The 56375-nt window shown below is 71.3% G+C and carries 52 protein-coding genes and 1 pseudogene (1 of these 53 only partly in view); 25 read left to right on the forward strand and 28 right to left on the reverse strand.

Features of this window, described 5'->3' with window-relative positions:
• Nucleotides 1-1047, forward strand: partial view of a fatty acyl-AMP ligase gene (locus ACFO0B_RS17060; RefSeq protein ID WP_378613450.1) — the 3' portion only. 543 nt of this gene lie to the left of the window's left edge; 1047 of the gene's 1590 nt are visible here — the last part of the coding sequence; its start codon lies off the left edge, out of view; it ends in the stop codon at nt 1045-1047.
• Here the strand turns inward: ACFO0B_RS17060 and ACFO0B_RS17065 are convergent.
• Nucleotides 1044-1436: an RNA-binding S4 domain-containing protein gene (locus ACFO0B_RS17065; RefSeq protein ID WP_378613451.1), complete on the reverse strand. Its 393-nt coding sequence runs from the start codon at nt 1434-1436 to the stop codon at nt 1044-1046. The genes ACFO0B_RS17060 and ACFO0B_RS17065 overlap by 4 nt on opposite strands.
• Before the next feature lie 3 nt (nt 1437-1439).
• Nucleotides 1440-1997 carry a C40 family peptidase gene (locus ACFO0B_RS17070; protein ID WP_378613453.1) on the reverse strand — a complete coding sequence of 186 codons (558 nt, stop codon included), beginning with the start codon at nt 1995-1997 and terminating at the stop codon, nt 1440-1442.
• Between the two features lie 474 nt (nt 1998-2471).
• On the opposite strand from ACFO0B_RS17070, the gene ACFO0B_RS17075 reads away from it, so the two are divergent.
• From ACFO0B_RS17075 to ACFO0B_RS17085, 3 genes are all read left to right on the forward strand, one after another.
• Nucleotides 2472-3653, forward strand: coding sequence for an AAA family ATPase (locus ACFO0B_RS17075; RefSeq protein WP_378613454.1), 1182 nt, complete (start codon nt 2472-2474; stop codon nt 3651-3653).
• A gap of 161 nt (nt 3654-3814) precedes the next feature.
• Nucleotides 3815-4756: an alpha/beta fold hydrolase gene (locus ACFO0B_RS17080; RefSeq protein ID WP_378613455.1), complete on the forward strand. Its 942-nt coding sequence runs from the start codon at nt 3815-3817 to the stop codon at nt 4754-4756.
• Nucleotides 4757-4887: 131 nt separating this feature from the next.
• Entirely contained in the window at nt 4888-5175 is a 288-nt protein-coding gene (locus ACFO0B_RS17085) for a hypothetical protein (protein ID WP_378613456.1), read from the forward strand.
• Nucleotides 5176-5182: 7 nt separating this feature from the next.
• Here the strand turns inward: ACFO0B_RS17085 and ACFO0B_RS17090 are convergent, their stop codons facing one another.
• Nucleotides 5183-6403: an acetyl-CoA C-acyltransferase gene (locus ACFO0B_RS17090; RefSeq protein ID WP_378613457.1), complete on the reverse strand. Its 1221-nt coding sequence runs from the start codon at nt 6401-6403 to the stop codon at nt 5183-5185.
• 245 nt (nt 6404-6648) lie between these two features.
• On the opposite strand from ACFO0B_RS17090, the gene ACFO0B_RS17095 reads away from it, so the two are divergent.
• Genes ACFO0B_RS17095 through ACFO0B_RS17105 form a run of 3 tightly spaced genes read left to right on the forward strand, consistent with a single transcriptional unit; the run spans nt 6649 to nt 10193 of the window.
• Nucleotides 6649-7476: a hypothetical protein gene (locus tag ACFO0B_RS17095; protein ID WP_378613835.1), complete on the forward strand. Its 828-nt coding sequence runs from the start codon at nt 6649-6651 to the stop codon at nt 7474-7476.
• 25 nt (nt 7477-7501) lie between these two features.
• Complete coding sequence (locus tag ACFO0B_RS17100) at nt 7502-9445, forward strand: fumarate reductase/succinate dehydrogenase flavoprotein subunit (protein ID WP_378613458.1); 1944 nt, start codon at nt 7502-7504, stop codon at nt 9443-9445.
• 1 nt (nt 9446) lies between these two features.
• Nucleotides 9447-10193 (forward strand): succinate dehydrogenase/fumarate reductase iron-sulfur subunit, encoded by a 747-nt coding sequence (locus ACFO0B_RS17105; RefSeq protein WP_378613459.1) that lies wholly within the window; start codon nt 9447-9449, stop codon nt 10191-10193.
• A gap of 16 nt (nt 10194-10209) precedes the next feature.
• Here ACFO0B_RS17105 and ACFO0B_RS17110 read toward each other — a convergent pair whose 3' ends face one another.
• Genes ACFO0B_RS17110 through ACFO0B_RS17120 form a run of 3 tightly spaced genes read right to left on the reverse strand, consistent with a single transcriptional unit; the run spans nt 10210 to nt 11596 of the window.
• Nucleotides 10210-10407 carry a hypothetical protein gene (locus ACFO0B_RS17110; protein ID WP_378613460.1) on the reverse strand — a complete coding sequence of 66 codons (198 nt, stop codon included), beginning with the start codon at nt 10405-10407 and terminating at the stop codon, nt 10210-10212.
• A 44-nt stretch (nt 10408-10451) separates the two neighbouring features.
• Nucleotides 10452-10682: a DUF397 domain-containing protein gene (locus ACFO0B_RS17115; RefSeq protein ID WP_378613461.1), complete on the reverse strand. Its 231-nt coding sequence runs from the start codon at nt 10680-10682 to the stop codon at nt 10452-10454.
• Entirely contained in the window at nt 10679-11596 is a 918-nt protein-coding gene (locus ACFO0B_RS17120) for a helix-turn-helix domain-containing protein (RefSeq protein WP_378613462.1), read from the reverse strand. The genes ACFO0B_RS17115 and ACFO0B_RS17120 overlap by 4 nt, the downstream gene beginning before the upstream one ends.
• A 200-nt stretch (nt 11597-11796) precedes the next feature.
• On the opposite strand from ACFO0B_RS17120, the gene ACFO0B_RS17125 reads away from it, so the two are divergent.
• Nucleotides 11797-12003 carry a hypothetical protein gene (locus tag ACFO0B_RS17125; RefSeq protein ID WP_378613463.1) on the forward strand — a complete coding sequence of 69 codons (207 nt, stop codon included), beginning with the start codon at nt 11797-11799 and terminating at the stop codon, nt 12001-12003.
• On the opposite strand, the gene ACFO0B_RS17130 is transcribed toward ACFO0B_RS17125, so the two are convergent.
• Nucleotides 12000-12962, reverse strand: a complete 963-nt coding sequence (locus tag ACFO0B_RS17130; protein WP_378613464.1) for a DNA-3-methyladenine glycosylase family protein — start codon at nt 12960-12962, stop codon at nt 12000-12002. The genes ACFO0B_RS17125 and ACFO0B_RS17130 overlap by 4 nt on opposite strands.
• 152 nt (nt 12963-13114) lie before the next feature.
• Here ACFO0B_RS17130 and ACFO0B_RS17135 point away from each other — a divergent pair, with 152 nt between their 5' ends.
• The gene (locus tag ACFO0B_RS17135) at nt 13115-13711 is read left to right on the forward strand and encodes a TetR/AcrR family transcriptional regulator (protein WP_378613465.1); all 597 of its coding nucleotides are present in this window, start codon (nt 13115-13117) and stop codon (nt 13709-13711) included.
• Between the two features lie 263 nt (nt 13712-13974).
• Here the strand turns inward: ACFO0B_RS17135 and ACFO0B_RS17140 are convergent, their stop codons facing one another.
• Nucleotides 13975-16740, reverse strand: coding sequence for an FAD-binding and (Fe-S)-binding domain-containing protein (locus ACFO0B_RS17140; RefSeq protein WP_378613466.1), 2766 nt, complete (start codon nt 16738-16740; stop codon nt 13975-13977).
• 109 nt (nt 16741-16849) lie between these two features.
• Between ACFO0B_RS17140 and ACFO0B_RS17145 the strand changes: the two genes are divergently transcribed.
• Entirely contained in the window at nt 16850-18727 is a 1878-nt protein-coding gene (locus ACFO0B_RS17145) for an ABC transporter ATP-binding protein (protein ID WP_378613467.1), read from the forward strand.
• Nucleotides 18728-18750: 23 nt separating this feature from the next.
• Here the strand turns inward: ACFO0B_RS17145 and ACFO0B_RS17150 are convergent, their stop codons facing one another.
• Nucleotides 18751-19740, reverse strand: a complete 990-nt coding sequence (locus tag ACFO0B_RS17150) for an acrylyl-CoA reductase family protein (protein ID WP_378613468.1) — start codon at nt 19738-19740, stop codon at nt 18751-18753.
• 20 nt (nt 19741-19760) lie between these two features.
• Nucleotides 19761-20846, reverse strand: coding sequence for a DNA polymerase IV (locus ACFO0B_RS17155; protein ID WP_378613469.1), 1086 nt, complete (start codon nt 20844-20846; stop codon nt 19761-19763).
• A 58-nt stretch (nt 20847-20904) separates the two neighbouring features.
• Between ACFO0B_RS17155 and ACFO0B_RS17160 the strand changes: the two genes are divergently transcribed.
• Both ACFO0B_RS17160 and ACFO0B_RS17165 read left to right on the forward strand, forming a co-directional pair.
• On the forward strand, nt 20905-21462 hold the full coding sequence (locus tag ACFO0B_RS17160; protein ID WP_378613470.1) for a TetR/AcrR family transcriptional regulator: 558 nt from the start codon (nt 20905-20907) through the stop codon (nt 21460-21462).
• Nucleotides 21463-21473: 11 nt separating this feature from the next.
• Nucleotides 21474-21899: a PaaI family thioesterase gene (locus ACFO0B_RS17165; RefSeq protein ID WP_378613471.1), complete on the forward strand. Its 426-nt coding sequence runs from the start codon at nt 21474-21476 to the stop codon at nt 21897-21899.
• Nucleotides 21900-22003: 104 nt separating this feature from the next.
• Here the strand turns inward: ACFO0B_RS17165 and lon are convergent, their stop codons facing one another.
• Together lon and ACFO0B_RS17175 are read right to left on the reverse strand one after the other, a co-directional pair.
• The gene (gene lon, locus ACFO0B_RS17170) at nt 22004-24286 is read right to left on the reverse strand and encodes an endopeptidase La (protein WP_378613837.1); all 2283 of its coding nucleotides are present in this window, start codon (nt 24284-24286) and stop codon (nt 22004-22006) included.
• 175 nt (nt 24287-24461) lie between these two features.
• Nucleotides 24462-25208: a dienelactone hydrolase family protein gene (locus ACFO0B_RS17175; RefSeq protein WP_378613472.1), complete on the reverse strand. Its 747-nt coding sequence runs from the start codon at nt 25206-25208 to the stop codon at nt 24462-24464.
• A 112-nt stretch (nt 25209-25320) separates the two neighbouring features.
• Here ACFO0B_RS17175 and ACFO0B_RS17180 point away from each other — a divergent pair, with 112 nt between their 5' ends.
• The 6 genes from ACFO0B_RS17180 (at nt 25321) to ACFO0B_RS17205 (ending at nt 30947) form a co-directional block, all read left to right on the forward strand.
• Complete coding sequence (locus ACFO0B_RS17180) at nt 25321-26676, forward strand: hypothetical protein (RefSeq protein WP_378613473.1); 1356 nt, start codon at nt 25321-25323, stop codon at nt 26674-26676.
• A 55-nt stretch (nt 26677-26731) separates the two neighbouring features.
• Entirely contained in the window at nt 26732-27523 is a 792-nt protein-coding gene (locus tag ACFO0B_RS17185) for a TIGR03084 family metal-binding protein (RefSeq protein ID WP_378613474.1), read from the forward strand.
• Nucleotides 27524-27872: 349 nt separating this feature from the next.
• The gene (locus ACFO0B_RS17190) at nt 27873-28523 is read left to right on the forward strand and encodes a hypothetical protein (protein WP_378613475.1); all 651 of its coding nucleotides are present in this window, start codon (nt 27873-27875) and stop codon (nt 28521-28523) included.
• A 44-nt stretch (nt 28524-28567) separates the two neighbouring features.
• On the forward strand, nt 28568-29803 hold the full coding sequence (gene lhgO / locus ACFO0B_RS17195) for an L-2-hydroxyglutarate oxidase (RefSeq protein ID WP_378613476.1): 1236 nt from the start codon (nt 28568-28570) through the stop codon (nt 29801-29803).
• Nucleotides 29804-29890: 87 nt separating this feature from the next.
• Nucleotides 29891-30391: an SRPBCC family protein gene (locus tag ACFO0B_RS17200; protein WP_378613477.1), complete on the forward strand. Its 501-nt coding sequence runs from the start codon at nt 29891-29893 to the stop codon at nt 30389-30391.
• Nucleotides 30392-30401: 10 nt separating this feature from the next.
• Nucleotides 30402-30947: a ribonuclease H family protein gene (locus tag ACFO0B_RS17205; RefSeq protein WP_378613478.1), complete on the forward strand. Its 546-nt coding sequence runs from the start codon at nt 30402-30404 to the stop codon at nt 30945-30947.
• Nucleotides 30948-30978: 31 nt separating this feature from the next.
• Here the strand turns inward: ACFO0B_RS17205 and ACFO0B_RS17210 are convergent, their stop codons facing one another.
• The 9 genes from ACFO0B_RS17210 to ACFO0B_RS17250 form a co-directional block, all read right to left on the reverse strand.
• Nucleotides 30979-31683, reverse strand: coding sequence for a hypothetical protein (locus tag ACFO0B_RS17210; RefSeq protein ID WP_378613479.1), 705 nt, complete (start codon nt 31681-31683; stop codon nt 30979-30981).
• A 67-nt stretch (nt 31684-31750) separates the two neighbouring features.
• On the reverse strand, nt 31751-32917 hold the full coding sequence (locus ACFO0B_RS17215) for an MlaD family protein (protein WP_378613480.1): 1167 nt from the start codon (nt 32915-32917) through the stop codon (nt 31751-31753).
• Nucleotides 32914-33999: an MCE family protein gene (locus ACFO0B_RS17220; RefSeq protein WP_378613481.1), complete on the reverse strand. Its 1086-nt coding sequence runs from the start codon at nt 33997-33999 to the stop codon at nt 32914-32916. The genes ACFO0B_RS17215 and ACFO0B_RS17220 overlap by 4 nt, the downstream gene beginning before the upstream one ends.
• Before the next feature lie 8 nt (nt 34000-34007).
• On the reverse strand, nt 34008-35126 hold the full coding sequence (locus ACFO0B_RS17225) for an MCE family protein (protein WP_378613482.1): 1119 nt from the start codon (nt 35124-35126) through the stop codon (nt 34008-34010).
• The gene (locus ACFO0B_RS17230) at nt 35123-36118 is read right to left on the reverse strand and encodes an MCE family protein (protein ID WP_378613839.1); all 996 of its coding nucleotides are present in this window, start codon (nt 36116-36118) and stop codon (nt 35123-35125) included. The genes ACFO0B_RS17225 and ACFO0B_RS17230 overlap by 4 nt, the downstream gene beginning before the upstream one ends.
• Nucleotides 36118-37146: an MCE family protein gene (locus ACFO0B_RS17235; protein WP_378613483.1), complete on the reverse strand. Its 1029-nt coding sequence runs from the start codon at nt 37144-37146 to the stop codon at nt 36118-36120. Before ACFO0B_RS17235 ends, ACFO0B_RS17230 begins: the two co-directional genes overlap by 1 nt.
• Nucleotides 37143-38612, reverse strand: a complete 1470-nt coding sequence (locus tag ACFO0B_RS17240) for an MlaD family protein (RefSeq protein WP_378613484.1) — start codon at nt 38610-38612, stop codon at nt 37143-37145. The genes ACFO0B_RS17235 and ACFO0B_RS17240 overlap by 4 nt, the downstream gene beginning before the upstream one ends.
• A gap of 3 nt (nt 38613-38615) precedes the next feature.
• Nucleotides 38616-39479, reverse strand: a complete 864-nt coding sequence (locus ACFO0B_RS17245) for an ABC transporter permease (RefSeq protein ID WP_378613485.1) — start codon at nt 39477-39479, stop codon at nt 38616-38618.
• Between the two features lie 4 nt (nt 39480-39483).
• On the reverse strand, nt 39484-40338 hold the full coding sequence (locus ACFO0B_RS17250; protein ID WP_378613486.1) for an MlaE family ABC transporter permease: 855 nt from the start codon (nt 40336-40338) through the stop codon (nt 39484-39486).
• A 495-nt stretch (nt 40339-40833) separates the two neighbouring features.
• Between ACFO0B_RS17250 and ACFO0B_RS17255 the strand changes: the two are divergent.
• A pseudogene (locus tag ACFO0B_RS17255) lies at nt 40834-41509 on the forward strand (S1 family peptidase).
• A gap of 65 nt (nt 41510-41574) precedes the next feature.
• Here the strand turns inward: ACFO0B_RS17255 and lppU are convergent.
• Nucleotides 41575-42192, reverse strand: a complete 618-nt coding sequence (gene lppU / locus ACFO0B_RS17260) for an LppU family putative lipoprotein (RefSeq protein WP_378613487.1) — start codon at nt 42190-42192, stop codon at nt 41575-41577.
• A 177-nt stretch (nt 42193-42369) separates the two neighbouring features.
• Here lppU and ACFO0B_RS17265 point away from each other — a divergent pair, with 177 nt between their 5' ends.
• Together ACFO0B_RS17265 and ACFO0B_RS17270 are read left to right on the forward strand one after the other, a co-directional pair.
• Nucleotides 42370-42909, forward strand: coding sequence for a DUF6764 family protein (locus ACFO0B_RS17265; protein WP_378613488.1), 540 nt, complete (start codon nt 42370-42372; stop codon nt 42907-42909).
• 344 nt (nt 42910-43253) lie between these two features.
• The gene (locus tag ACFO0B_RS17270) at nt 43254-44135 is read left to right on the forward strand and encodes a L,D-transpeptidase (RefSeq protein ID WP_378613489.1); all 882 of its coding nucleotides are present in this window, start codon (nt 43254-43256) and stop codon (nt 44133-44135) included.
• Nucleotides 44136-44195: 60 nt separating this feature from the next.
• Here the strand turns inward: ACFO0B_RS17270 and ACFO0B_RS17275 are convergent, their stop codons facing one another.
• The 3 genes from ACFO0B_RS17275 to ACFO0B_RS17285 all read right to left on the reverse strand — a co-directional run bounded on the left by ACFO0B_RS17275 (nt 44196) and on the right by ACFO0B_RS17285 (nt 47648).
• Nucleotides 44196-46217, reverse strand: a complete 2022-nt coding sequence (locus ACFO0B_RS17275) for a M13 family metallopeptidase (protein ID WP_378613490.1) — start codon at nt 46215-46217, stop codon at nt 44196-44198.
• Between the two features lie 40 nt (nt 46218-46257).
• On the reverse strand, nt 46258-46749 hold the full coding sequence (locus tag ACFO0B_RS17280; RefSeq protein ID WP_378613491.1) for a DUF4190 domain-containing protein: 492 nt from the start codon (nt 46747-46749) through the stop codon (nt 46258-46260).
• Nucleotides 46750-46874: 125 nt separating this feature from the next.
• Nucleotides 46875-47648, reverse strand: a complete 774-nt coding sequence (locus ACFO0B_RS17285; protein WP_378613492.1) for a pirin family protein — start codon at nt 47646-47648, stop codon at nt 46875-46877.
• Between the two features lie 268 nt (nt 47649-47916).
• On the opposite strand from ACFO0B_RS17285, the gene ACFO0B_RS17290 reads away from it, so the two are divergent.
• Together ACFO0B_RS17290 and ACFO0B_RS17295 are read left to right on the forward strand one after the other, a co-directional pair.
• Nucleotides 47917-48387, forward strand: a complete 471-nt coding sequence (locus tag ACFO0B_RS17290) for an NUDIX domain-containing protein (protein ID WP_378613493.1) — start codon at nt 47917-47919, stop codon at nt 48385-48387.
• 75 nt (nt 48388-48462) lie between these two features.
• A complete protein-coding gene (locus ACFO0B_RS17295; protein ID WP_378613494.1) occupies nt 48463-49941 on the forward strand; it encodes a hypothetical protein in 1479 nt (492 codons plus the stop codon).
• A gap of 80 nt (nt 49942-50021) precedes the next feature.
• On the opposite strand, the gene ACFO0B_RS17300 is transcribed toward ACFO0B_RS17295, so the two are convergent.
• Complete coding sequence (locus tag ACFO0B_RS17300) at nt 50022-50597, reverse strand: hypothetical protein (protein ID WP_378613495.1); 576 nt, start codon at nt 50595-50597, stop codon at nt 50022-50024.
• Between the two features lie 134 nt (nt 50598-50731).
• On the opposite strand from ACFO0B_RS17300, the gene ACFO0B_RS17305 reads away from it, so the two are divergent.
• A complete protein-coding gene (locus tag ACFO0B_RS17305) occupies nt 50732-52336 on the forward strand; it encodes a DUF4185 domain-containing protein (protein WP_378613496.1) in 1605 nt (534 codons plus the stop codon).
• Between the two features lies 1 nt (nt 52337).
• Here the strand turns inward: ACFO0B_RS17305 and ACFO0B_RS17310 are convergent, their stop codons facing one another.
• Complete coding sequence (locus ACFO0B_RS17310; protein ID WP_378613497.1) at nt 52338-53894, reverse strand: 5-oxoprolinase subunit B/C family protein; 1557 nt, start codon at nt 53892-53894, stop codon at nt 52338-52340.
• A gap of 136 nt (nt 53895-54030) precedes the next feature.
• On the opposite strand from ACFO0B_RS17310, the gene ACFO0B_RS17315 reads away from it, so the two are divergent.
• Complete coding sequence (locus ACFO0B_RS17315) at nt 54031-54861, forward strand: hypothetical protein (RefSeq protein ID WP_378613498.1); 831 nt, start codon at nt 54031-54033, stop codon at nt 54859-54861.
• Here ACFO0B_RS17315 and ACFO0B_RS17320 read toward each other — a convergent pair whose 3' ends face one another.
• On the reverse strand, nt 54862-56334 hold the full coding sequence (locus ACFO0B_RS17320; RefSeq protein WP_378613499.1) for a CCA tRNA nucleotidyltransferase: 1473 nt from the start codon (nt 56332-56334) through the stop codon (nt 54862-54864).
• Nucleotides 56335-56375: the final 41 nt, after the last annotated feature.

A 56375-nucleotide genomic window follows, 5' to 3' on the forward strand; every position in this document is an offset into this window, starting at 1 on the left:
GGGCAACTCCGCGCCGCGATCCCCGCTGCGGGGACGAAACCGATCGTCGGCTGGCTCCCCTTCTTCCACGACATGGGCCTGGTCCTGACCCTCGCACTGCCGATCTGGTCGGGAGTCCCCGGCACCACCCTCGCCCCGGTCGATTTCGTCAAGCGTCCGGTGCGCTGGCTGCGCGCCTGCTCCGACTTCGGCGCGGGCACGACCGGCGCCCCGGATTTCGCACTGGCACTGACCGCCGCGACAACCACGGAACGTCAAGTGCGGCACCTGGATCTCACCACCCTCGATGCGGTGCTCAACGGCGCCGAGCCGATCCGCGCCGCAACCCTGCGCACCTTCACCGAAACCTTCGCCCCGGCCGGCTTCCGGCATCGCGCACACGCCCCCGGTTACGGCCTCGCCGAGGCCACACTCACCGTCACCCTGACTCCGCAGGACCGCGAGCCGACGGTCCTCGAGGTCGATCGAGCAGCGCTGACCACCGGCCGTGCCCGCCCCGCGAGCACCGGATCCGCGGTCGCGCTGGTCGGCTGCGGTCCACCGGCCGGGCAGCGGATCAGAATCGTCGATCCGGCCGACGGCACAATCCTGGAACCGGGGCGAGAGGGGGAGATCCACGTCTCCGGCCCCAATGTCTGTGTAGCCGACGCCGAGAACTGGCTGCACACCGGCGATCTCGGCTTCGAGCACAACGGCGAGCTCTACGTCACCGGCCGTGCCAAAGACCTCGTGATCCTGGACGGCCGCAACCACCACCCGGCCGACCTGGAGGAAACGGCGGCGGCGGCCGCCCCGGAGATCCGGCTGGTCGCCGCCTTCGGCCACGACGACGGCGTGCGCGAATCGCTGGTGATCGTGGCGGAGACGCCGGACGCCGATGCCGAGCCGGCCGGGAAGATCCGCTCCGCCGTCGCCCGCACCCACGAGGTGGTGCCGAGCACGGTTCTGCTGGTGCCGCCGGGCGAGATTCCGCGGACATCCAGCGGGAAGGTGCGGCGCGGGGAGTGTCGCGCCCGCTTCGCCGCGGGAGAGCTGCGGCCGCACTAGTTCTCGGTGCGCCCGAGCAGCCGATCGGTTTCGCGCCGTTCGCGTTTGGTCGGCCTGCCGCTGCCGCGATCCCGCCGGGGCAGGGAAGCGAGAACTTCCCTGGGTGGCGGCGGCGGGCTGCGGTCGATCAGGCACTGCGCGGCGATGGGCGGGCCTACTCGCTTCGTGACGATGCGTTCCACGATGACGATGCGTTCCACCCCGGCGGCTCGGATCCGAACTTCGTCACCGAGCTTCACCTGCTGCGCGGGTTTGGCGGTGGCGCCGTTCACCCGGACGTGTCCGCCGCGGCATGCTTCCGCGGCGGCCGACCGGGTCTTGAACAGGCGCACCGCCCAGGTCCAGGAGTCGACCCGGGCCTGCGCTGGTGCGCTCTGCTCAGGGGGCAATCGTCAGAGCACGCGGCGGGCGGTGACGACCTCGTCCGCGGAGAGGTGGGTGTAGGAGACCGGGGTACCGGACTGCACCGCGTTCAGCAGCTTGCCGTCGCCGGCGTAGATGCCGACGTGGCCGCCGCCGTTGGTGATCACGATGTCACCGGCGCGCAGATCGTTGAAGGCCACCGGGGCACCGACGTGCGACTGCTCGAAGCTGGTGCGCGGCAGTTCGACACCGGCCTGCTTGAACGCCCACTGCACCAGGCCGGAGCAGTCGAAGCTGCTCGGGCCGGTGGCGCCCCAGACGTAGGAGGCACCGACCTTGGACTTGGCGGCGTTGAGCGCGATGTCACCGGCGGTGTTCTGTACCTGCGGGGCGAACATGCCCTGCAGCTCCGGCGCGGCGAAGCCGGGAAGCGCGGGCGCACCCTGCGGGGCCGCGGGCAGCGATCCGAGCGCGGCGGTCAGCTGCTGCTCCAGCTGCTGGGCCGGCGCCTCGAATTCCTGCGGGACGTCGAACGAGCCGAGGCCGGGGATATCGATGGTGGCCGCCATGGCCGAAACCGCGGGCATGGCACCGGTCGCGGCTACCGCACCGAGGACCAGAGCGCCCTTGACGGAACCCGGAACGCGTGAATCCCGCTGCAAGCTGTGTTTACCCACCGAGCTGAATCTCCCTCTATGTGCATCACCCGCCTGCCGGGGTGTGCCCCGGCGCGACGAAGCCGGGAATCCCATGGGCCCCGACAGCCGCTGTGGCGGTAACTCAGCGGCGCCGCTCCTTCCTCACGAAGCGACAGACTCCACTAAGTCACGAGAAGATTACGACCCGCACGTGCTGTTGTCCAGCCCACAGAGCAGGCTATTCACCTCGTTATTCCGAATACAGGCCCGGAGCTGGGGTTGTGGCGATTCCGATCAATATCACGGAACGGTCACGGGCTCGCGGACCGCCGGCGGCACGGCTCGATCGGGCTCGATAGCGGTCTCTAGTGCTGCGCTTAGAAGCACTCATATTCTCCCGACGACGCACTAGCCTGTCGGGTCATGGACCCCGTGCGGAACCCGTACGCCCCCGGAGCCGGGCAGCGCCCGCCCGAACTCGCGGGCCGAGACAAGCAGCTCACCGCCTTCGACGTCGTGCTGGAGCGGATCGCGCGCGGCAGGCCGGAACGCAGTGTCGTGCTCACGGGGCTGCGCGGGGTCGGCAAGACCGTGCTGCTCAACCAGCTGCGCTCGGGCGCTGTCTCCAGGGGCTGGGGCACCGGCAAGCTGGAGGCGCGGCCGGACCAGGAGCTGCGGCGGCCGCTCTCCTCCGCGCTGCACATGGCGGTGCGCGCCATCGCCGCCTCGCACCGGAACCCGGAGCGGGTCGACGATTTCCTCGGCATCCTCAAGGCTTTCGCGCTGCGCGCAACCGCCGACAAGGGCATGCGGGATCGCTGGCAGCCGGGCATCGATGTCCCCGCGGTGACCGGGCGGGCCGATTCCGGCGATATCGAGATCGACCTGGTGGAGCTGCTCGGCGAGGCCGCCGCGCTGGCCGGCGATATCGGCGTCGGCATCGCGATCTTCATCGACGAGATGCAGGATCTCGGCCCCGCGGACATCTCCGCCGTCTGCGGCGCCTGCCACGAGCTGAGCCAGGACGCCGCGCCGCTGATCGTGGTCGGCGCCGGGCTGCCGCACCTGCCCGCGGTCCTCTCCGCCTCGAAGAGCTACTCCGAGCGGCTCTTCAGCTATCACCGGATCGACCGGCTGGACCGGGACTCCGCCGACCAGGCGCTGATCGCCCCGGCCGAGCGCGAGGACGTGGAGTTCACCCCGGCCGCGCTCGACCTGCTCTACCAGAAGGCCGACGGCTACCCGTATTTCGTGCAGGCATACGGCAAGGCGACCTGGGATCAGGCGCCGCACAGCCCGATCGGGGCCGAGGACGTCGAGGTGGCCGCGCCGGCCGCCGAGGAGGAGCTCGCGGTCGGCTTCTTCGGCTCCCGCTACGAGCGGGCGACCCCGGCCGAGCGCGAGTACATGCGGGCCATGGCCGACCTGGCAGGCGACGACGGACCGGTGGCCACCGCGGCGGTGGCGAAGGAGCTCGGCCGCAAGCCCGCCTCGCTCTCCCCGGCCAGGGACGGGCTGATCAAGAAGGGGCTCATCTACTCGGCCGAGCGGGGGAGCATCGGCTTCACCGTCCCGCACTTCGGGCGCTACCTCAGGACTGTCTAAGCAAATCTAGGGAGCACCGAACACTCTCCTATACTTCGATGATCTCGACGCGACTCGGTTCGGCCACGGCTGCGTAACGGCAGGTGGAGTCGGTTAACGGCGAGCTTTCGGCGCGCGACCATTCAGGCAGGGAAAGAACGTTCGAGCCCGGAGGTGTTGCCATGACCACGTCGATCGCTCCCGTCGCCGACCGTCGCGTCACCGTGGCCGCCGACGACGGCACCCCGCTGGCGGCCAGGGTCATCGGCGCCGACAGCGCGGAGTTCACCCTGGTCTTCGTGCACGGCCACTGCCTGCGCGCCGACACCTGGTCCTTCCTCGGCGAGCGGTTGGCGCGGGACTGGGGCGGCACCGCGCGGCTGGTCAGCTACGACCACCGCGGGCACGGCCACTCCGGGGCCGGCGCCGCCGCCGGCTACACCATCGATCAGCTGGCGCACGACCTCGACGCGGTGCTCCGCGCGCTCGCCCCGACCGGCCCGGTCATCCTGATCGGGCACTCGATGGGCGCGATGACGGCGCTCGCGCACGCCCGGCTGTACCCGCAGGCCGTCGGCACCAGGATCACCGGGCTCGCGCTCATCGCCACCGCCGCGAGCGGCCTCACCGACGTCGGGCTCGGCCGGCTGCTGAACCGGCGCGCCATCGGCGCGCTGCAGCGGGCGGTGCTGCGCGCGCCGCGGCTGATGGGGGCCTCGCACCGGCTCTCCCGGCGGCTGCTGGAGCCGATCATGGGCGAGGCCAACCTCGGCACCGCGCCGGTGAGCCCGCGGGTGCGGGCGCTCGCCATCGCCATGTTCAACGAGACCCCGCTGCTCACCATGACCAGCTTCCTGGAGCCGCTGCGCACCTTCGACGAGAGCGACGGGCTGCACCGGCTGGCCGGGATCCCGGCGCTGGTGCTGGCCGGCTCGGCCGATCTGGTGACCCCGTTCGCGCACTCCGTCGTGCTCGCCTCGCAGCTGCCCGCGGCCGAGCTGGTCCGGGTCGACGGCGCCGGGCACGGCGTCATCCTGGAGCGGGTGGACGAGGTCGCCGAGGCGCTCTCCGGGCTGGTCCGGCGGGTGCTGGCCGGCACACGGAGCTACGCCATGGCGGGCTGACCGCGCAGACCGGTTCCGCCCCGATTCGAGATCGCACCGGACACGAGGGATTTCCTCAGTTACTGTGTTGTAGATCACGGTGTGCAGTGGGTCACATGATCTTGTGACCTCACACAACCTGGGAGGTAACGATGACACGCAGCGATATCGCGGAACTCCGCTACGCGGTCGGCCAGCTCCAGCGCTCCATCGGGGCGCTGCGCTCGCACTACGGCGACGCGTCGCCGGTCCGGCGGCTGGAGAACGACCTCGAACGGCTCGTCATCGACGCCGACGAGTTCGAGCAGGCGCCGCCGCCCGAGCTGGGCCGCAGGCCGCGCGACACCATCTACGTGCCGGACAGCAAGAGCGACGAATCCGCCTGGATGGGCGCGCAGGACGAGGGGCTCGGTTTCCACTCCCGCCCGCGCACCACCTGACCCGCGCTCAGGCCCGGTGCCGCCCCGGTCGCCGCGGCGGGCGTGCCCCGTGGAACCGGGCCCCGCGCGGCGGCGCGGAGGCAGGCGCCGACTCCGCCGACTCGAAGAGCGCCGCGATGCCGTGGTCGTGCCCGAGCGCGATGGCCTCCAGGCCGTAGCGGCCGCCGCCGCGCTCGAGTTCGTGCAGCATCGTCGTCATGATGCGGAGCCCGGTGGCGCCGACCGGGTTGCCGAGCCCGATCGAGGAGCCGTTCACGTTCAGCCGGTCGGTCGGGTCCAGATCCCACTCCCGCGCCAGCGCGAGCACCTCCACCGCGAAGCCCTCGCTGACCTCGATCAGATCCAGGTCGTCCATCGTGAAACCGTTGCGGCCGAGCAGCTTCGCCACGGCGGGGGCTGCGCCGAGCGAGGCGATGTCGGAGTCGCAGCCCGCCGCGGCCCAGCCGACCAGGTAGGCCAGCGGGGTCAGCCCGAGCTCGTCCAGCCGGTCCTCGGCGACGACGAGGCAGGCCGCGGCGCCGTGCCGGTGCGTGCTCATGTTGGCGCTGGTCACCACACCGCGGGGGAGCAGGGGGCGAAGGTTGGCGAGGGTGTGCGTGGTGGCGTCCGCCCTCACCCCCTCGTCCCTGGCGATCCGGTGGCCGGGGTCGAAGTCGGCGGCGGTGCGGGCGTACGGGTCGGCGGTGACGCCGACCGGGACCACCTCGGCGGCGAAGGCGCCCTGCCGCCAGGCCCTTGCGGCCCTGCGGTGGCTGGCCACCGCGAACTCGTCCGCCTCCACCCGCCCGATCCCGTAGTGCCTGGCCAGCTCCTCGGCGTTCACCAGGTCGGCCCGGTGACCGGGATCGCGCGGTGAGATCGCGCCGTCCGCCGAGCACTCGACGCCACCGGCGACGACCACGTCCGCCGCGCCGGTCTGCACCATCATCGCCGCGGTGATCACCGCCTGCAGCCCGCTGCCGCCGCGCCGGTCGGTGAGGAAGCCGGGCACCGCGAACGGCAGCCCGGCGCCGCGCGCGGCCAGCCTGCTCAGGTGCGGCACCGTCGGCCGGCGCGGATCGATGCACGCCATGGCGACGTCCTCGATCCGCAGCGGATCGATGCCGGAGCGGTCGATGACCGCCGAGAGCACCGTTGTCGCCAGCCATTCCGGCGGCATCCCGGAGAGCGCTCCGCCCGCCACCCCACCGGGGGTGCGGACGGGTGCCACGATCGCGGCCCTTCTCATCGTGGTGGCCCCTTCCTGCCGGATCCACGTGTCACCGCACGTCAACGGGCGATTTGTCAGGAAAAGGGCACCACGGGGCTGTTACCGAAGTGTGACGATCAGGCCTCGAACACGGTTGTGGTGAAGATCACTACTGGGCCGATGCTCCCGGAATGGCGGTACCGGACTCGAGCGATAGCGCCCCTGTCGTAGGGTGCTCGTCATCACATCGGATCGCGGGCCAACCCGACGAGCCCGCAGAGCAGATCAGCGAGGCATCCACCGTGACTGCCGCACCCACCGGCGTCTTCACGACGACCAGAGCACGGATTTCCGCACGCACCCTCCGCACCGACCGCTGGTGGCTACCACCGCTGATCACCGTGCTCGGCCTCGGTGCGTTCGTCGTATACGCGACGGTCAGGTCGTTCGTGCGCACCGCCTACTACGTTGCCGACTACCACTACCTGACGCCGTTCTACTCACCGTGCCTGAGCACGTCGTGCGTGGAAGGTGCGAGTCACTTCGGGACGCCGCTCGGCGACCTGCCGATGTGGATACCGCTGGGCTTCGCGGTCCTGCCGTTCCTGCTCGGCTTCCGGCTCACCTGCTACTACTACCGGAAGGCCTACTACCGGGCGGTGTGGTTCTCGCCGCCCGCCTGCGCGGTCGCCGAGCCGCACGCCAAGTACACCGGCGAGACCAGGCTGCCGCTGATCATCCAGAACGCGCACCGCTACTTCTTCTATGTGGCGCTGCTGGTCTCGCTGGTCAACAGCTACGACGCGGTCGTCGCCTTCCACGGCAAGAGCGGCGGCTTCGGCTTCGGCCTCGGCAACCTGGTGCTGCTGCTGAATGTCGTGCTGCTCTGGGCGTACACGCTCTCCTGCCATTCCTGCAGGCACATCGCGGGCGGGCGGCTCAAGAATTTCTCGGCGCACCCGGTGCGCTACTGGTTCTGGACCCAGGTGTCGAAGCTGAACACCAGGCACATGGCCCTGGCCTGGACCACCCTCGGCACCCTCGTGCTCACCGACTTCTACGTCATGTTGGTGGCCAGCGGCACGATTTCGGACCTGCGGTTCATCGACTGACCGCCTCATACAGGAGTTTTCCTCGATGCCAGAAGTTGAACGGCACAAGTACGACGTGGTGGTCATCGGCGCGGGTGGCGCCGGGCTGCGCGCGGTGATCGAAGCACGGGAGAACGGCTACAGCGTCGCGGTGGTCTGCAAATCCCTGTTCGGCAAGGCACACACGGTCATGGCGGAGGGCGGCTGCGCCGCGGCCATGGGCAACGCGAACGCCAAGGACAACTGGCAGACGCACTTCAAGGACACCATGCGCGGTGGCAAGTTCCTGAACAACTGGCGGATGGCCGAGCTGCACGCGCAGGAGGCCCCGGACCGGGTGTGGGAGCTGGAAAGCTATGGCGCGCTGTTCGATCGCACCCCGGACGGGCGGATCAGCCAGCGCAACTTCGGCGGCCACACCTACCCGCGGCTGGCGCACGTCGGCGACCGCACCGGGCTGGAGCTGATCCGCACCATGCAGCAGCGGATCGTCGCGCTGCAGCAGGAGGATTTCGCCGAGACCGGCGACTACGAGTCCCGGATCAAGGTCTTCGCCGAGTGCACGATCACCGAGCTGCTCAAGGAGGGCGAACGGATCTCCGGCGCCTTCGGCTACTGGCGCGAGTCCGGCCGCTTCGTGCTCTTCGAGGCACCGGCGATCGTGCTGGCCACCGGCGGGGTCGGCAAGTCCTACAAGGTGACGTCGAACTCGTGGGAGTACACCGGCGACGGCCACGCACTCGCCCTGCGCGCGGGCGCCTCGCTGATCAACATGGAGTTCCTGCAGTTCCACCCGACCGGCATGGTCTGGCCGCCGAGCGTCAAGGGCATCCTGGTCACCGAGGGCGTGCGCGGCGACGGCGGGGTGCTGAAGAACACCGACGGCAAGCGGTTCATGTTCGACTACATCCCCTCGGTCTTCAAGGGGCAGTACGCCGAGTCCGAGGACGAGGCCGACCAGTGGCTGAAGGACAACGACTCGGCCCGCCGCACCCCCGACCTGCTGCCCCGCGACGAGGTCGCCAGGGCGATCAACTCCGAGGTCAAGGCCGGGCGCGGCACCGAGCACGGCGGCGTCTTCCTCGACATCGCCTCCCGGCTGCCCGCCGAGGAGATCCGGCGCAGGCTGCCGTCGATGCACCACCAGTTCAAGGAGCTGGCCGACGTCGACATCACCGCCGAGCCGATGGAGGTCGGGCCGACCTGTCACTACGTCATGGGCGGGATCGAGGTGGTCCCGGACACCGGCGCCGCCACCGTGCCCGGGCTCTTCGCGGCGGGGGAGTGCTCCGGTGGCATGCACGGCTCCAACCGGCTGGGTGGCAATTCGCTCTCCGACCTGCTGGTCTTCGGCCGCCGGGCCGGACTCGGCGCCGCCGAGTACGTGCGGTCGCTCGGCGAACAGCGGCCGGTGGTGACCGACGAGGACATCACCGCCGCCGCGCAGGCCGCGGTGGCCCCCTTCGATCCGCCGGAGACCGGCCAGGGCGAGAACCCGTACACCCTGCACACCGATCTGCAGCAGGTGATGCACGACCTGGTCGGCATCATCCGCACCGAGCAGGAGCTGCACCAGGCGATCGGGCGGCTGGAGCGGCTGCGCGAGCGGTACGCCGAGGTCACCGTGGAGGGGCATCGGCAGTTCAACCCGGGCTGGCACCTCGCGCTCGACCTGCGGAACATGCTGGTGGTGAGCGAATGCGTGGCGCAGGCCGCGCTGCTGCGCACCGAGAGCAGGGGCGGGCACACCCGCGACGACTACCCCGGCATGGACCCGGGCTGGCGGAACACCCTCCTGGTCTGCGAACTCGACGGCGACGACCGCGGCGCCACCGTGCCCGGCGTGGCCGTGCGCCCGGCCGACCAGGAGCCCATGCGGGCGGATCTGCTCGCGCTCTTCGAGGTCTCCGAGCTGGAGAAGTACTACAAGGGAATCGAACTGGCGGGACACCCGGAGAACGCGCGCCCTGCCCCGGAAGGCGAGGCCTGACATGGGATACGACGCCCAATTCCGCGTGTGGCGCGGTGACACCGACGGCGGCGAGCTACGCGACTTCACCGTCGCGGTGAACGAGGGCGAGGTGGTGCTCGACATCATCCACCGGCTGCAGGCCACCCAGGCCCCCGACCTCGCGGTGCGCTGGAACTGCAAGGCGGGCAAGTGCGGCAGCTGCTCGGCCGAGGTGAACGGCAGGCCGAAGCTGCTCTGCATGTGCCGGATGTCGACCTTCACCGAGGACGAGGTCATCACGGTGACCCCGATGCGCACCTTCCCGGTGATCAAGGACCTGGTCACCGATGTCTCGTTCAACTACGAGAAGGCCAGGCAGATCCCCTCGTTCACGCCGCCCGCGGATCTGAAGCCCGGCGACTACCGGATGAAGCAGGTGGACGTCGAGCGCTCGCAGGAGTTCCGCAAGTGCATCGAGTGCTTCCTCTGTCAGGACACCTGCCACGTGGTGCGTGACCACGAGGAGAACAAGGCGGCGTTCGCCGGGCCGCGCTACCTCATGCGGATCGCGGAGCTGGAGATGCACCCGCTGGACGTAGCCGACCGGCGGGATCTGGCGCAGGAGGAACACGGCCTCGGGTACTGCAACATCACCAAGTGCTGCTCCGAGGTGTGCCCGGAGCACATCGCGATCACCGACAACGCGCTCATCCCGATGAAGGAGCGCGTGGTCGACCGGCGGTACGACCCGATCGTCTGGCTCGGGAACAAGCTCTTCCGCCGCTGAGCGCGGGGTGGTCGCGCTACAGCAGCGCGACCACCCCGACGGCCACCGCCCACACCAGCGCACCCACGAAGAGCGCGGAGAACAACGAACCGGTGAGCACGAATACGCCCACCGATGCCACGGCCACCAGCAGTCCCACGATCAACCACTCCACCCAGTAGCGGGGATGCGGCGTCCGGTACCGGGGTGGGGAATTCTTCAACCCACGGTCCATGAAGACAGGGGTACCCGAACGGCTTTCCGGGCAAACCGGCAGTGTCAGCTCGGCGGGTCGAACTCGCCGTCCTGCACGCCCGCGGTGAAGGCGTCCCACTCGCCCGGCGTGAAGATCAGCACCGAGCCGTGCGGGTCGCGGCCGTCGCGCAGCGCGACGTGCCCCTCGGCCAGGAATGCCACCTCGACAACGGCTTCGCTCTCCGGCGTCGTGCCCGAGGCCGACTGCCAGCGCGCGCCCGTGATGTCGACCTGCGCGCCCTCGCCGATACTCATGCCGCGTACTCCTTCGCTACCCGCCGCAGCAGGTTCCGGCTGGATGGGATGTCGAGCGCCGAGCCGCGCAGGCACTCGTGCGCCGCATCGTACCGCCGGATGTCGCGCTCGGACTCCAGATACAGTCCGCCGGTGAGCCCTTCGGTGTACACCACCGGCGGCTCGATCGACCTGCCCCTGCGGTCCGCGCCGAAATCGAGCAGGGTGAACGGCGCCACCGTCCCGCCCACCGGCGCCCCCGCCGCGAACGGGAGCACCCGCAGCCGGACATTGGCCCTCGTGCTCAGATCGGCCAGGTGCCGCAGCTGGGCCGCCATCACCCGCGGCCCGCCGACCAGCCTGCGCAGCACCGATTCGTGCAGCACCGCGTCGACCGTCGCGGGCAGCGACTTCCTGGTGATCAGGCTCTGCCCGCGCAGCGTGCGCTGCACCTTCTCCTCGGCGCCGCCTGCCAGCGCGCGCAGGTACTCCGCGGTGCGGAAGAGCACCGGCACCAGGTCCGGCTGGTACGTGCTGAGGTGCCGCGCCGACGCCTCCACCCCGCGGTACACCTCGAAGTGCTCCGGAATGAGCTCACCGAAGGCGTGCCACCAGTGCGTGTCCGCGGTCTGCCTGGCCAGCCCCTCCAGCCCGAAGGCGATCTCGTCCGGGATGCCGTAGACCCGGCACAGCTCGCGGATGTCGATGGTGCGGATCCGGTCCGCCTGTCCCTTCTCCAGCCGCTGCAGCGTGGTCGCGCCCCACTCCATCAGCCGCGCCGCTTCCGCGATGGTCAACCCCGCCCGCGTGCGCCACTCGCGCAGGTGCCTGCCGAGCTGCCTGCGCGGCAGCGTCGACGAATCGTGCTGCGCAACCACCCGTTCCGGCGCCGGATACCGCTCCGCGCGCCCCACCCCCGCCGGTCTCGTCGCCACCCCACACACTCCGTTCCGTGCTTGTCGCATCTCGGCAGTGCCCCGGGACCCTCGTCCACTACGGATATTTTTCCCCTACGGAGCGGATTCTGTGCTGGGAATTCGCGGAATACCAGCGCAGTGCGCCGATATCCGACATCTACTCGGCATTTCACTGGTGTGCTAGATGTGTGCCGTGCCCCCTCGAACCGGAGGTGACCGTGTCGTTGACCGATTTCAATCCGCGCCTCGCGGCTCTCTACACCTGCGCCGCCGACCCCGGCCCGCTGACGCCGGAGCAGGCGCACACCGCCATGCAGCTGCACCTGGACTGCACCGTCGACGAGTGCCTGGCGCGCAGACGGGCGCGGCGCACCCTGGTCGAGGCCGGGCGCTGTGTCCTCGAAGCGCGCGCCCTTCCCTCCTAGTGCCAGGTGTGGTCGGTGAGCGGGCTGCGCGGGGCGAACTTGGGGCGGTGTGCCTGGCCGCTGATCTCCAGCAGCCGGACCGCGCGGTAGCGGTGCGGGCGTAGCGGTTCGAGGTACTCGACCATGCCCGCGTCGTCGAGCGGGCGGCCGAGCAGGGTCCAGCCGACGACGGCGGCGAGGTGGTAGTCGCCGATCGAGAGCGCGTCCGGGTCGCCGTAGGCGCGCTGGGCGACCTCGGCGACGGTCCAGACGCCGATTCCGGGGAGGCTGCGCAGTCTTTCGCCCGCCGCGGCGGGGTCGAGGGCCGCGGTGCGGTCGACGGCGGCGGCGGAGCGGGCGGCGCGGACGATGGTGGCCGACCGCTGCGGGCCGACATTCGCCTGGTGGTAGGCCCAGGAGGGGATGTGTTGCCAGGTCTCCGGTGCGGGCGGGAGCAGGAGGTCGCCGGTGCCGGGGGCAGGCTCGCCGTAGCGGCGGACCAGGGCGCGCCAGGAGCGGCGGGCGGAGATGGTGTGCACCTTCTGCTCCAGGATCGCCGGGACCAGCGCCTCGAACACCAGGCCGGTGCGGAGCATGCGCAGGCCCGGGTGGCGGCGGTGCGCCTCGGCGATCTTGGGGTGCTCCGGGGTGAAGGCGTCGACACACTCGTCCAGGCAGAGCATGTGCTCGAGACCGGTCAGGAACTCGTCGGCGCCGGGGCCCCACGCCGTCGCCCGCACGGCGGTACGGCTCGCCTGGTGGAGGCGGTAGGTGACCGGGCCGGTGGGGAGGCGGGAGGCGTGCCAGTGCGCACCGTCGGGGGTGACGCGGTGGCAGGGGTCGCCCGTGCCGCGGGAGAGGGGGGCGAGGGTGGTGCCGAGGTCGAACGGGCGGTCGGTGCCGACGGTGCGGGTCGATCCGGCCGCCGTGGCGGGCGCGCGACGATGATCACCCCTGGTCACCCCGGCTTGCCGTCGCACCGGACCATTGTGCGCGGCCCGGCGCGACGGCACCCGCGCGGCCCTCTCCGAGCGCGCCTGCCGCCATACCCCGGCACCGAGCGCGCGGGCGGTCCGCGGGGTGGACTCCGGACATCTGTGGAAGCCGGCAGTGCCGGGTAAATTCCGGAATCATGGTTTCCGCTCGACGGCCACGCCAGGACTCCGCAGAACGGCGTGCGCGAATCGCCGAGGCCGCGTTGCGCGTGCTCGGCGAGCAGGGCCCTCGAAAACTGACCCATCGCAATGTCGACGCCGCCGCCGAACTTCCGCCCGGATCGGTCAACTACCACGCGCCGAATCGGCTGCGCCTACTGCAGATGGCGGCCGACGAGCTCTTCGAACAGGACATGCGGATCGCGGCCAGGCACTTCTGGGAGCCGCACCCGCGCGCGCTCTTCACCGTCGCGGTCGCGGTGATCACCGAGATGACCGCGCCGGCGGCCAGGTACCGGGTGGTCGCCAGGCACCACCTGCTCGCCGAGGCGCGCACCGACGAGGAGCTGCGCAGGCACTTCGACGACAACCGCGCCGCCTTCGTCTCGCTGGTCAGGCAGGGGCTCGCCGATTCCGGGCTGGAGATGACCACCTCGGCCGCCGAGCTCTGCGTCATCACGCTGGACGGCCTGGTCAACCGGCAGGTCTTCTTCCCCGGCACCGCGCTGACCGAAGCCGAGGTGCGGCGCCTGGTCGCGCTGCTCGGCAAGGCGACCGGTCCCGGCTCGCGGTGATCGTGCTGTGATCTGTCGCCGTATTCGCGCCGATCGGTAACGCCGCGTGTGACTTCGACGATATCGACGTGATCGGCAAACTACCGGCAGTCGGTTCACGAAGGGTTATGCGCGATGATCACGAACCTGCTCAATTTCCTGCTCGACGGCGTCGGCGGCTTCGCCGCGGGTAGCTCCGGCTACCACATTCAGCCCGGCACCCTCCCCTTCGGGAGCTGAGACCGGCGTCGGCTCCCCACCGCAGCGGGGGGCCGGCGCCGTGCTCAGTGTTCCCAGAGGAACTGGGCCAGGTGGCAGGCTTCGCCCCCCGCCAGCTCCGCGGCCTGGGTCCGGCAGGAGAAGCCGTCGGCGAGCAGGATCGCGTCGGCCGGGGCCGCCTCCAGGGCCGGGAGCAATCCGTTTCCGGCGATGGCGACGGAAATGTCGAAATGCCCGGCCTGCATTCCGAAATTGCCGGCGAGGCCGCAGCAGCCACTGATCTCGTGGAGCTGCACACCCATTGCGGCTAATATCTGGCGATCTGCCGCGAAGCCCGCGGTGGCGTACTGATGACAGTGCGGTTGCACCACCACGGTTCGGCCGTCCCGGCGTGGCGGGGTCCACTCCGGGTGCGCGAGCAGGAATTCGGCGAGAGTGCGCACCGCGGCGGCGGTGGGGGCCGCGCGCGGGTCGTCCGGGAGGAGTTCAGGCAGGTCGGCGCGGAGTGCGGCGGTGCAGGAGGGCTCCAGCCCGACCACCTGGCCGCCCGCCCGGATGTGTGTTTCCAGTTCGTCGAGCGTGTCCAGGAGCCGGGTGCGGGCGGTGTCGAGCCGGCCGGTGGTGATCCAGGTCAGCCCGCAGCAGACGCGGCGCTCCGGGAGCCGCACCCGGTAGCCGAGCGATTCCAGCAGTCCGATGGCGGCGGTGGCGATGGCCGGGTCGAAGGCATCGGTGAAGGTGTCGATCCAGAGCAGTACCTCGGTGCCGGTGCCGGTGCCGCGCCGTGCGCGGTCCACCCGCCGCTCGGCCAGCGCGGGGATCCGGCGGCGCGGGTCGATTCCGGCGGCGCGCAGGCCGATTCGGCGCAGCGGGCCGATGCCTGCGAGTGCGTTCGCCAGCCGCGGCACGCGGCCCGCGAGGGCAAGCCAGCGCGGCAGCCCGCCCAGCGTGTAGTGGTCGATCGGGCGCAGTTTCCCCTGGTACCTGCGGTATAGGACTTCGGATTTGTAGGTCGCCATGTCCACCCCGGCCGGGCAGTCGTTCGCGCAGGCGCGACAGGAGAGGCACAGGTCGAGCGACTCGTGCACCTCCGGGCCGGTGATCGGGAGCGCGCCGCGCACCACCTCCTGCAGCACCCGCGCGCGGCCGCGGGTGCTGTCCTTCTCGTCCGCGGTGGCGCGGAACGAGGGGCACATGAAGCCGCCGGAGTCCGCGCGGCACGACCCGACCCCGACGCAGCGGTGCACGGCCGTGGCCAGGTCGCCGCCGTCTCCGGGCAACGCGATCCCGCGCGCAGGCACCGGCGTCAGCCCGGCCACCCGCAGGTCGGCGTCGATCGGGCTCGGCGCGACCAGCACTCCGGGATTGAGCACCCCGCCCGGGTCGAAAAGCGCCTTGAACTCGCCGAATGCCTCGAGCACGGCGGGGGAGTACATGCGCGCGAGCAGCTCCGAGCGGGCCCGGCCGTCGCCGTGCTCGCCGGAGAGCGAACCGCCGTGCCGGACAACCAGATCGGCGGCGTCGAGCAGGAAGGCGCGGAAGCGGCGCGGTGCCTCGGCGATCGGCAGGTCGAGCCGGACGTGGATGCAGCCGTCGCCGATGTGCCCGTAGAGCAGCCCGTCCACGCCGTGCTCGGCGGTGAGCGCGCCGAATTCGCGCAGGTAGGCGCCGAGCCGCTCGGGCGGGACGGCGGCGTCCTCCCAGCCCGGCCAGGCCGGCTTGCCGTCGGGGGAGCGGCCCGCGAGCCCGGCGCCGTCGGCGCGGATCTGCCAGAGCGCGGCGGTGGCGGTGCGGTCGGTGACGATCGTGCTGTCGACCGCACCGGCGGCGCGGCAGAGTTCGCGCGCGGCCTCGCGGGCGGAATCCGCGGTGTCGCCGCTGGTCTCGACGAAGAGCCAGGCGCCGCCGCGCGGCAGCTCGGGCACGGTGCCGCGCTCGGCGCGCACCACGTCGACCAGCCTGGCATCGATCCCCTCGACCGCGGTCGGCCGGACGGCGAGCACGGCGGCGACGTCGTCGGCGGCGGTGGCCATATCCGGGTACCCGAGCACGGTGAGTACGGTCGCGCCGGGCAACGGGACCAGGTCGACGGTGGCGTCGAGCAGGATCCCGCAGGTGCCCTCGCTGCCGACGAAGGCCCGCGCGACCGCCGAGCCGCGCTCCGGGAGCAGGTGTTCCAGCCCGTACCCCGAGGCCTGGCGGTCGAAGCGGCCCAGATCGGTGCGGAGCAGCGCCAGGTGTGCCCGGGTGAACTCCGGCAGCCCGGGGAGCACCGCGAGGTCGGTGCCGAGCAGCCGCTCCGCGCCGGTGCCGTCCAGAATCCGCAGCGTGCGCACGTTGTCCGCGGTGCGGCCCCAGGCCACCGCGCGCGGGCCGCAGGCGTTGTTGCCGATCATGCCGCCGAGCGTGCAGCGGCTCTGTGTGGAGGGGTCGGGGCCGAAGCGGAGGCCGTGCCGCGCGGCCGCGCGCTGCAACCGCCCCAGCACCACGCCCGGCTGCACCGTGACCTGCCCGCCGTCCGGATCGATCGGCCCGATGGCCTGCATGTGCCTGCTGAAATCCAGCACCAGCCCGGTGCCGACCGCATTCCCCGCCACCGACGTCCCCGCGCCCCGCGCCGTCAGCGGCAGCCCGTGCTCCGCGGCGAACGCCAGCGCCGCCGCCACATCCGCGTCGTCGCGGGGGAAGACGACGGCCGTCGGCGGCACCCGGTAGTTCGAGGCGTCCGAGGAGTACTCGGCCCGCCGCCGCGCCGACCCGTCCACCTCGCCGCGCACCCGCGCGGCGAGCGCCCGAGCGATGAGTTCTGGCTCGTCCGGCCGTCCTTTCACCTGCACCAGGGTAGGCCCGGCCGGAAATGGCTTGCTCTCAACCTTTGTTGAGGTCTTAGTGTCGGTGGCCCGGAGTCCAATGGGCTCCGAGTGGGAGAGGAGCGATCGGATGAGCATCGAATCCGTGGCGTGGAGCCAGATGTACCGGCAGATGAGCGCGCCGGACGAGCGGCGGCCGTTCCGGCGGACGACGGCGGCGCGCATTCTGCGGTTCGCCACGCCGCATCGGCGCAGGATCGGGCTGTTCCTCGGGTTCAGCGTGCTCTCGGCGCTGATCTCGGTGGCGACGCCGGTGCTGGCCGGGCGGGTGGTGAACGACATCGTCGGCGGGGCGGCGGCGCGGGTCGTCGTCACGGTGGCGCTGGTGATCGGCGCGCTGGCGGTGGTCGATGCCGGGCTCGGGTTGGTGGTGCGGCGGCTCTCGGCCGGGATCGGCGAGGGGTTGATCCTGGATCTGCGGACCGCCGTCTTCGACCACGTGCAGAAGATGCCGGTCGCCTTCTTCACCCGAACCCGCACCGGCGCGCTGGTGAGCCGGTTGAACAACGATGTGATCGGCGCGCAGCGGGCCTTCAGCGACACCCTCTCCGGCGTGGTCACCAACCTGGTGACGCTCGGGCTCACGCTGGTGGTGATGATCGGGATCTCCTGGCAGATCACGCTGCTCGCGCTGCTGCTGCTGCCGGTGTTCGTGCTGCCTGCGCGCCGGATGGGCACGAAGCTGGCCGGGATTCAGCGCGAGGCCGCGGATCTGAACGCCGCCATGAGCACGCAGATGACGGAGCGGTTCTCGGCGCCGGGGGCGACGCTGGTCAAGCTGTTCGGGCGGCCGGAGCAGGAGTCGGCGGAGTTCGCGGTGCGGGCCGAGCGGGTGCGCGACATCGGGGTGCGCACGGCCATGCTGCAGACCGTCTTCGTCACCGCGCTCACGCTGGTCTCGGCGCTGGCGGTGGCACTGGTCTACGGGCTCGGCGGCTGGTACGCGCTGCGCGGGCAGCTGGACGCGGGCGCGGTGGTCGCGCTCTCGCTGCTGCTGACCAGGCTGTACTCGCCGCTCACCGCGCTGGCCAGCGCGCGGATGGAGATCATGTCCGCGCTGGTGAGCTTCGAGCGGGTCTTCGAGGTGCTGGACCTGACACCGCTCATCGAGGACGCACCCGGCGCGGTGCCGGTGCCCGACGGGCCGGTCGCGGTGGAGCTGGACGGGGTCGGGTTCGGCTACCCGTCGGCGGACAAGGTGTCGCTGGCCTCGCTGGAAGAGGTGGCGACGCTGGACAGCAGGGGCGGCGTCCCGGTGCTGCACGGGGTCTCGCTGCGGGCCGAGCCGGGGCGGATGGTCGCGCTGGTGGGCTCGTCGGGGGCGGGTAAGTCGACGATCGCGCAGCTGGTTTCGCGGCTCTACGACGTGGATTCCGGTGCCGTCCGGCTGAACGGGGTGGACATCAGGGAGCTGAGCACCACCTCGATCCGGGACACCGTCGGGCTGGTGACCCAGGACGGGCACCTGTTCCACGAGACCATCCGGGCCAACCTGCTGCTGGCCAGGCCGGAGGCGAGCGAGGACGAGCTGTGGTCAGCGCTCACCCGGGCGCGGCTGCTCGAACTGGTGGAGTCGCTGCCGGACCGGCTGGACACGGTGGTCGGCGAGCGTGGGTACCGGCTCTCCGGTGGCGAGCGGCAGCGGCTCACGATCGCGCGGCTGCTGCTCAAGCAGCCGCGCGTGGTCATCCTCGACGAGGCCACCGCCTCGCTGGACTCCACCTCGGAGGCGGCCGTCCAGGAGGCGCTGACCGAGGCCCTCGAGGGGCGCACCGCGATCGTGATCGCGCACCGGCTCTCCACCATTCGCGCCGCCGACGAGATCGTGGTGCTCGAGCACGGGCGGGTGGTGGAGCGGGGAACGCACCAGCGGTTGCTGGCCGCCGAGGGTCGTTACGCCGAGCTGTACCGCACGCAGTTCGCGGACGAGGTCGTCAGCGTGAACTGACCGCGGCGGGCGGGCGGTCCGGCTCAGAACTCGACAGCGAAGACCGTGCGGCCCCGGTGGGTTCCGTCCTGGATCGAGCGGAGGACCTGCTCGGCGTCGGTGATGGGGGCGACGTCGGTGAGGGCGGACAGGTGCCGCGGGCGGAGTTCGCCGCCGAGCTGGGCCCAGATCTCCCTGCGGTGCTCGATCGGCAGGTTCACCGAGTCGATGCCGAGCAGCGAGACGGCGCGCAGGATGAACGGCATGACCGTGGTCGGCACCCCTGGCCCGCCGGTCAGCCCGCTGGCCGCGACCACACCGCCGTACCCGATGGCGCTCAGGATGTACGCGAGCGAGGCGCCGCCGACGCTGTCGACGGCGCCCGCCCAGCGCGCCGAGGTGAGCGGGCGCGGCTTGGCCTCCGGGTCCTCGGGGAGCCTGCCGATCACCTCGTCGGCGCCGAGCTCGGCGAGCAGGTCGTCGGCGTCGGTCTTGCCGGTGGAGGCGATGACCTCGAAGCCGAGCCCACCGAGGATGTCGATCGCGATCCCGCCGACCCCGCCGGTCGCGCCGGTGACGAGCACCGCGCCGTCGTCCGGGGTGAGGCCGTTGTCGAGCAGGGCGCGCACGCTGAGCGCGGCGGTGAAGCCGGCGGTGCCGATGGCGGCGGCGTCCCGCGTGCTCAGCCCGTCCAGCTTCACGACCCAGTCGGCGGGCACCCGGGCCAGCTCGGCGAAGCCGCCGTTGCGCGAGACACCGAGTTCGTAGCCGTGCGCGATCACCTGGTCGCCGGGCGCGAAGGCCTCGTCGTCCGAGGCGACGACCTCGCCGGCCAGGTCGATCCCTGGCACGATCGGGTACTGCCGCACCACCCCGCCGCGCGGCGTGATGGCAAGGGCGTCCTTGTAGTTGGCGCTCGAGTAGTGCACCTCGATCGTCACCTCGCCGTCCCCGAGGAAGTCGTCGCCGACCTCCTCCCTGGAGAGGACGATCGCACCGTCCGAAGCGTTGGCCACCATCGCCGAGAAGGTCATGGCGGAAGCATACGAGGGGCTCAGGCGGGAACGAGTTCCAGGCGCACCCCGAGCAGCCGCACCGGACGGTCCAGCTCGAACCGGTCCAGCACCGCCACCGCGGTCTCCGCGATGAGCGCGACATCGGCGCTCGGCACCGCCAGTTTGCGCTGTTTGCTGCGGGTGAAGAAGCTGCTGGTCCGCACGGTGACCGAGACCCTGGTGCTGACCCGGCCCGCCGCCGCCAGCTCCTCGGCCAGCGCGGTGGCGAGCCGCGCGACCTGGGCTCGGATCTCCACCGGATCGGTCAGGTCGGCCGGGAAGGTCTCCGACCTGCTGCGCCCCACCGCGGCCCTCGGCTCGGTGCTGACCTCGGTGTCGCCCCGGCCGTTGCCGAGTGCCAGCAGGTAGGGGCCGGTGTTCGGGCCGAACTCCGCGGCCAGCCGGTCCCGGTCGGCGGCCATGAGGTCGGCGACCGTCTCGATGCCGAGCGCGGCCATGCGCGCCGCGATCCGGCGGCCGACGCCCCAGAGCGCGTCGGTGGGCCGCTGCCCCATGACCTCGACCCAGTTGCCGGCGGTGAGCCGGAAGGTGCCGGTGGCGGCGCCTGCGCGGTGCTCCGGCTCGGCGCCGGGGTTGGCCGCCGACGCCTTGCCGATCGACTTGGCGAATCCGGTGGCGAGCTTGGCGGTGAGCTTGTTGTCGCCGATCCCGATCGAGCAGCCGAGCTCCAGTTCCGCGATGGCGGCGCGGATCGCGGCGGCGAGCGCCTCCGGGTCGTCGGTGTCGGCGGCGAGGAAGGCCTCGTCCCAGCCCCAGACCTCGACCCGGCCGGGGAAGCCGCGCAGCACCGCCATGACCTCGTCGGATGCCTCGTCGTAGGCGGGCGGGTCGAGCGCGAGGAAGACGCCGCCGGGGCACTTGCGCCGCGCGCTGCGCAGCGCCATCCCGGCCCGCACACCGAAGGCCCGCGCCGGGTAGGAGGCGCAGGTGACCACCTTGCGCGGCTCGTCCGGGTCGCCGTTGCCGCCGACGATCACCGGGAGGCCGCGCAGCTCCGGGTGGCGGCGGAACTCCACCGCCGCCTGGAACTGATCGAGGTCGACGTGCAACAGCCATCGGGCCACCACCCCGTCTTACCGCACACCTGGCGTTTCCGGGGTCGGACAGAATATTATTCTGGTTGTGCGGATTCGAGATCGGTTGCTGCTCGCCGCGGAGCAGCAGTTCGCCGAGCGGGGCGTGCTGGAGACGACGCTGGCCCAGATCCGGGAGGCGGCGGGGGCAAGCGTCGGCGCGCTGTACCACCACTTCCCGGACAAGGCCGAGCTCTACCGGCAGGTCTGGAGCGCTGCGCTCGCCGATTTCCAGGCCCGATTCCGGCAGGCGGTGCTGGCGAGCACGGATGCGCGCGGCGGGGTGACCGCCGGGGTGCGCGCGCACCTGGAGTGGGTCACCGAGCAACCGGCGCGGGCGGCGGTGCTGTTCGGCGCGGCGCCCGCCGGAGCGAAGGAACAGGAGGGAAATCGGGAGTTCCTGCTCGACGTCGTCCGCTGGTGGCGCACGCACGCCGGGTACGGGGCGGTCCGCGAGCTGGAGTTCGACCTGCTCTACGCGCTCTGGCTCGGGCCGGCCCAGGAGTACGCGCGGCACTGGCTGGCCGGGGCCGTCCGCCGGCCGCCTGCCGAGGTCGCCGGCGAACTCGCCGCCGCCGCATGGCTCACCCTGCAGAACCCGGATTGATCGGAGCAACCATGGTCGTACTCGATGCCACCTCCGCGCGCGAGGTGCTGGACCGCCAGCCCTTCGCGCGGCTCATCGGCACCGAACTGCTCGCCTTCGGCGACGGCGTCGCCAGCCTCGCCATCCCGATCCGCCCTGAACTCGGGCAGCAGTTCGGCTTCGTGCACGGCGGGGTGCTCGCGTACCTGGCGGACAACGCGCTGACCTTCGCGGCGGGCACCGTGCTCGGCTCGAATGTGCTGACCGGCGGATTCAGCATCACCTACCTGCGCCCGGCGGCCGGGACGCGGTTGCGCGCGGAGGCGCGGGTCACCGGGGCCACCCGGCGGCAAGCGGTGGTGCACTGCGAGATCCGCAGCGAGGACGGGGGCGCAGAGCCGGTGCTCTGCGCGGTCGCGCAGGGGACGACCAGGGCGGTCGAGCGCGAACTCGGCTGAGCCGCGGCCGTCGCCGGGTACGCACGCCCGGACCCGCGGGCGACCTCCCCGACACCGGAAGAGACCGGGCCACGAGGGGTGGCCCGGTCTCTCCGGCTCCGGGATCAGGCGGTGGCGGCGAAGGCCGGACCGTCCAGCGCCGGTTCGGCGACCGGCTCGATGGCGTAGCCGAGGATCTCCGCCACGTCCGCGACCGGGCGCACGTCCAGCGCCTCGAGCACGTCGGCGGGGACCTCGTCCAGGTCGGGCTCGTTGCGGGCCGGGATGAAGACCGTCTTCAGCCCGGCCCGCTGCGCGGCGAGCAGCTTCTGCTTCACCCCGCCGATCGGCAGCACCCGGCCGTTCAGCGTGACCTCGCCGGTCATCCCGACGTCACCGCGCACATTCCGGCCCAGCGCCAGCGAGACCAGCGCCGTCACCATGGTGACGCCCGCCGACGGCCCGTCCTTCGGCACCGCGCCCGCCGGGAAGTGGATGTGGATGTTGCGATCCAGCACCGCGGGCTCGATCCCGATCTCGGCCAGGTGCGAGCGCACGTAGGTCAGCGCGATCTGCGCGGATTCCTTCATGACGTCGCCGAGCTGCCCGGTCAGCGTCAGCGAGCGCTCGCCATCGGCCGAGTTGGCCTCGATGTAGAGCACGTCGCCGCCAGCGCCGGTGACCGCGAGCCCGGTCGCCACGCCCGGCACCGAGGTGCGCTCCATGGAGTCCGGGGTGAAGCGCGGCCTGCCCAGGTACTCCTTCAGCTCGCCGAGCCCGATGGTCAACGGCCCGGAGCCGTCGGCCGAGAGCTTGGTGGCCGCCTTGCGCAGCCCCTTCGCGATCAGCCGCTCCAGCTGGCGGACGCCTGCCTCGCGGGTGTAGTTCGCCGCCATCTCGCGCAGCGCCGCGTCGGTGATCGTCACCTCGTCACCGGTCAGGGCGTTGCGCTCCAGCTGTCGCGGCACCAGGAAGTCGCGCGCGATGGCGACCTTGTCGTCCTCGGTGTAGCCGTCGACCGTGATCAGCTCCATGCGGTCGAGCAGCGGGCCGGGGATGGTGTCCATGACATTGGCCGTCGCGACGAACAGCACGTCGGAGAGGTCGAGATCCAGGTCGAGGTAGTGGTCGCGGAAGGTGTGGTTCTGCGCGGGGTCGAGCACCTCGAGCAGCGCGGCCGCCGGGTCGCCCCGGTAGTCCGAGCCGACCTTGTCGATCTCGTCCAGCAGCACCACCGGGTTCATCGACCCGGCCTCCTTCATGGCGCGCACGATCCGGCCGGGCAGCGCGCCGACGTAGGTGCGCCGGTGCCCGCGGATCTCCGCCTCGTCCCTGACCCCGCCGAGCGCGACCCGGACGAACTTCCGGCCCAGCGCCCGCGCCACCGACTCGCCGAGCGAGGTCTTGCCGACACCGGGCGGGCCGACCAGCACCAGCACCGCGCCCGAGCCGCGGCCACCGACCACCTCGAGCCCGCGCGCGGCACGCCTGGCGCGGACCGCCAGGTACTCGACCATCCGGTCCTTGACCTCGTCCAGGCCGTGGTGGTCGGCGTCCAGCACCGCGCGGGCGGCGGTGACGTCGGTGTTGTCCGTGGTCCGCGCGGTCCACGGCAGGTCGAGCACGGTGTCCAGCCAGGTGCGGATCCAACCCGACTCCGGGCTCTGGTCGCCTGCCCGCTCCAGCCTGCCGACCTCGCGCAGCGCGGCCTCGCGCACCTCGTCCGGGAGCTCGGCGCCCTCGACCCGGGTGCGGTAGTCGTCCGCGCCGTCCGGCTCGTCCTCGCCCAGCTCCTTACGGATGGCGTTCAGCTGCTGGCGCAGCAGGAACTCGCGCTGCGTCTTCTCCAGGTTCTCCCTGACCTCGTCCCCGATCTTCTCGGTGACCTCGGCCTCGGCGATGTGCGCGCGGGTCCACTCGATGAGCCTGGTCAGCCGGGCCGCCGGGTCCGGGGTCTCCAGCATCTCGCGCTTCTGCTCGCCGGTCAGGTAGGAGGCGTAGCCCGCGGTGTCGGCGATCTCGGAGGGCTCGGTCAGCTGGTTCACCGCGTCGATGATCTGCCAGGCCTCGCGCCGCTGCAGCACCGAGACCACGAGCTTCTTGTATTCGTCGGCCAGCTCCCTGGTACGGCCGTCCGCCTGCGGAAGTTCCACCGGCTCGGCCTCCACCCAGAGCGCGGCACCGGGCCCGGTCACCCCGTGCCCGATCCGGGCGCGGCGCTCGGCCTTCAGCACCGCGGCGGGCGCGCCCCCGCGCAACCTGCCGACCTGTTCGACGGTGGCAACGACGCCGTACGTCGCATACCCCTCGTCCAGCCGCGGTGCCACCAGCACCTGGCCTTCCTTCGCGGCGCGCGCGGCATCGATCGCCGCCTGCGCCGATTCGTCCAGTTCGATGGGCACGACCATGCCCGGCAGCACGATCGGATCGGTCAGGAACAGCACCGGCAGGTTCCGAGGTGTAGTCACGATAACGACCCTTCTGAAAGTTGAGCTACGCCCACTCAACCCAGGGGGGCCGACCTTTGTTCCGGACCGATCCGGTGTTCGCCGAGGGCGAAGCCGGGCTCGCGGTGCGCCGAACTCACCGCAGTGCGCGATCGAGCAGCGCCCCGAGCTCGCGCAGGTGCCGCGCGTCCGCCGCGGCGTCGTAGCTGGCCAGGTCGCGCTGGGTGAAGCCGTGCGCGGCGCCCGCGTAGACCTCGGCCCGGTAGCGCACCCCGGCCGCGTCCAGCGCCTTGTTCAGCCGCTCGATCTGCTCCGGGGGCAGCGAGGGATCGTTGTCGGCGTGGCCGAAGTACAGCTCGGCGGTGATCCGGTCGGCGCCCAGGTGCGGGCTGTCGGCGGCGTCGCTCGCCAGCCTGCCGCCGTGGAACCCGGCCCCGGCGGCGACCCGATCCGGGTAGGCGGCGGCGGTGTGCAGCACCAGCGCGGCTCCCATGCAGTAGCCGGTGAGCCCGACCGGCCCCGCCGCCACCTCGGGCGCGGCGGCCAGCCAGTCCAGGTGGGCGCCCGCGTCGCGGAGCGCGAGCTCGGGGGTGAGCTGCTCCATCAGCGGGCGGATGCGGTCGAAGACCCTGTGCCGGTTGCTCGGATCGACGACGGCGGGCAGCTCGACCACCGGCGCGCGCCCGGCGCGGTAGAAGAGGTTCGGCACCAGCACGGCGTAGCCGCGGGCGGAGACGGCCTCGGCGATCTCGATGAGCGCGGGGCGCGGGCCGAAGGCGTCCGGGAAGAGCAGCACGCCGGGGTGCGTGGCGGAGCCGGGGTGGACGAACAGCGCGTCCGCGGTGCCGTCCGGGGTGGTGATGTCGACGGTCTGAATCGGCACGGGGTTCTCCTTCATCCGGCGGTGTCGTGGCGCGTTGACACCGGTTCGAGCGCAATGAGAATGTTGGGGCCCTGATATCTCACCACCCGGCAGGACCGAGGGGGATCGCGCCGTGACTGCTCTCGCCTCCGGGCTCTTCATCGACTGGGAAGAACTCACCGGGCAGTCGAAATTCGTGGTCGAGCTGATCACCTTCCCGATCTTCGCCGGGCTGGCCGGATGGCTGACGAACTGGACCGGCGTGCTCATGCTCTTCTGGCCGCTGCAGTTCCGCGGCGTGCGGATTCCAGGGCTCTCGGTGCTCTACCCGTACTTCCCGCGCCGGGTACAGGTGCTCCCGACCTTCTCCGGCGACGGCAAGCGGCTCGGCTTCCAGGGCTTCATCCCGGCCCGCGCGGAGAAGATGGCCAGCATCTGCGTGGACATGGCGATCATGCGGATCGGCAGCCCGAAGGATTTCATCCGCGAGCTGGACCTGGACGGCATCGCCGACTACATCGCGGTGCTCGCGCGCGAGCAGGTCGAGCCGCTGGTCGACGAGCTGATGGAGCGGGAGAATCCGGAGCTCTGGCGCAGCCTGCCGCGCGCGGTGAGGCAGCTGCTCTACCAGCGGGTGGACCGGGAGCTGCCCGCACTGTGCAGGCGGGCCTTCGAATCGCTCGGCGACAATGTCGACCAGCTGATCGACATCAAGAGCTTCGTCATCCGCTACCTGCGGCAGAACCCGACCATCCTCAAGGACCTGACCACCACCATCGCGGCGCCGGAGCTGCGCTTCATGGTGAAGATCGGGCTGCTCGGCGCGCCGTTCGGGCTGCTGCTCGCGCTCTACCTGCACCTGCACCGGACGCTGCCGGTGATCAGCGCGATCCCGGCCTGGGCGGTGGTCCTGCTCGCCTCCGCCGCGATCGGCGTCGTGGTGAACATGATCGCGGTGAAGATGGTCTTCGAGCCGGGCGAGCCGCAGCCGCGCTACCGGTACCTGTGGCGGCAGGCGCTGCTGGCCAAGCGGCAGCCGCAGGCCGCCGTCGACCTCGCGCACATCCTGGCCTACCAGGTGCTCACCCTGCCGAACCTCTCCGCCGAGCTGCTCGACGGCCCGAACGGCGACAAGACCAGGCAGCTGCTGGAGCGGTTGATCGCCGAGGAGATCAACCGGCAGCTCGGCCGCACCACCTCGGTGGTGCGCGCGGCGTTCGGGCGCAAGCAGTTCGACAACCTCAAGGTCACCGCGGCGGGCGCGGCGGTCGGGCTGGCACCGACGCTGGTGGAGGACACGGAGTTCGCCCGCGAGCAGGCGGACAAGATCGACGAGTTCGCCGCGCGCAAGCTGGTGCTGATGAGCCCGGGCGAGTTCATGGAGATGTTCTACGCCTCGGTGGAGCAGGACGCCTGGCTGCTGTACCTGCACGGCGCGGTGCTCGGGCTCGGCGTCGGCGCGATCCACCTGATCCTGTTCGGCTGGTGAGATAAACAAGCACGTGCGCTTGTCTTTATCGGCGGGCGCTGCGATGCTGGGTCGCATGGCCGACCTGGACGCGCTGCTCGCCGACTTCGCCGATGAATCCGCCGAGCTGGAACGCCTGGTCGCGCCGCTCGACGCGGAAGGCTGGCGGCTCCCAACCCCCGCGCCCGGCTGGACCATCGCGCACCAGGTCGGCCACCTGGCCTGGACCGACGAGGTCGCCACGCGCTCCGCCACCGACCCGGACGGTTTCGCCCGAATGCTCACCGAGGCGGCCCCGCGCGTCGCCACCTTCGTGGACGAGGGCGCCGAGGAGGCCGCGGCCGCCCCGCCCGCCGAGCTGCTGCGGCGCTGGCGCGACGGCCGTACCGCCCTGGTCGCGGCGCTGCGCGCGGTGCCGGAGGGCGCGAAGGTGCCGTGGTTCGGCCCGCCCATGCGGCCGGGTTCGATGATCACCGCCCGGCTCATGGAGACCTGGGCGCACGGCCAGGACGTGGCGGACGCGCTCGGCGTCGCCAGGGAGCCGACGCACCGGCTGCGCGCGGTGGCGCACATCGGCGCCCGCACCCGCGACTTCGCCTACACCGTGCACGGCAGGACCCCGCCCGCGGCCGAGTTCCGCATCGAGCTGACCGCGCCGGACGGCGCGCTCTGGAGCTGGGGGCCGGCCGACGCCGAGCAGCGGATCACCGCCCCCGCGCTCGACTTCTGCCTGCTGGTGACACAGCGCAGGCACCCGGACGACCTGGCGGTGCGGGTGGTCGGCGCCGATGCGGCGGAGTGGCTGACGATCGCGCAGGCCTTCGCCGGGCCGAGCGGGGCCGGGCGGGCCGCGGGCCAGTTCGGCTGAGTCACAACGGGGATTCCCACAACCGTTGTGGCTTCGCTGGGGGGCCGGCGAGCGTCACGTCGATGTGCGCCGTTCGTGGCGACGGCCGGACGCCGTTGGCCGGAAGTCTGCGGGGCGGGTCGAGCACGACGCTCGCCGACTACCCGGGATTTACCCGCTCTGTGCATGATCGAAACCCGTTGCGCACCCGCAGCCAGCACAATGGGAGCGGCATACCCCGGCTCACCCGGGGGTATGCGCGTCCCGTCCGGGTTCCGTAGCCTGGACGCGCGTCCGGCTTCCGACGATGCGGGCCGGCCGCGACCACAGAACCGAAGGGGAGTTCGGTACGCAGGGAGAGGAACGCATCGTGACCGAGAACCACAGCCCGGGCAAGCCCCGGCCGGGTCCGGAGATCCTGACCGTGACCCCGCGCCGCGGCATCGCCCGCACCACCGCCATCGTCCTCGCGGGCACCGCGAGCATCGCGCTCACCGCCGCCGCGGGCGCCTACGTGGTGAACAACCTGCCCGACCGCACCCCCGGCGCCATCGCCGCCGCCCCGGCCCGGCCGGAGCCGCCCGCGGCGCAGCCGCTGCACCGCCCCGCCGGGCCGAACCGCCCGTTCACCAGCTCCGCGCTCTTCGAGCGCCGGGACACGGTGGCGATCGCGGGCACGGTGACCGCCCGGCCGGAGACCGCGGAGGTCGTGCAGCCCGCCCTCCGGCCCGAACCGCCGACGGCACCGCAACCGGCCGTCGACCGCACGGTGCGGGTCGGCTCCGCCTACCTGGACGCCCACATGGGCGAGTCGGCCTCCGGCGGCATGACGCTCACCGTGGATACCAACGCCACCTTCGCCGCGCTCACCGGCGGCCGGGTCGATCCGCGCGATGTCACGACGCTCCGCACGGAGATCGGCACCGGCGGTTCGGTCACAGTGACGTTCAGTGATCCGACGCTCGGCGACCACGATCTCCGGCTGGAGCGCACCGAGGTACCGGCCCGCGTCACCACCTGACCCCGGTGCACCCGCGGCGCCCGGCATCTGCTGAGCTGAGAGCCGTGACCGCCGCGCCCCGCTCCGCCGAGTACGACTTCTGCGTGATCGGCGCGGGCATCGTCGGCGTGGCGACGGCGCACCGGATTCTGCGGCGGCACCCGGGCGCGTCACTGCTGCTGCTGGAGAAGGAGCGGGCGGCGGCCACCCATCAGACCGGGCACAACAGCGGCGTCGTGCACTCAGGCATCTACTACGAGCCGGGCAGCCTCAAGGCGGAGCTGTGCCGGCGCGGTGCGCGCTGGACCGTCGAATTCGCCCTCGCCGCGGGCATTCCGGTCGAGGTGTGCGGGAAGCTGCTGGTGGCAACGGATTCGGTGGAGCACGAGCGGATGCTCGCGCTGCACCGGCGCTCGGCCGACAACGGGGTCGAGGTGGAGCGGCTCGACGCCGCCGAGCTGGCCCGCCGGGAGCCGCGGATCCGCGGTGTCGGGGCACTTTTCGTGCCGAGCACGGCCATCGTCGACTACCCGGCCATTGTCCGCGCGCTGCTGGCCGATGTCGTCGCGGCGGGCGCGGAGGTGGTGTACGGCGCGGCGGTGACGGCGATCGCCGAGACCGCGGAGCGGGTGACCGTCGCCGGCCCCGCAGGCTCCTGGACGGCCAGGCGGCTCGTGGTCTGCGGCGGGCTGCAGGCCGACCGGCTGGCGCGCATCGCGGGGCTGCCCGCCGACTTCCGCATCGTGCCGTTCCGCGGGGAGTACTACCGGCTGCCCGCCGAGCGCGCGGAGCTCGTGCGCACGCTGATCTACCCGATCCCGGACCCGGCGCTGCCCTTCCTCGGGGTGCACCTGAGCCCGACCATCCACGGCGAGCTGACCGTCGGCCCGAACGCGGTGCTCGGGCTGGCCAGGGAGAAGTACCGCAAGTGGTCGGTCGAGCCGCGCGATCTGCGCGCGGTGCTCGGCTACCGCGGTTTCCACCGGCTGGCCCGCGAGCACGTCCGCACCGGCGCGCGCGAGCTGCGCAATTCGATGTTCCGGCGCGGGTACCTCGCCGAGTGCAGGCGCTACTGCCCCGAGCTCGAGCTCGCCGACCTGCGACCGCACCCGGCCGGGATCCGGGCCCAGGCGGTGCTGCCGGACGGCACCCTGGTGCACGACTTCCTGCTCGGCCGGACCGCCCGCTCGGTGCACGTCTTCAATGCCCCGTCACCGGCCGCGACCTCGGCCATGCCGATCGCCGAGCACATCGTCGACCAGCTGGACTCACTGGCCTCCGCACCGGCGCCGGGGCGCTGACCAGCAAGAAAAGAGCCGACCGCCCAGTTCGTGATCTTCGGATTCCCCCGGCGAATTCCTCGAATAAAGAGGATTGCTGTAGTACTTTTGACCGCAGCCGTGGATCAGGGAGGGCCTATGGGCCACATCAGGTATGCCAGTGACGTGGGAGCTCCGGTCGAGGTCGCGTTCACCTACGCCGACAACCATCGCTTCGTCCCGGACTGGATGTTCGGTGTGGCGGGGTTCGAACCGGCCGGGGAACTCGATCGCGGGCGGGGCGCCGTGTTCAGCACCGACACCCGCTTCGGTCCCTGGCGATCCACGGTGGAGTGCGAGATCACCGACTACCGGCGCAACGTCGTCATCGGTTATACCCTGCGTGGCCGGCTCGCGGGCACGCTCACGTTCCATTTCGATCCGCTCGGCTACGGCCGGTCGGTGCTCACCTCGGAGGCGTACTACGCCACCCCCACCGGGCTGGTCGCCAGGTTGCTGGCCAGGCCCATCGAATCAGCGGTCCGGGCGGCGCTGCGCCGCACCGAGGCCCAGTTGCGAAGGGAGATCGAGGAATTTCACAGAACAGATCTTGTCGGCCGGATTGCGTAGGGTGCCTGCCATGATCATCGTGAGCACCGACGGGTCCTGCCTGCGCAATCCGGGCGGCGCCATCGGCTGGGCCTGGGTGAACCACACCGGCGGCTCCGCGAGCGGCGGCGCCTCGACGGGCACGAATCAGATCGCCGAGCTGCGCGCCATCCTGGAGGCGATCGTGGCGCACCCCGGGCCGGAGCCGCTGCTGCTGGAGAGCGATTCGCTCTACGCCATCAAGTGCGCGTCGGAGTGGATCTCCGCCTGGCGGGTGAACGGCTGGCGCACCGCGACCGGGGGTGCGGTGAAGAACGCCGAGCTGGTCAAGCAGATCGACCGGGCCATCTCCGGGCGGCCGGGGCCGGTGCGCTTCCGCTGGGTGCGCGGCCACGTCGGCAACTACTACAACGAGCGGGCGGACGCGCTGGCCGGGGAGGCGGCGCGCAAGGCAGCCGCCACCGCGGCCGTCGCCGATGCGGTGACCGCGGAGCTTCCCGCAGTCACCGCCGAGCCGGTGGAGGTCGTCCGGCCGGAGCAGCCCGCCGCGCCGGTGCCGTCGCTGACCCTGTTCTGAGCCCGCGCCGGGCGCAACGCAGCGGAGCTGGCTACCCGCCCGGAGTCGGGGCAGGGGCCGGGGCCGGGGCTGCGCCACCGGGCGCCGGGGCGCCGGGCAGGCCGCTGCCCGCGCCGCGGAGCATGGGCGAGTCCAGCTTGCCGACCAGCCACCTGTCGCCGGACTTCTCCAGGTCGGCGATGACCACCACGTACTGCCGGTCCGGGGTGGGCTGGGTGAAGTTGGTGCGGTACTGGGTGAGCGTCACCAGCACCTGGGCGGAGGAATCGTCGCCGGACTGCCAGCCGCACTGCACGTCGTCGGTCCACGACTTGACCTGGGCCTGGGTCATGGCGTCGGTGAGCGCCTGCTGCGCGTCGGAGAACTCCTTCAGGAAGTCGCCGGTGGCGCCGTCCTTCACGGTCTGGAAGTACGTGTCCAGATCCTTGGCGTAGTCGTATTCGGAGACCGCGCGGCCGAATTCGCAGGCGGCGCTCTTCGCCCCGGTGACGGCGTCCAGCTCGGCGCCGCGCTGGTCGGCCTGGCGCCAGAACACCACGACGGCGGTCACCGCGGCGACCGCGAGGATGCCCGCGGTGAAGGCGGCGATCAGGGGCAGCCGGGACGACCCGCGCTCTCCCGACCCGGCCGCCGCCGCATCCGCCGTGCCGGACTTGCCGAGGGCGACGCCCCCGTCACCCTTGCCGGTTCCGGCCTCGTCGGTGGTCTTGTCGGAGTCGGCGTCGTCGGTGCTCATCGATACAGTCCTGCGCTTTCCCGGCGCTGGCGCGCCGCTTCGGTCGTACTGCCGCGAGTATGCCCGCTCAGCGCACGGGGGGGAGCGTGCGCTCGTTCGGGTCGACTCCCGGCGGGATGTAGGCGCCGTTGTTCGGCACGTCCGGGCGCGGCGCGTTGGCGGCGCCGCGGATCTGCTGGCCGGGCGGCGGGTTCACGCAGTAGTTCCAGCGCGGCAGGGTGTCGTCGGTGATGATCTCCGGCTTCAGGTAGTCCGACTGGTAGTAGCAGGTCGGCCGGGGCCAGATGTCGACGATGGTGTGGAACTCGCCGTCGTGCGCGGGCACGCCGAGCGCGTCGAGCCCGAGCGCGAGCGACGGGAAGAGCGCGCTGAGCGCGGGGGTGCGCAGCTGGGCGCCGCGGGTGATCGCGACGAAGTTGGTCGCCAGCCCGGTGATCGGGTCGGTGGTGTCGCTGAGCACCGCGCCGAGATCGCTGAAGTACTGCGGCGACTGGTCGAGCAGCGCCTTGAGCTCGGCGTCGGCATTGTTGAACTGGGTGAAGAGCTCGCCCGAGTTCGCCGTCAACGTGGCCAGGTCCGGCTGCGCGTTCGAGGTGGTCGCCGCGATGGTCTGCAGGTTGGCGATCAGGTTGGTGGTCTGCGGCAGCAGCGAGTCGAGCCCGGCCGCGGCCAGGCTGAGCCCGTTGATCATGCCGCGCAGCTGGTCGGGGCCGGCGCTCAGCGCGATGTCGAGCTGGGCCAGGATGGTGCCGAACTTCTTCGGATCCACCTGCGCGATGAGCGCGCTGGAGTTGTCCAGCACCTGCCACACGGGGGTCGGGGTCTTGATCTTCTCCGGGTCGAAGCGGATCTCGGCGCCGTCGGCCAGGTACGGCCCGGTGTCGGTGGCCGGGCGGAAATCGATGTACTGCTCGCCCGCGCCGGAGAGCGCCTGCACCGAGATGGCGGTGTCCACCGGGATCCGGTACTCGCTGTCGATGGTCGCCTTCGCCGCGATCAGCTGGCCGCGGTCGACGAGCGTGATGTCGTCGACCTTGCCGATCCGGAAGCCGCGCAGCGTGACGTCGTTGCCCGGCTGCAGCCCGCCGGAGCGGTCCAGGTAGACGGTGACGGAGTACTCCGAGCGCAGCGGGTTCACCCGCATCACGCCGACCGCGAGGTAGGTGGCGCCCGCGATCAGCACGAGCACCAGCCCGACCCCGGAGAGCACCAGTTTGTTCCGCAGCAGATTCATCGCGGCGCTCCGTTCACCCGGCTCTGGACCACCTGCAGCACCTGGATGAAGCTGCCGACGAAGTCGTTCAGGTCGGTCTGGTCCGGCAGCTTGCTGTTCGGCGGGTCGGTGAGCAGCCCGATGTCCAGGTTGGAGACGGTGGCGAAGACGGCGAGGCTCTTGCCGCGGAAGCTGGCGTCCACCTTCGGCGCGATGAGGTGCAGCTGCTCCATGGCGGCGCCGAAATCGTCGCCGGTGGCGGCGAGCGCGTCCATCAGGTCGCGCAGGTTGTCCAGCAGCGAGGCCAGGTCGCCGCCGGAGGTGTTCGCGTAGTCGCCGAGCGCGGCGCTGGTCACCGCGATGCGCTGCAGCAGGTCGCCGAGCGCCCGGTTGTTCTCCGCGATGGCGCCGATCATCTGCGGCAGCGTGTCCGCCACCTGGCCGAGCTCGGTGCGGCGGGTCTCCAGGGTGGTGGAGAGCGCGCCGAACTCGCCGAGCACGCTGTCGATCCGCGTGCTGTTGTCGTTCAGGCTGCCGACCACGCCGGTCATCTGGGTGATCAGGTGCGCGAGCTGCTCGCCGCGGCCGCCGACGATGGAGTCCAGCTCGGAGCCGAGCTTGGTCAGGCTGGCGATGCCGCCGCCGTTGAAGAGCATCGAGACCGAGACCAGCAGCTCCTCCACGGTGGCGCCGGCCGAGGTGGCCTCGAGCGGCAGCGTGGCGCCGTCCTTCAGGGTCGGCGTTCCCGGCGGCGCGACCGGCTTGGAGACCGCGACGAAGACGTCGCCGAGCGGGGTGGCCTGGCGCAGCTCGGCGGTGGTGCCCTCGGGCAGCTCGATGTCCGAGCGGATCTGCATATCGACGAAGGCCTGGAAGTTCTTGGTCGAGATGTCGGTGACCACCCCGACGTCCGAGCCGCCGACCTTCACCTTGGCCTGGTCCGGCAGGTTCAGCGCGTTCTCGAAGACCGCGCGGAGGGTGTAGGTGTCGCCCGCGGCGCCCGGCTTGGGCAGCGGCACGTTCTCCACCGAGATGCCGCAGCCGGTGAGCAGCGCCACCGCGGCTGCGGTGACGGCAAGCGCCGTGCGGCGCACTCCGATCATGCGGCGCGTCATTTCGTCAGTCCGAGCAGTGCGGCGGTGAGCCCGTAGTCGGGGCCGAAGTCCTGCATGTTCCCGGTCCGGCAGCCGTCCGCGCGCATCTGGATGCGCTGGCAGAAGACGCTGATCACCTCGCCGGAGAGCGCGGTGCCGATCAGCCCGTGCAGCCGGATGAAGCCCTGCTCGCGGTTCATCGTCATGTCGATGTTCTGCAGCAGCATGGGCGCGACGTCGACCACCTCGATCAGCCCGGCCGCGTTGTCGCGCAGCTGCTGGGTGACATTGGTGAGCCCGACCAGGCTGCCCTCCAGCTGGTCCTGGTACTGGGTGAAGACCCCGCTGGTGTTGGCCAGGAAGTCCTGCAGCTGCTGCAGCGTGGCCTGCAGGCCGGGGGCCTGCTCGGCGAGCAGCCCGGTCATCTGGGTGACCTGGCTGCTGAAATCGCGCACCGACTGGTCGTTCTGGGCCAGCATCGTGGTCAGCTCGTTGAGCTTGATGATGATGGTGGAGACGGCGTCCCGGTTGTCCACGCCGACCTCGAGCGCGCCGGAGAGCGCGTTCAGCGTGTCGCGCAGCTTCTCGCCCTGGCCGTCCAGCATGGGGTAGAGCACCCGGCCGGAGAGCGGGCCGACCCCCTCCTGCCCCGGCTGCGGTTTCAGCGCGGCGGCGAACTGGTCGATGGTCTTGATCATCGTGTCCAGCTCGACCGGGGTCCTGGTCCGGGAGAGCGGCAGGTGGTCGCCGTCGGCCAGCTCGTCGCCGCCGGTGTAGGGCGGGGTCAGCTCGATGTGCCGGTCGGTGACGATGGAGGGCGAGACCACCGCGGCGATCGCCTCGGCCGGGTACTTCTCGCCGGACTCCAGCGACATGTGCACCTCGACGTAGGTGCCACGCGGGATGATCTTGTCCACCTTGCCGACATCGATGCCGAGCACCCGGATCGGGTTGCCCTCGTACATGCCCGCGATGTTCTCGAAGTCGGCGGTGATCTCGATGGTGTTGCCGATGGCGTTGTTCACCGAGCTCGGCAGCAGCGAGCAGCTCGCCAGCGCGAGCGCGGTGGCGCCGAGCAGCGCGCCACGAAGCGCTCGACCGCCGGGCCTGCTGTCGAAGCGGAACGGAATCCTCATCCCTCGCACCCCTCGATCGCCTGCGCGAAGCAGAGCCAGTTGTCCGGGAACAGCCACGGCAGCCCGACCTCCGCGTAGTTGCCGTTGCCCCACGCGTTGGTGAGGTAGCGGATCGACGGCGGCATGATGCTGAGCAGCCGATCCAGGTTGTCCTTGTTCTTCTGCAGGCCGTCGGCCATCACGTTGAGCTGCTCGATCGTGGGCCCGAGCTGGTTGTCGTTCTCGGCGCCGATCTCCTGCAGCTGCCTGGTCAGCGCGGCGACGTTGTCCAGCAACTGGCGCAGCAGCCCCTGCCGCTCCATCACCCGCGCGGCGATCGCCTCGCCCTGGGTGATGACCAGCAGCACGCTGTTGCGGTTGTCCGCGAGCAGCTGGGTGACCCGGTCCATGTCCTTGAGCAGCTGGTCGACCTCGGCCTTGCGCGCATCCATCACCTTGGCCAGCGCGCCGACGCTGTCCAGCGCCTGCACCACCAGCTGCGGCGAGTCGCCGAGCTGCTTGTTCACCAGGTCGAGCGATTCGGCCAGCTTGGCGGTGTCCAGCTCCTCGAACTTGGGTGTGCCGATCTGCACCACGTCGGCCAGGTTGTAGGGGACCGCGGTGTTGGAGAGCGGGATCCGGTCGTCCGGGAGGCCGCTGCCGTCGCCCGGCTCGACGTCGACGTAGCGAGCGCCGAGCAGGGTGGCCATCTTGATCGAGGCCCGAGCGTCCGGGCCGAAGTCGACATTCCGGTCCACGTTGGCGCTGATCACCACGTGGTCGCCGTCGAGCTCGGCGCCGGTGACGGTGCCGACCGCGACGCCTGCCACGTTCACCCGGTCACCGACCCGGATGCCCGCGGCCTGCGCGAACTCCATCTCGAGCGAGCGGTCGCCGAGACCGAGCATCCGGAACGAGCTGGAGACGATCAGCAGGAGCACGATGACGAGGGCGCCGAGGACGCCGAGCCAGAAGTAGCGGTTGCTCTGGAAGCGGGAGCGGAGTTTCGCGATCACGGCCTGCACACCGCCGAATGCCCGTTGCCGCCGATCTGCGAGAACAGCCCGCGCGGGAAGAGCACCCCGTACAGCGAGACGTCCAGGCCGCAGAGGTAGGCGTTGGCGTAGCTGCCTTCGGAGACGAAGCTGCCCGCGTTGGCGAGCACCCCGGGCAGGTCGACCGCGGCCTGGTCGAGGACCGGGCCGTTGGCGATCAGCAGGGTCAGCGCGGCGCTGGTGGAGTTCTGCGCCGCCGCCAGCTTGGGCTGGATGGTGCCGACCATGCCGACCAGCGCGTCGGCGGCGTCGGCGATCTGCACGGTGGACTGCTGCAGGCTCTGGCCCTGGTCGTACAGCCCGCCGATCAGCGCCCTGGTCTGGGTCACCAGCGTCTCCAATTCGTCACCTCGCTTGGCGAGCCCCGACATCACGCCGGAGAGGTTGGTGATCACGTCGGTCAGGATGGCGTCGCGGCGCTGGAAGTCGGTGGCCAGCGTGGCCGCCTGGGTGACGAAGGCGCTCAGCGAGACCCCGTCGCCCTGCAGCGCCTGGATGAAGGTCTCCGAGAGCCGGTTCACCTGCTCCGGCTGCAGCACCTGGAAGAGCGGCTGGAAACCGTTGAGCAGCGCCGAGATGTCGAAGGATGGCTCGGTCAGCTCCAGCGGGATGGTGCCGTTGCTCCTCAGCGGCTGCGAGCTCGGCGAATCGCCCGGCGCCAGCGCGATGTAGCGCTGGCCGATCAGGTTCTGGTACCTGACCAGCGCCTTGGTGTCGTCGAAGATGGTCTGGTCGCGCTGCAGCACGAAGGTGACCCTGGCGTCGTTGTTGGTGTCCAGGTCGATCTTCTCGACCTTGCCCACCCGGACGCCCGCCATCCGGACGTCGTCGCCCTTCTTGAGCCCGAGCACGTCGGAGAAGGTGGCGGTGAAGGTGTTGGTCTCGCCCTCGACGACCCGGGCCAGCGTGTTCCAGACGAGCACGGTGACCAGGATCGAGACGATGGCGAAGAGACTGAATCCGATGAGCGGCTTACGGATGCTCATCGGCTGTCACCGCTGGTGGTCAACGTCATCCCCTTCGTGATCGAACCGAGCAGCAGGTACTCCGCCGCGGTGGGTTGCCTGCCGAGGTACCTGGAGATCGCGGCATCGCCGGTGTAGGCGATGGGCGCCGCCGGAGCCGCGGGCGGTTCGGCGGGCGCGACCGGTTCCGCCGGAGCGGGAGCGGGGCCGCCCAGCAGCGGGGGCAGCATCGGGAAGAGGCCCTCCAGCGGGGTTCCGGCGAACGGCACCGGCGCCGCTCCGGCGGCGGGCAGCGGGGCCGACGGCGTGGTGATCCCGGGCAGCACCGGCATCCCGGGCAGCTGCACCAGCGGCGGCAGCCCGGCCGCGGCGTCCAGCCTGCGCGGCGAGAGCGACTCCGGCAGCGGCGGGATCTCGGCGACCGCGGGCGCGGTGAAGCAACTCGGGCCGGCCAGGTCGCCGTAGCGCGGGCAGTCCGCGACGGTGTTCGGCTGGTAGGGCGTGAAGGTGAGGCCCATGTTCCAGATCATCTGCTGCTGCGGACCCCAGCGGAACACGGTGTTCAGCTTCTGCATCGAGCGGTTCAGGTTCACGATCGCCTGGGTGACCGAGGCCGGGTCGGAGGCGAGCGAGCCGAACATGCTGCTCGTCCCCGCGGTGACCTGCTTGCCGACATCCGGGTTCTGCGCGAAGAGGTTGTTGACGGTGTCGAAGGTGCCGCTGGCGCCGGTGATCAGCGCGACCAGCTGCGACCTGCGGTCGGAGATGGTCGTCGCGGTCTGCACCGAGCTGCCGAGCACGTTCACCAGCTCCGGCGCCGACTCGTTCAGCGCGCGGAAGGACGAGGAGAAGTCGTCCAGCATGACGCCGAGGTTCGGGATCGACTGGTCCACGCCGGTCAGCCAGCGATCGACGCGCTCGATGGTGGAGCCCGGCATCCGGCCGCTGCCGTCCAGCGCCTGCGAGAGCGTGCCGAGCACCCGGCCGAACTGCACCGGGTCGATCTCGTTCAGGATGTTGCGCACGGTGGTCAGGGTGTCCTGCAGCGCGATGGTGCCCTTGCTGCGGTCCTCCTCGATCTGCGCGCCCTCGGTCAGGTACTCGTCGGAGGGGCCGTTGAAGACCAGCTCCACCGAGGTGACGGCGAAGAGGTTGGAGGGAACGACGCGGGCGGTGACGTTGGCCGGGATGCCGCTCGCGAAGTCCGGGTTCAGCTCGATCTGCACCTTCTGCAGCTCGCCGCGGGCCGCGACCTCGACATCGTCCACGGTGCCGACCAGCACGCCGCGGAACTTCACGTCCGCCTCGGCGGGCAGCCCGTCACCGGTGGTGGTCAGGTTGGCGACCACGTTCACCTTGGACACGAAGTAGCCCTGGTAGCGCGCCATCAGGAAGACGAGCAGCAGCGCGAAGACGAGCAGCCCGCAGCCGCCCGCGATCAGCATCTGCCGCACGGTGGGCCCGCGCCCACTGGGATCGATGATCATCGCCTACCCCGAGATCCGAATTCCGGGGTTGACGCCCCAGATGGCCAACGTCATGAACAGATCGGCGAACACCACCACGATGATGCACATCTTGATCGCGCGGCCGGCCGCCACGCCGACGCCCTCGGGGCCGCCGGAGGCGAAGAAGCCGTAGTAGCACTGGATGAAGGTGGTGATCGCGACGAAGATGATCGCCTTGAGCAGCGAGTAGAGCACATCCGTCGGGATCAGGAATTGGTAGAAGTAGTGCTGGTAGGTGCCGCTGGCGGTGCCGCCGATCAGCTGCACGGTCATGGCGCAGGAGACGTAGGCCATGGCCAGGCCGAGGCAGTAGAGCGGGACGATCGCGAGGATCGCGGCGAAGATCCTGGTGCTCACCAGGTAGGGCAGCGGCCGGATGGCCACCGACTCCAGCGCGTCGATCTCCTCGGAGATCCGCATGGCGCCGAGCTGGGCGGTGAACCGGCAGCCGGCCTGCGCGGCGAAGGCCAGCGAGGCGAGCAGTGGGCCGAGCTCGCGGGTGGTGGCGAAGGCCGAGATGGCGCCGGTGATCGGGCTCAGGCCGAGCAGGTTCAGCGAGGTGTGGCCCTGGATGCCGACGGTCATGCCGCCGAACGCGCTCAGGATCAGCACGACGCCGATGGTGCCGCCGCCGACGACCAGGTTGCCGTTGCCCCAGGTGACGTCGGAGAGCAGCCGCCAGACCTCCTTGGGGTACTGACGCAGCGCGAGCGGGATCGAGCCGAGCGCGCGCAGGAAGAAGAACACCTGGTGGCCGAGGCGACCGAGCAGGTCGACCGGGGCCTTGGCGGTGCGCTTCAGTTGGTTCAGCGGCCGCAGCAGCGGCGGCACATATGTCGACGACACCGGCTCAGACCACCTGTGGGGGGAAGATTGCGTTGTAGATCTGCGTGATGATCAGGTTGACGCCGAAGAGCATGATCGCCGAGCTGACCACCGCGGAGTTCACGGAGTTCGCGACGCCGCCGGGGCCGCCGCGGGTGTTCAGCCCGGTGTCGCAGGCGATGATCGCCGCGAGCAGGCCGAAGATCGTCGACTTGACCAGGGCGACGAGCAGGTCCCTCGTCACCGCGAACGAGGAGAAGGTGCCGACGTAGCTGCCCGGCGTGCCGTCCTGCGCGAAGATGTTGAAGATGTAGCCGGTCAGGAAGCCGACGAAGACGACGAAGCCGCAGAGCAGCAGGCTGACCAGCATGGCCGCGCCGAGCCGAGGGGCGACCAGGCGGCGCATCGGATCGACGCCCATGACCTTCATGGCATCGATCTCCTCGCGGATGGTGCGCGAGCCGAGGTCGGCGCAGATGGCCGAGCCGACCGCACCCGCGATCATGATCGAGGTGACCAGCGGGGCGCCCTGCTGGATGATGCCGAGGCCGTTGGCCGCGCCGATGAACGACGTCGCGCCGACCTGCCCGGCGACCGCGCCGACCTGAATCGAGACGATCACGCCGATCGGAATGGCGACGAGCAGCGTCGGGGCGGCGGCGACATTGGCCATGAACGCGCATTGCTTGACGAATTCCCCGAACGGGAATCGCCGGCGGAATATCGCGACGAACAACTCGGAGACTGCGGCAATGCCCATGAGGATCTGCCTGCCGAAGGTCTCGAGAGAACGCTTCGGGTGATCCTCCCAGTACCCCTTCGTCCAATCGACCGCGCCACTCAGCCGCGACCCCGTGGGTGGACTCTTGGTCGACTGCACTGTTCCAACCCCTTCTCGACGCCGGTTACCTGCTCCGACGACTTGCATCGCTCGCAGCACCTTACTACGGGGTAGCCCAGAACACAGCACACCTCTGTGATTGGCGTCATAGATACCGGTCACTGCACGAATCGCGCTATGAATCGTGACAACGCCCCGGACATTTTCCGACTTCCAGCATCCGGCCAATAAGAACATGTTTCAGAAAGACCCCGATGAGCGGGGGTTCCCGAGTGCACGAGTGTTATTTCTCGAATCGCTTTCATCGAAATTCGAGTCAGGTTCCCGAGCGGCCCGGCGGTCACGCTTCGGCCACGGGCGGACCGGCGGGTTCAGGTCTGCCATGTCGGAGTGCTATCACCGGATGGAAGAAACACGGCGTGGCGTCTGTCGAAATCGCAGGTCGTCGGACGGATGCCGCACCCGTCCGCGATTACTGACACGATGGGCGCGAGCGATTGATATCGTGCGGGCTTTCAGCAGATCTGGAGGGACATGTTCAGCAAACTCGCCACGGTGGTTCGCGCCGCCTGCACCGTCGCGCTGGGAGCGGCGCTGCTCGGGCCCGTCGCGGGCGCCGCGCACGCGCAGCCGGGCGCGCCGGTGCTCGGCGGTGGCTCCGGCATCGTCATCGACGACGCCTTCGAGTGCACCCTCACCACCGTTGGCTACGACGGCGCGGGCAGGCTGGTCGGGATCACCGCAGGCCACTGCGGCGATCCGGGCGCACAGGTGTACGCCGAAGCGGACCGCGGCGCCGGGGTGGTCGGCCGGTTCGTGCACTCCGATCCGCGCCTCGACTACGCCGTCATCCAGTTCCAGCCGGGCCGTATCACCCCGGTGAACCGGGTCGGCAACGTCACCATCGCCGGCATCGGCGGGCCGGCCGCGTTCCCGATGATCGTCTGCAAGGAGGGCCCGCACCACCGGCAACACCTGCGGCATCTCGTGGGGCGACGTCTTCGCCACCAACATCGAGACCTGGTCGCAGATGTGCGTGGTGGAGGGCGACTCCGGCGCGCCGGTGGTGGTCGGCAACCAGCTGGTCGGCATGGTCAACGCGTACCTGGCGTTCGCCTGCTACGGCCCCGAGGTCGGCACCAACATGACCACGATCATGGACGACCTGAACGGCCGCGACAGCATCGGCTCGGGCTTCCGGCCCATCTGATCCACCGAAAAAAAGGAGCGGGTGGGCCGGTCGGCCCACCCGCTCCTTTTGGTTCGGCGTGTCGCCTACAGATCCTCGACGCAGACCACGAAGCGGCGGTCGGAGTACTTGAAGCCGGAGCCGCTGTCGCAGGCGCTCACGTCGTCGGTGCCCTGCACGATGTTGGTGACCTTGATGCCCTCGATGGCGGACTCGGTGCAGTCGATCCGCTTGGGATCCTCGCCGCCGACGTCCATGCAGCCGCCGACCACCCAGTCGATGTCGAGGCAGAGCGCGCCGGTCTGCACGCTGTTGACGGTCTCCGCGTAGTAGTTGTCCCGGTCGGCGATGCACCCGGTGCTGGTCGGCGCCTTGCCGATGACCTTGTAATTGGAGGCGCGGCTGCCGCAGGAAGCCTTCGCGATGGTGGCGTCGCTCACGGTGCCGCCGAGCGTCACGCAGTCGCCGATCGATGCCTCGAAATCGACGCTGCCGCCGTTGTTGCTGTTCGAGGGGGTCGGCTTGCCGCTGGACGGCTTGCCGGACGGCTTCGGGGTGCTCGTGGTGGAGACGGCGTCGACGGTGCCGTTGCCGATCTCCGGCTGCGCCGTCCCGGTGACGGTGGAGCTACACCCGATGAGGGTCAGCGCGGCGACCGCGCCGAAGGTGGCCGTGAGTACACGGCGAACGACGAGACGAGACACGAAACAGTCCTCCCGAGCCTGTAACGCTTCGAACTCGTACCCCCGTATGAATCCGAAGTGGCATAGCGATGCTGGAAATATCAAGCAATGCTTACACCATCCCGGGGTATCGCGTCGAGTGGACGCCGGAGGACAGGGGCTGCGTATGGTGGACCCGGGGGCGAAAGGGGACTCGACATGAAGCTGATCAGCGCGATCGTCTGCTCCGCCGCCGCCGTCGGCACCTCGTTCCTGCTGCCTGGCCCCGCCGCCGCCGCGCAGGTGCGCTGCGTCTCGGAGCACGGCGTCGACGTCACCCTGATCGAGGGGAGAACGGGCTGCCGCGCCTCCTCCGACACCTCGGGGCAGGCGTACGCCGCCGGGCTGGACGGCGTCGGCTACGCGAGCGCCGCGGCGGGCGCGCGGGCGCTCGGGATCGGCGCCGCGGGCGGCGTCGGGGTGAGCGAGGGAAGCACCGGCATCCCGATCGCGCTCGGCTACGGCAGCGACGCCGTCGCGCGGACCACGATCACCGCCGACGACCCGGCCCGCTCGCTCGCGATCAGCGTCGCGCTGGAGGGCTCGCGCGCGTCGGTGCGCACCGAAGCGGGCGAGGTGGTCTGCCTCGGCACCGCCGCGCTCGCCTGGGACGCGGCCACCGGCCGCGGCTGCCTGGCGACGCCGTTCGGGCGCTGGCTCACCTCGGACGCACCGTCCGGGCAGCCTGACTCCGAGTGATTTAGCTCACCGAAAAGTTTGGGTAGCGGGCGATTCCAGATCGCGGGCGGTCACCCTCCGCTACATCCGCGACCGCTATGAGCGGCACCTTTCTCCGGACTACCCAGGCCGTACCGCAGGTAGTGATCTGAGTCACCTGACTGAATGTCTGCTATGACTTGCCGGGAGAACTGGCCCCGACCCGGGGTAGCCCGGTAGGAATGACCCCAGGGTCGGGTCGTCATCAATGTGGGGCCGCTTCACCGGGCTCCGCGTCACCGAAGAATCTCATCCGCCGGCAGGCGTACTCGCGCACGCGCGCACCCCGCCGGTGGGCGTGCAGAGATGGAATGGACGAGAAACCTATGCATGTCGCTCTGAGCAGCGGAACCGTGAGCCGGGTCCGGCGGGGAATCCTGCTGTCGGCGGCGATCGCGGCGGCCTCTGCCCTGATCGCCGCGCCCGCACAGGCGGAGCCGCTGTTCCCCGGGATCGACACCGGCTCCGCGAACGGCGCCGTGCTTCCGCCCGCGGAGCCGCAGGCGAACTTCGCACCGCCGTCTATCAATATCGCCGACGGCGAGACGGTCGGGGTCGCGCAGCCCATCGTCATCACCTTCAAGGAGCCGATCGGGGATCGCGCCGCCGCCGAGCGGGCCATCAAGGTCACCGCGTCGACCGAAACCCCCGGCCACTTCTACTGGCGCTCGGACCAGCAGGTGCGCTGGCGGCCGAACGACTACTGGCCGGCCAATACCGACGTCACGGTGAAGGCGGGCGACACCACCAGCGCCTTCCGCATCGGCGATGCCGTCATCGCGACCGCGGACGACAACACGCACACCCTCACCGTCACCCGCAACGGCGAGGTGATCCGGGAGATGCCGACCTCCATGGGCAAGCCCAAGCACGAGACGCCGAACGGCATCTACTACGTGGGCGAGCGGCAGCGGAAGATGGTCATGGACTCCTCCACCTACGGCGTGCCGATCACCGATCCCGAGGGCTACAAGCTCGACGTCGAGTACGCGACCCGGATCTCCAACAGCGGCATCTTCGTGCACGCGGCGCCGTGGTCGGTGGGGCAGCAGGGCCGGGCCAATGTGAGCCACGGCTGCCTGAACCTCAGCACCGAGGACGCCAAGTGGTTCTTCGAGAACGCCACGAAGGGCGATCCCGTCGTGGTGCAGAACACCGACGGCGGCACCCTCTCCAGCGCCGACGGCCTCGGCGACTGGAACCCCTGATCTGCCCGTCCCCCTGCAGGCGAACGCCCCCGGTCTCGCGACCGGGGGCGTTCGTCGTTCTCACCAGATCTGCACGCGCTCCGCGGGCTCCAGGTAGAGCCCGTCGCCCGGCCGCACCGCGAACGCCTCGTGGAAGCTGTCGATATTGCGGACGACGGCATTGCAGCGGAATTCCGGCGGGGAGTGCGGGTCGACCGCGAGCCTGCGGACCGCCTCCTCCGGCCGCGCCTTGGTGCGCCACACCTGGGCCCAGCCGTAGAAGACCCGCTGCAGCCCGGTGAGGCCGTCGATCACCGGCGGCTCGGCTCCGTCCAGTGAGATCCGGTAGGCGGCCAGCGCGATCGAGAGGCCGCCGAGGTCGCCGATGTTCTCGCCGATGGTGAACTCGCCGTTGACCGTGTGCTCGTCCGGCAGCGCCTGCGGGGAGAGCACGTCGTACTGCGCGATCAGCGCCTTGGTGCGGGTGCCGAACTCGGCGCGGTCGGCGTCGGTCCACCAGTCGGTCAGATTGCCGTCACCGTCGTACTCGGCGCCCTGGTCGTCGAAGCCGTGCCCGATCTCGTGGCCGATCACCGCGCCGATGCCGCCGTAGTTGGCGGCGTCGTCGGCGTGCATGTCGAAGAACGGCGGCTGCAGGATGGCGGCCGGGAAGACGATCTCGTTCATGCCGGGGTTGTAGTAGGCGTTCACGGTCTGCGGGGTCATGAACCACTCGCCGCGATCGACCGGGCCGCCCAGCTTGCCGAGGTCGCGGTCGAACTCGGCGGCGTAGCCGCGGCGGTAGTTGCCGACCGGGTCGGCCGGGTCGATCACGATGGCCGAGTAGTCCCGCCAGCTGTCCGGGTAGCCGATCTTGGGGGTGAACTTCTCCAGCTTGGCCAGCGCCGCGATCCTGGTCTCCGGGCTCATCCAGGGCAGATCGACGATATTGCGGCGGTACGCCTCCTGCAGGTTGCCGACCAGCTCCAGCATCCGGTCCTTGGCCTCCGGCGGGAAGTGCCTGGCCACGTAGAGCTTGCCGACCGCCTCGCCGAGCAGCTCCTGCACCAGCGCGACCCCGCGCTTCCAGCGCTCCCGGTTCTCGGTGGCACCGGTCAGGGTGCGGCCGTAGAAGGCGAAGTTCTCCGCGACCAGTTCGTCGGTGAGGTAGGCGGCGCGGGCGTGCAGCACCTGCCAGGCGGCCCAGGCTTGCCAGTCCGCGAGCGGAAGCTCGGTCCAGGCGGCGGCGAAGGCGCCGAGGTAGCCGGGCTGGCGCACCACGAGCTCGGCGAAGACCTCGGCGGCCGGCTTGTCCAGCCCGGCGGCCAGCGCGTCGGTCCAGGCCGTCCAGTCGAAGCCGGGGTGCTCGGCGATGAGCGCGGCGAGGGTGGTCGGGTTGTAGCTCGCCTTGGCGTCGCGGCGGCGCACCACGTCCCAGTGGCCCGCGGCGAGGGTGCGCTCCAGCTCCAGGATGCGGGTGCCGATGCCGTCCAGGTCCGCGGGGAGCAGCGAGCGCACCCGCTCGTCGGCCGCGGCGACCGCGAAGATCCGGTCGATGTGCGCGACGTACTCCTCGCGGATGCTCGCGTACTCGTCACCGCGGTAGTACGACTCGTCCGGCAGGCCGATCCCGGACTGGGTCAGGTACACCAGGTAGCGGGTGGAATCCTTGTCGTCGGTGTCGACGTAGACGCCGACCGCGCCGCGCACCCCGGTGCGCTGGGCCCGGCCGAGCAGGGCCGCGAAGGCGGAGCGATCGGTGACCGCGGCCACCGCGGCGAGTTCGCCGGCGATCGGCTCGGCGCCCGCAGCGGCGATCGCGGCCTCGTCCAGGAAGCTGCTGTAGAGGTCGCCGATCCGCCTGGCGTCGCTGCCCGCAGGCGCCGCGGACTCGGCGGCCTCCTGGATGATCGCCCTGACGTCCCGCTCGGCCTGGTCGTACAGGGTGCGGAAGGCGCCGTCGACGGCGCGGTCGGCGGGGATTTCGTAGTCGGCCAGCCATTTGCCGTTGACGTGCGTGAACAGGTCGTCCTGCACTCGCACGCCCTCGTCGAGGTAGCTGAGATCGATACCGGAAGGACGGGTGAGTTCATCGGAGGTCACGAATCCAGTATGCCGACGAGCCCGCCCTTCCGGGGCCGGGTCAGTTGGTCGGGCCGGGGGTGACGGTGATGCTGAACCGGTCCTGGACGTTCTGGTTGAACTCGTCCTCGCACTGCTGCACCTTGGCCTGGTCGTTGCCCGCGCTGCTGACGCAGTCGACGAAGTCGGTGAAGCCGGCCTCGTCGAAGATGTTCCAGAAGAAGAGCCCGATCACCACGCTGATCACGATGCCGGCCAGGCCGAGCAGCGCGCCCGCGATCGCCATGCCGCCGCCCGCCGCGGTACCCGCCCGCGCCTTGATCCCGGCGATCAGCCCGAAGATGATCGCGAAGATGCCGAACAGGATGCCGCCGACCAGGGTCCAGCAGCTGAGCAGCGCGATGATGCCGAGCACGAGCGCGGTGATCGCGAGGCCCTTGCCCTTGGGCGACTCCTGCCAGTAACCGGGCTGGCCGGGCGGCGGGGGGTACTGCCCGGACGGCGGGTACTCGCCGGGGGGTGGGTACTGGCCGGGGGGTGGGTAGTGCGACATGGCTGTCCTCTCGGTTCGGGTGCCGTGCGCTGGACCGGGGCGGTGCGGCGTGCGCTCGCCGGGAAATCGCACCGACAGGGACGGGATGTTAATGATGCGGGGCAAAGATGTCCGGCAGGCGACGCTCAGCCCGCGCCGAGCCGCGCGTGCATCTCCCAGATCAGCACCTCGGACGGGCGCAGCGCGGTGATCCGCTGGCCGCCGGTGCGGGTGGCGCGCACCGCGTCGCCCTCGTCCAGCGGGCCGGCGCCCTCCATCGTCACCTCGCCGCGCGCCACGAAGACGTGCAGGTACAGCGCGTTCGGCAGCTCCACGGTCTGCTCCGGCGCCAGCCGCGCCACGTGCAGCGCGGCATGCGAGCTGTTCAGCGCGATGGCGGCGTGCTCGCGGTGCCTCGGCATGCCGGAGGCGACCGTGATCAGCCCGCCGCGGGCCAGCTCGTCGTCGATCTCGCACTGCTCGTAGCCGGGGGTGAGCCCTGGCTCGTCCGGCACCACCCACATCTGCACGAAGTGCACCGGCTCGTCGTGCGCGGTGAAGCGCGGGTCGGCGCGCCAGGAGTCGTTCTTCTCGGAGTGCAGGATGCCGGTACCCGCGCTCATGCGCTGGGCCAGCCCCGGGTAGACGACGCCGCTGTGGCCGAGCGAATCCTGGTGCACCAGGCTGCCCTCCAGCACCCAGGTGACGATCTCCATGTCCCGGTGCGGGTGCGTCTCGAAACCCTGGCCGGGCGCGACCACGTCGTCGTTGTTCACCAGCAGCAGCCCGTGGTGGGTGTTCTCCGGGTCGTAGTTCGAGCCGAAGGAGAAGGAATGCTTGGAATCCAGCCAGGCGATTCGGGTCTTCATTCGGTCGCCGGCCCGATGGATGTCGATGTGTGGTGTGGTGAGCGTTGACACCCGCCCTCCTCTCGGTCTTTCTTCAGGCTAGGAGCACCGGTGGTCGCGGTTCCCCGAATTCCTCGTGAAAAGTCCGGCGCCTCGGACTTTACGCGGACGACCGCCGCATGAACGGACCGTGACGAACCGGGCGCGATTCGCCCGACACCACGGGTATACGGCAGAGTGGACGAACCGGCGCGGGGGAACGGTCGCCGGGGGGCGGGGCGCACGGCCGCGGCGGAACGCCGAATGCCGCGCGGCACAACGTGAGCGGAGGTGGCGGGCGATGCGACCCGATGTGCTCGAACGGCTGGAGCGCGAACTCCGGAGTACCGCCGCGCGTGACGGAATTTCGGATTTCGTGGTCGGCGTGGCGGTGTTCCGCGAACACAAACTGCTGGTGGTCCGGCGGGTGCCCGGCGACTATCGGGGCGGTTTGTACGAGCTGCCCGGCGGCGGGGTGGAATCCGGTGAGACATTCGCGGAATCAGTAGCCAGGGAACTGCTGGAGGAATCCGGGCTGCGGCTGCGCCGGATCACCGAATACCTCGGCGCCACCGACTACGCGACCAGGCGCCGGGCGCGGGTGCGGAAATTCGGATTCCTGGTGGAGACCGAGCCGGGCGAGGTCTCGCTCGCCCCCGGCGAACACGACCACCACGCCTGGATCGACGCGGAATCGCTCTCCGGGCTGCCGATGGCGGAGGACGTCCGCGAGGCGGTGCGCGCCCTCGTCGAGGAGCCGCGTGCCTCGTGACCGGTGCCATCGGCCCGGGACCGGCGGCCACGCCCGTGCACCGGTGCCGTCGCCCGTGACCGGTAGCCTCACCCCGTGACCGGCGTGCGGGAGCGGTGGGGTTCGGGTGTGCGGGGTGTCCGCGCACACCCCGCGGCGCTGCGGCTTTCGCTCGTCCGGTTCGCCGCGCAGTTCGGCGACGGGGTGTTCCAGGCCGCGCTCTCCGGCGCCATTCTCTTCAACCCCGAGCGGGAGACCGATCCGGCGGCCATCGCCGCGGGCTTCGCGGTGCTGCTGCTGCCGTACTCGCTGATCGGGCCGTATGCGGGGGCGTTGCTCGACCGCTGGGATCGGCGCAGGGTGCTGTTCGGCGCGAGCCTGCTGCGGCTGCTGCTCGTCGTCGCGGTGAGCCTGAGCCTGCTCGGCGGGGCCTCCTCGGAGCTGCTGCTGATCGGCGCGCTCGCGGTGGTCGGGATCAGCCGGTTCGTCTCCGCCGGAGTCTCCGCGGCGCTGCCGCTGGTCCTGCCCGCGCGGCTGCTGGTGCCGATGAACTCGGTGCTGGCGACGGTGGCGTCCGGGTGCGCGGCGGGTGGTGCCGCGGTGGCGGTCGGGGTGATCGGCGCGTTCGGGGCGGGGGACAGTGCGTCGGCGATCGCGGTCGCGGTGGCCGGGAGCGGGCCGCTGCTCGGCGCGCTGCTGGTCGCGGGGTTCCCGCCGGGGCGGCTCGGGCCGGGTGCGGAGTTCGGGCCCGCTTCAGAGCTCGGCCTCGGCGCGCAGCCGGGCGCGGGTTCCGGTACGACCGTGGATGCCTGCCTCGATCGCGGCGCGGACCTCGATCGCGCTGCCGGTCCGGGGCGCGGTGCCGATGACCGGCGGGGGAGGGCTGCCCGGGCCGATCTGCTCGCGGTGGCGGCGGGGCTGCGGACCGGGGCGATCGCGGTGTGGCGCTCGCCGGAGGTCACCATCGCCATGTTCGGGATCGGCGCGCACCGCGTCGTCTTCGGGGTGAACACGCTGGTCATGGTGCTGGTGCTGCGCCGCCCCGATTCGGGGGAGGCCGGCGTCGGCTCCGGGCTGCTCGGCTTCGGGGTGGCGATCGGCGTGACGGCGGCGGGCATGCTGCTCGCCGCGGTGCTCACCCCGCTGCTGATTCCCCGGCTCGGCCGCCCGCGGACGGTGCTGGCCGGGCTGGTGCTGGCGACCGTGGTGCAGCTGACCCTGGTGACGCCGATCGCGGTCGCCGCCGCGGGGCCGGCCGCGCAGCGCGCCCAGTACCTGCTGCTGGCGGGCGCCTTCCTGCTCGGCCTGGCCGGGCAGACCATCAAGCTCACCGGTGATGCCACCATGCAGCTGGACATCGACGACACGCACCGCGGTCAGGTCTTCGCGCTGCAGGACACCGTCTTCAACATCACCTTCGTGCTGGCGCTGGCCGCGACCGCCGCGGTGGTGCCCGCCGACGGGCGCTCGCTCCCGGTAGTGCTCGCCGGCGCAGGCTGCTACCTGGCCGGGATCGCCGCCGTCCTGCTCACCGGCCGCCGGGCGCGGGCCGAGGTGCGCGTTCCCTGCGGGTAGCCGCGGCGGCTGTCGGCCCGGGCGACCTGCGCGCCCCGGACCGCGGTCCCCGGGCGGGCTCGTTGGCGCAGGCGCCGGCCTCACGACGCGACCGGGACCGAACGCGGGAATTCGGGTAGCGGGAGCTGAGCGGGCGCGGGGGAGCGCGGTGGCGGCGGCGGGTCCGTGCCTGGCTGCGGCGCGAGCAGACACGGGCTGACCGGCCAGGAGATATCCGGCCCTGCCACCGGAGCAGACGCGGCCGAGGTGGCCCCGCCGTCCGCCTCGGCCCCGCCCTCCGGCTCGATCCCGAGCGGCCCGACCCTGCCCTGCGGCTCGGTCCACAGCGATCCGCCCCGCCCCTCCCCCCGGACCACCCACCCGAGCGGCTCGGCCGCGGCATCCTCCGGCACCCCGGTGACCTCGTGATTCCAGGTACCGAGGTCGGTCGGATCGGTGTAGAAGTGGTCGAGCACCCCGTCGTCGGTGAGATCGAGCGCGGCGAGCTCGGCGATACCGTCGCGATCGGCATCCCAGAGCGCGTCGTCCAGCAGCCCGTCCCCGTCGAAATCCAGCCGCACCGCGTCGAGTGCCCCGCCGAGCGCCAGGTCGGGTGGGCTGGACCAGCCGTGCGGCACACCGTCGCCGGTGCCGAAGACGTACTCGATCTCGCTCATACCGGCTTGGACGCGGCACGCCGGGCGCCGGTTCCGGGTAGGTTGTGCCTGCTCTGCCGTTCCACGTCCACGAATTCCTCCCGATGAACAGGGGTGCACCGCAGATGGGTCGTGCCGGGAAGCGCGTGCCGCTGATGTCAGCGCTGGTACTGGCCGGGGCCTTCGGCATGCCGAACGCGCAGGCCGCGCCGCATCCGTGGGCGCCCCCGCCGGTGAACAGCTGCGGCGAGACCGGGTTCGACCCGCTGCTCCGCGCCCCCGACCCGAGCGCCCCGCCCGCGCCGCCGATCCAGCTGCCGGAGGTCATCGAGATTCCGGTGATCTGGCCGGAGATCACCCCGGTCCCGGTGCCGGACCCGCCGCAGAACGACGCCCGCGTCGACCAGCCCCCGCTGCCCGTCGACCCGTGCCACAACCCGTGCCCCGACGTCCGCGATTCGGTGCGCCCGGAGGAGCCGTCCACCGGCACCGATCCCGACCCGCACCCAGGCCCCGCCCCGGAGCAGAGGCCGGGGGCCACACCGGACTCCGGCTCCGCGTCGGGCAGCGCCGGTTCCAGCGGAACGGGTTCCGGTGGTTCCGGGTCCGGCGAGCCGGTCAAGCTGCCCCGGGTCGTGATCAAACCCGAGGTCGAGCCCATTCCGATCCCGGTGCCCGGCGGTCCCGGCCCCGAACCGCAGCCCGCCCCGCCGCCGGTGGTGAACCCCGTCGAACCCGGTCCGGTCGCGGGCCCGGTCGCCGCGCGCTCGGTCGAGGCGGTCTCGCTGGTGCAGCAGGTGACCGGCCCCGGCTCGGAGAACCGCACCGATATGCGCTGGTCGGTGGATGGCACCGACCTCGGCTTCGCCTATGAGAGCAAGCCGGGCGAGGTGGCCGTCGTCTTCGGCGACACCTTCGGCGCGGGCTGGGGCCCCGGTGGCGCGGGCGGTGAGGACGAGGACTGGCGCAGCAATGTGCTCGGCTTCAGCACCGACCGCGACCTGGCCGACGGCATGACCATCGACACCATGGTGCAGGACAGCCCGTGCCACGCCGCCGAGCTGCTCGGCAGCCGCAAGATCAAGAACTGGGAGACGACCACCATCCCGACCTCCGGGTTCGCGCTCGGCGACCGGCAGTACCTGAGCTACATGTCGGTGAACCGGTGGGACCGGATTCCGGGGCTGTGGTGGACCAACCACGGCGGGCTCGCCTGGTCCGACGACGGCGGCCGCACCTGGACCAAGGATCAGCACGCGAAGTGGGAGAACCTCTTCGGGCTCGGCCGGTTCCAGGTGGCGGCGATGGTGCCGCACGACGACTACGTCTACATGTTCGGCACCCCCAACGGCCGGATCGGCGTGGCCGGGCTGGCCAGGGTGGCGCGGGCCGACGTGCTGAACAAGTCCGCGTACCAGTACTGGGTGAACGGCAGCTGGGCCCCGGCCGCGGAGAACCAGGCCACCCCGCTCTTCCTCGGGATGGCCAGCGAGCTCTCGGTGCGCCACGACGCGGCCTCCGGCCAGTGGCAGATGACCTACCTGGACTCCCTGAGCGGCGCCATCGTGCTGCGCACCGCCGCGGAGCCGCAGGGCGTCTGGAGCGACGCGGTGCCGCTGGTCTCCACCGCCGACTACCCCAAGGCCTACGGCGGCTTCATCCACCCCTGGTCGACCGGGCGCGACCTATACCTCCTGCTCTCGGCCTGGGACAGCTACAACGTCTACCTGATGCACGCCAGGCTGAACGAGCCGCGCTGAGTCAGTGCAGCGGCTGGAAGCGAAGGGCGGTACCGGGGCGCAGCTGGGCGACGGTGCCGAGGTCGGCGGCGGCGACGACGCCGATCACCGGGTAGCCGCCGGTCACCGGGTGGTCGGCGAGCATGATGACCGGCTCACCGCCGGGCGGCACCTGGATGGCGCCGAGCGGTAGCCCCTCGGTGGGCAGCTCGGTGGTCACCGCGCGCCGCAGCGCCGGGCCGCGGCTGCGCTCCAGCCGGACCCCGACCCGATCGACATCGCCGGTCACCCGCCACTCGCCGGCGAAGAGCGCGGCCGGGTCGGCGAACCAGCCGTCCCGCGGCCCCGGCCGCACGCGCACCGGGACCGGCGCCGTCGGCAGCGGCGGCACCGGGGCCTGGTCGACGATCGGCCACGCAGGCGGCGGCGGCCCGATCGGGAGCCCGTCGCCCGCGGCCACCGGTCGCGGACCGAGCCCGGCCAGGGTGTCCCGGCTGCGCGAGCCGAGCACCGCGGGCACCTCGATGCCGCCGCGCACCGCGACGTACCCGCGCAACCCCACCGCGGTCACGCCGAGCGCGAGCACCGACCCCACCGCCAGCTCCAGCACGCTCGCGTGCCCCACCGGCACCCCGTCCACGGTCGCGGGCAGCGGCGCCCCGGTCACCGCGACGGTGATCCGGCGGCGGGCGCGCAGCACCAACCCGCCGACCAGCACCTCCAGCGCCGCCGCCGCCTCCGGATTGCCGACGAGCCGGTTCGCGAGCGCGAGCGCCGCCGGGTCGGCCGCACCGGAGTGCCCGACCCCGGAATCGGTCCACCCGGGGCGGCCGAGATCCTGCACGGTGACCGCCGGGCCGACCCGTTCGACCAGTACAGCGGGGTCGTCCACCACGGCGGTTGCGGGTTCGCCCGCATCCGCAACGCGCGTTGCGATGCGCGTTGCGACAAAGCGGACGGTGCTGCCCGGATGGATGAGCGCGGGCGGCTCGCGGCCCAGATCCCACAACGCCAGGTCGGTACTTCCGATGAGCTGCCAGCCGCCCGGCGTCGCCCGCGGATAGACGGCGCTGTACCCGCCGGCCAGCGCCACCGACCCCGCCGGGATGGCGGTGCGCGGGCGGTCCCGGCGCGGGACGGCGAGCCTGCCGTCCGGCGCGCGCAGGTACCCGAACCCCGGCGCGAATCCGACGAAGGCGCACTGCCAGAGCACCCCGGTGTGCGCGGCGATCACCTCGGCGGTGGTCAGCCCGAGGTGTGCGGCGACGGCGTCCAGGTCGGCGCCGTCGTAGCGCACCGGCACCTCGAGCGGGTCGGCGGAGCGCGCGGTTTCACGGGAAACATGGGCTCCCGGTTCGGCGGCGATCCGGGCGAGCGCGGCCGCAACCCGCTCCAGCGCCGCCGCCGAGCGAACCAGCACAAGCACGGTCTCGGCGGCGGGCACGAGTTCGAGCACGCCGGGCACCGCGCGGGCGGTCAGGAGCTCGGCGAGCGCTATCGGGTCGGCGCCGGCCGCGAGCGTGAGCAGCAGCGCGGTCTCGCCCGCCGGGCGGATGTCGAAGGCCGGTTCCCGAGTCATGGCGCTCCTCCTCGATGGCAGGCGGGGAGTGTCAAGGATCGCAGCCCGCGCCGCGGCACCGCGCCGGATCGGGCCTGTGCCCGAAGCCACTGCGGTATACCCCCGTTCACGCCGCGCGGCTACGCTCGGATCGGTCATGGCCACATTCGATCCGAGATCCTGGTCGGTGCCTCCGCTCTGGTCGCCGCTGCGCGCCATGGACGTGGGCAAGAAGCTGCTCGACCAGTCCTGGGCCACCCAGTGGGTCGCGGCGACGGCGGCCTGGGTCGACCCGGTCGCCGATCTCGGTGCGGGCACCGTCACCGCGCTGCTCCCCGACGTGCTGATGACGCTGCTCAGCGAGGGCATCCTGAGCCGCTTCGGCGGCCGCGCGATCGACGCCACCGTGCTCGGCCACGAGCTGCACGCCACCCTCGAGGTGCTGAAGGTGCGCCGGATGGGGGCGCACTTCCAGAGCAAGACGGTGCTCGCCGGGCTGCGCTGGGACGGCCACCCGATCGAGACGGTCACCGTGATCGCGCACGGTGTCCGGCTGGTCCCCGGCGTGCCGACCCGGCTGCGCGCCGCCCGGGTGGAGGTGGCGGGCACCGTCACCACCGCCGCGCTGCTGCAGTGGCTCGGCACCAGGCAGCTGGAGTGGTCACTGGCGGCCGAGCCGGACGGCCGGATTCGGGCCACGCACCGGCGCCGCCGGATCACCGCGTGGGTGGACGCCGAGATCCGCGACGGCGCGCTCACCGTCGAGGTGCTGAAGGCGCGCTGGTCCGGGCTCCCGGTGCCGCGCCGCATGCTCGGCACCAGCACGGTGCCGCTGGCCGAGCTCCCCTTCGACGCCCGCGTCGTGCAGGGAACCCGGGCGGGCGACCTGGTGCACTTCCGAGCCGAGGTGCCGGCGGTGAGCGCCTCCTTCGACCTGGCGGAGATGCGCTCGGCCATCGTCACCGGAACCGCGCTGATCCTCTTCTGATCAGGCTTTCTGCCCCTTCCACCAGGCGACGAGCGCGGCCTCGGCCTCGTCCCGGTCCAGCGGGCCGCGGTCGAGCCGCAGCTCCTTGAGGAAGCGCCACGCCTTGCCGACGTCCGGGCCGGGGGCCAGGTCGAGCAGCTCCATGATGGCGTTGCCGTCCAGGTCGGGGCGGACCCTGGCCAGATCCTCCTGCTCGCGCAGCGCGGCGATGCGCCGCTCCAGCTCGTCGTAGGTGGCCTGCAGCGCGGCCGCCCTGCGCTTGTTCCTGGTGGTGCAGTCGGCGCGGACCAGTTTGTGCAGCCGGGGCAGCAGGTCGTCGGCGTCGGTGACGTAGCGCCGCACCGCGGAGTCGGTCCACTGCCCCTTGCCGTACCCGTGGAAGCGCAGGTGCAGGTAGACCAGCCGCGCCACCTCCTCGGTGAACTGCTTCGGGTACTTCAGCGCCTTCATCCGCCTGCGCACCAGCTTGGCGCCGACCACCTCGTGGTGGTGGAAGCTGACGCCGCCGCCGGGCTCGTTGCGCTTGGTCTCCGGCTTGCCGATGTCGTGCAGCAGCGCGGCCCAGCGCAGCACCGGGTCCGGGTCGCCCTCCTCCAGGTCGACCGCCTGGCGCAGCACGGTGAGCGAGTGCCAGTAGACGTCCTTGTGCTGGTGGTGCTCGTCGATCTCCAGCTTCATGGCGGGCACCTCGGGCAGCACCCGCTCCGCGAGCCCGGTCTCGCACATGAGGTCGATGCCGTCGATCGGGTGCGCGCCGCAGATCAGCTTGTCCAGCTCGGTGCGGACCCGCTCGGCGGTGATCCGGTCGATCGCCCCGGCCATGGCGGTCATCGCGGTGCGCACCCGCGGCGCCACCGTGAAGCCGAGCTGGGAGACGAAGCGCGCGGCGCGCAGCATGCGCAGCGGGTCGTCGTCGAAGGAGTCCTCCGGCGCGGCCGGGGTGTCAAGCACGCCCGCGAGCAGCGCGGTCATGCCGTCCAGCGGGTCGGCGAACTCCATCGAGCCGTCGCCTGCGATCCGCACCGCCATGGCGTTCACGGTGAAGTCGCGGCGCACCAGATCGCCCTCGAGCGTGTCCCCGAAGGTGACCTCTGGATTGCGCGAGACCCGGTCGTAGCTGTCGCTGCGGAAGGTGGTGATCTCCAGCTGCTGGTCGCCCTTGGCCGCGCTCACCGTGCCGAAGGCGAGGCCGCCGGTGTCCCAGAGGTGGTCGGCCCAGCCGCGCAGCAGCTCCTGCACCTGCTCCGGGCGGGCGTCGGTGGTGAAGTCCAGGTCGGTGCCGAGCCTGCCGAGCACCGCGTCCCGCACGCTGCCGCCGACCAGGTAGAGCCGGTGCCCGCCGGCGGCGAAGAGCTCGCCGAGCGGGGTCAGCACCGGGCTGAGCCCGCCGAGCGTCACCGCGGCGGCGGCGAGCAGCCTGGTTCGGCGGTCTTGGTCGGCTGCGACCGGGCTGTCGGACTTCGGAGAAACCACGAGTCAGCAGCTTACCGAGCGGGGTAGAGGGAATTTTTCCG

Origin of the sequence: Nocardia jiangsuensis, assembly GCF_042650385.1 — a bacterium.
GTDB classification, from domain to species: domain Bacteria; phylum Actinomycetota; class Actinomycetes; order Mycobacteriales; family Mycobacteriaceae; genus Nocardia; species Nocardia jiangsuensis.

Bases quoted from the DNA above. Each gene is read 5' to 3' on its own strand.
- ACFO0B_RS17105 (WP_378613459.1), top strand. From the start codon at position 9,447: ATGGGATACGACGCCCAATTCCGCGTGTGGCGCGGTGACACCGACGGC.
- ACFO0B_RS17090 (WP_378613457.1), bottom strand. From the start codon at position 6,403: ATGAGAAGGGCCGCGATCGTGGCACCCGTCCGCACCCCCGGTGGGGTG.
- ACFO0B_RS17315 (WP_378613498.1), top strand. From the start codon at position 54,031: ATGGCCACATTCGATCCGAGATCCTGGTCGGTGCCTCCGCTCTGGTCG.
- ACFO0B_RS17215 (WP_378613480.1), bottom strand. From the start codon at position 32,917: ATGAATCTGCTGCGGAACAAACTGGTGCTCTCCGGGGTCGGGCTGGTG.
- ACFO0B_RS17185 (WP_378613474.1), top strand. From the start codon at position 26,732: ATGGCCGACCTGGACGCGCTGCTCGCCGACTTCGCCGATGAATCCGCC.
- lon (WP_378613837.1), bottom strand. From the start codon at position 24,286: ATGGTCGTGCCCATCGAACTGGACGAATCGGCGCAGGCGGCGATCGAT.
- ACFO0B_RS17115 (WP_378613461.1), bottom strand. From the start codon at position 10,682: ATGAGTATCGGCGAGGGCGCGCAGGTCGACATCACGGGCGCGCGCTGG.
- ACFO0B_RS17305 (WP_378613496.1), top strand. From the start codon at position 50,732: ATGTCAGCGCTGGTACTGGCCGGGGCCTTCGGCATGCCGAACGCGCAG.
- ACFO0B_RS17080 (WP_378613455.1), top strand. From the start codon at position 3,815: ATGACCACGTCGATCGCTCCCGTCGCCGACCGTCGCGTCACCGTGGCC.
- ACFO0B_RS17165 (WP_378613471.1), top strand. From the start codon at position 21,474: ATGGTCGTACTCGATGCCACCTCCGCGCGCGAGGTGCTGGACCGCCAG.
- ACFO0B_RS17290 (WP_378613493.1), top strand. From the start codon at position 47,917: ATGCGACCCGATGTGCTCGAACGGCTGGAGCGCGAACTCCGGAGTACC.
- ACFO0B_RS17210 (WP_378613479.1), bottom strand. From the start codon at position 31,683: ATGAGCACCGACGACGCCGACTCCGACAAGACCACCGACGAGGCCGGA.
- ACFO0B_RS17150 (WP_378613468.1), bottom strand. From the start codon at position 19,740: ATGACCTTCTCGGCGATGGTGGCCAACGCTTCGGACGGTGCGATCGTC.
- ACFO0B_RS17075 (WP_378613454.1), top strand. From the start codon at position 2,472: ATGGACCCCGTGCGGAACCCGTACGCCCCCGGAGCCGGGCAGCGCCCG.
- ACFO0B_RS17220 (WP_378613481.1), bottom strand. From the start codon at position 33,999: ATGATCGGAGTGCGCCGCACGGCGCTTGCCGTCACCGCAGCCGCGGTG.
- ACFO0B_RS17235 (WP_378613483.1), bottom strand. From the start codon at position 37,146: ATGAGCATCCGTAAGCCGCTCATCGGATTCAGTCTCTTCGCCATCGTC.
- ACFO0B_RS17270 (WP_378613489.1), top strand. From the start codon at position 43,254: ATGCATGTCGCTCTGAGCAGCGGAACCGTGAGCCGGGTCCGGCGGGGA.
- ACFO0B_RS17300 (WP_378613495.1), bottom strand. From the start codon at position 50,597: ATGAGCGAGATCGAGTACGTCTTCGGCACCGGCGACGGTGTGCCGCAC.
- ACFO0B_RS17310 (WP_378613497.1), bottom strand. From the start codon at position 53,894: ATGACTCGGGAACCGGCCTTCGACATCCGCCCGGCGGGCGAGACCGCG.
- ACFO0B_RS17205 (WP_378613478.1), top strand. From the start codon at position 30,402: ATGATCATCGTGAGCACCGACGGGTCCTGCCTGCGCAATCCGGGCGGC.
- ACFO0B_RS17085 (WP_378613456.1), top strand. From the start codon at position 4,888: ATGACACGCAGCGATATCGCGGAACTCCGCTACGCGGTCGGCCAGCTC.
- ACFO0B_RS17265 (WP_378613488.1), top strand. From the start codon at position 42,370: ATGAAGCTGATCAGCGCGATCGTCTGCTCCGCCGCCGCCGTCGGCACC.
- ACFO0B_RS17240 (WP_378613484.1), bottom strand. From the start codon at position 38,612: ATGATCATCGATCCCAGTGGGCGCGGGCCCACCGTGCGGCAGATGCTG.
- ACFO0B_RS17110 (WP_378613460.1), bottom strand. From the start codon at position 10,407: ATGGACCGTGGGTTGAAGAATTCCCCACCCCGGTACCGGACGCCGCAT.
- ACFO0B_RS17280 (WP_378613491.1), bottom strand. From the start codon at position 46,749: ATGTCGCACTACCCACCCCCCGGCCAGTACCCACCCCCCGGCGAGTAC.
- ACFO0B_RS17225 (WP_378613482.1), bottom strand. From the start codon at position 35,126: ATGAGGATTCCGTTCCGCTTCGACAGCAGGCCCGGCGGTCGAGCGCTT.
- ACFO0B_RS17100 (WP_378613458.1), top strand. From the start codon at position 7,502: ATGCCAGAAGTTGAACGGCACAAGTACGACGTGGTGGTCATCGGCGCG.
- ACFO0B_RS17145 (WP_378613467.1), top strand. From the start codon at position 16,850: ATGAGCATCGAATCCGTGGCGTGGAGCCAGATGTACCGGCAGATGAGC.
- ACFO0B_RS17135 (WP_378613465.1), top strand. From the start codon at position 13,115: ATGGTTTCCGCTCGACGGCCACGCCAGGACTCCGCAGAACGGCGTGCG.
- ACFO0B_RS17070 (WP_378613453.1), bottom strand. From the start codon at position 1,997: ATGCCCGCGGTTTCGGCCATGGCGGCCACCATCGATATCCCCGGCCTC.